Annotated in this window: 54 protein-coding genes and 3 pseudogenes (2 of these 57 only partly in view); 28 read left to right on the top strand and 29 right to left on the bottom strand. The window is 61.7% G+C overall.

Going from position 1 to position 55,969, the window contains the following annotated elements; genetic code table 11:
- The 3 genes from AC1MLZ_RS23780 to istB all read left to right on the top strand — a co-directional run.
- A protein-coding gene (locus AC1MLZ_RS23780) for a polysaccharide deacetylase family protein (protein ID WP_480962303.1) crosses the window boundary here: on the top strand, nt 1-29 show its final stretch. 763 nt of this gene lie to the left of the window's left edge; only the last 29 of its 792 coding nucleotides appear in the window; its start codon lies off the left edge, out of view; it ends in the stop codon at nt 27-29.
- 102 nt (nt 30-131) lie between these two features.
- Nucleotides 132-1,640, top strand: a complete 1,509-nt coding sequence (istA, locus tag AC1MLZ_RS23775; RefSeq protein WP_151989758.1) for an IS21 family transposase — start codon at nt 132-134, stop codon at nt 1,638-1,640.
- Nucleotides 1,637-2,398 (top strand): IS21-like element helper ATPase IstB, encoded by a 762-nt coding sequence (gene istB / locus AC1MLZ_RS23770; RefSeq protein WP_159513485.1) that lies wholly within the window; start codon nt 1,637-1,639, stop codon nt 2,396-2,398. The genes istA and istB overlap by 4 nt, the downstream gene beginning before the upstream one ends.
- A 458-nt stretch (nt 2,399-2,856) precedes the next feature.
- Here the strand turns inward: istB and AC1MLZ_RS23765 are convergent, their stop codons facing one another.
- Both AC1MLZ_RS23765 and AC1MLZ_RS23760 read right to left on the bottom strand, forming a co-directional pair.
- The gene (locus AC1MLZ_RS23765; RefSeq protein ID WP_480962302.1) at nt 2,857-3,864 is read right to left on the bottom strand and encodes an alpha/beta hydrolase; all 1,008 of its coding nucleotides are present in this window, start codon (nt 3,862-3,864) and stop codon (nt 2,857-2,859) included.
- A 787-nt stretch (nt 3,865-4,651) separates the two neighbouring features.
- Complete coding sequence (locus AC1MLZ_RS23760; protein WP_480962301.1) at nt 4,652-5,161, bottom strand: Ros/MucR family transcriptional regulator; 510 nt, start codon at nt 5,159-5,161, stop codon at nt 4,652-4,654.
- Between the two features lie 312 nt (nt 5,162-5,473).
- On the opposite strand from AC1MLZ_RS23760, the gene AC1MLZ_RS23755 reads away from it, so the two are divergent.
- On the top strand, nt 5,474-5,731 hold the full coding sequence (locus AC1MLZ_RS23755; RefSeq protein WP_480962300.1) for a hypothetical protein: 258 nt from the start codon (nt 5,474-5,476) through the stop codon (nt 5,729-5,731).
- 97 nt (nt 5,732-5,828) lie between these two features.
- On the opposite strand, the gene AC1MLZ_RS23750 is transcribed toward AC1MLZ_RS23755, so the two are convergent.
- The 4 genes and pseudogenes from AC1MLZ_RS23750 to AC1MLZ_RS23735 all read right to left on the bottom strand — a co-directional run bounded on the left by AC1MLZ_RS23750 (nt 5,829) and on the right by AC1MLZ_RS23735 (nt 8,980).
- Nucleotides 5,829-6,239, bottom strand: a complete 411-nt coding sequence (locus AC1MLZ_RS23750) for a hypothetical protein (RefSeq protein WP_480962299.1) — start codon at nt 6,237-6,239, stop codon at nt 5,829-5,831.
- Between the two features lie 631 nt (nt 6,240-6,870).
- Nucleotides 6,871-7,764: pseudogene (locus AC1MLZ_RS23745) on the bottom strand (IS256 family transposase); the annotation flags it as partial.
- A 62-nt stretch (nt 7,765-7,826) separates the two neighbouring features.
- The gene (locus AC1MLZ_RS23740) at nt 7,827-8,387 is read right to left on the bottom strand and encodes a recombinase family protein (RefSeq protein ID WP_004213255.1); all 561 of its coding nucleotides are present in this window, start codon (nt 8,385-8,387) and stop codon (nt 7,827-7,829) included.
- A gap of 170 nt (nt 8,388-8,557) precedes the next feature.
- On the bottom strand, nt 8,558-8,980 hold the full coding sequence (locus AC1MLZ_RS23735) for a MerR family transcriptional regulator (RefSeq protein WP_014072603.1): 423 nt from the start codon (nt 8,978-8,980) through the stop codon (nt 8,558-8,560).
- Between the two features lie 76 nt (nt 8,981-9,056).
- Between AC1MLZ_RS23735 and AC1MLZ_RS23730 the strand changes: the two genes are divergently transcribed.
- The 4 genes from AC1MLZ_RS23730 to AC1MLZ_RS23715 all read left to right on the top strand — a co-directional run bounded on the left by AC1MLZ_RS23730 (nt 9,057) and on the right by AC1MLZ_RS23715 (nt 14,311).
- Nucleotides 9,057-9,452 carry a mercuric transporter MerT family protein gene (locus AC1MLZ_RS23730; RefSeq protein ID WP_014072602.1) on the top strand — a complete coding sequence of 132 codons (396 nt, stop codon included), beginning with the start codon at nt 9,057-9,059 and terminating at the stop codon, nt 9,450-9,452.
- Between the two features lie 12 nt (nt 9,453-9,464).
- On the top strand, nt 9,465-9,794 hold the full coding sequence (locus tag AC1MLZ_RS23725) for a heavy-metal-associated domain-containing protein (protein ID WP_004213249.1): 330 nt from the start codon (nt 9,465-9,467) through the stop codon (nt 9,792-9,794).
- 37 nt (nt 9,795-9,831) lie between these two features.
- Nucleotides 9,832-11,250, top strand: a complete 1,419-nt coding sequence (merA, locus tag AC1MLZ_RS23720) for a mercury(II) reductase (RefSeq protein WP_004213247.1) — start codon at nt 9,832-9,834, stop codon at nt 11,248-11,250.
- A gap of 91 nt (nt 11,251-11,341) precedes the next feature.
- Complete coding sequence (locus tag AC1MLZ_RS23715; RefSeq protein ID WP_480962298.1) at nt 11,342-14,311, top strand: Tn3 family transposase; 2,970 nt, start codon at nt 11,342-11,344, stop codon at nt 14,309-14,311.
- A 32-nt stretch (nt 14,312-14,343) separates the two neighbouring features.
- Here AC1MLZ_RS23715 and AC1MLZ_RS23710 read toward each other — a convergent pair.
- The 4 genes and pseudogenes from AC1MLZ_RS23710 to AC1MLZ_RS23695 form a co-directional block, all read right to left on the bottom strand.
- A pseudogene (locus AC1MLZ_RS23710) lies at nt 14,344-14,682 on the bottom strand (transposase); the annotation flags it as partial.
- A 107-nt stretch (nt 14,683-14,789) separates the two neighbouring features.
- A complete protein-coding gene (locus AC1MLZ_RS23705) occupies nt 14,790-15,131 on the bottom strand; it encodes a hypothetical protein (protein WP_480962297.1) in 342 nt (113 codons plus the stop codon).
- A gap of 73 nt (nt 15,132-15,204) precedes the next feature.
- A complete protein-coding gene (locus tag AC1MLZ_RS23700) occupies nt 15,205-15,753 on the bottom strand; it encodes a hypothetical protein (RefSeq protein ID WP_480962296.1) in 549 nt (182 codons plus the stop codon).
- Complete coding sequence (locus tag AC1MLZ_RS23695) at nt 15,750-16,376, bottom strand: recombinase family protein (protein WP_480962295.1); 627 nt, start codon at nt 16,374-16,376, stop codon at nt 15,750-15,752. Before AC1MLZ_RS23695 ends, AC1MLZ_RS23700 begins: the two co-directional genes overlap by 4 nt.
- A 95-nt stretch (nt 16,377-16,471) precedes the next feature.
- Here AC1MLZ_RS23695 and AC1MLZ_RS23690 point away from each other — a divergent pair, with 95 nt between their 5' ends.
- Entirely contained in the window at nt 16,472-19,369 is a 2,898-nt protein-coding gene (locus AC1MLZ_RS23690; protein WP_480962294.1) for a Tn3 family transposase, read from the top strand.
- 332 nt (nt 19,370-19,701) lie between these two features.
- On the opposite strand, the gene AC1MLZ_RS23685 is transcribed toward AC1MLZ_RS23690, so the two are convergent.
- Both AC1MLZ_RS23685 and AC1MLZ_RS23680 read right to left on the bottom strand, forming a co-directional pair.
- Nucleotides 19,702-20,427 carry an ATP-binding cassette domain-containing protein gene (locus AC1MLZ_RS23685; RefSeq protein ID WP_480962293.1) on the bottom strand — a complete coding sequence of 242 codons (726 nt, stop codon included), beginning with the start codon at nt 20,425-20,427 and terminating at the stop codon, nt 19,702-19,704.
- Nucleotides 20,424-21,317 (bottom strand): hypothetical protein, encoded by an 894-nt coding sequence (locus AC1MLZ_RS23680; protein ID WP_480962292.1) that lies wholly within the window; start codon nt 21,315-21,317, stop codon nt 20,424-20,426. Before AC1MLZ_RS23680 ends, AC1MLZ_RS23685 begins: the two co-directional genes overlap by 4 nt.
- Nucleotides 21,318-21,745: 428 nt before the next feature.
- Here AC1MLZ_RS23680 and AC1MLZ_RS23675 point away from each other — a divergent pair.
- Both AC1MLZ_RS23675 and AC1MLZ_RS23670 read left to right on the top strand, forming a co-directional pair.
- Nucleotides 21,746-22,986, top strand: a protein-coding gene (locus AC1MLZ_RS23675; protein ID WP_480962291.1) for an IS3 family transposase whose coding sequence is annotated in 2 segments (ribosomal slippage) — nt 21,746-22,090 and nt 22,093-22,986 — 1,239 coding nt in all. Because the reading frame shifts where the segments join, the coding sequence is not laid out codon by codon here.
- Nucleotides 22,987-23,527: 541 nt separating this feature from the next.
- A complete protein-coding gene (locus tag AC1MLZ_RS23670) occupies nt 23,528-23,662 on the top strand; it encodes a hypothetical protein (RefSeq protein ID WP_480962290.1) in 135 nt (44 codons plus the stop codon).
- On the opposite strand, the gene AC1MLZ_RS23665 is transcribed toward AC1MLZ_RS23670, so the two are convergent.
- Nucleotides 23,653-25,083 carry an IS1182 family transposase gene (locus AC1MLZ_RS23665; RefSeq protein WP_480962289.1) on the bottom strand — a complete coding sequence of 477 codons (1,431 nt, stop codon included), beginning with the start codon at nt 25,081-25,083 and terminating at the stop codon, nt 23,653-23,655. The two genes, AC1MLZ_RS23670 and AC1MLZ_RS23665, sit on opposite strands and share 10 nt — an antisense overlap.
- Before the next feature lie 79 nt (nt 25,084-25,162).
- A complete protein-coding gene (locus tag AC1MLZ_RS23660; RefSeq protein WP_480962288.1) occupies nt 25,163-25,639 on the bottom strand; it encodes an Lrp/AsnC family transcriptional regulator in 477 nt (158 codons plus the stop codon).
- A gap of 129 nt (nt 25,640-25,768) precedes the next feature.
- Between AC1MLZ_RS23660 and AC1MLZ_RS23655 the strand changes: the two genes are divergently transcribed.
- Complete coding sequence (locus AC1MLZ_RS23655; RefSeq protein WP_480962287.1) at nt 25,769-26,329, top strand: RBBP9/YdeN family alpha/beta hydrolase; 561 nt, start codon at nt 25,769-25,771, stop codon at nt 26,327-26,329.
- 351 nt (nt 26,330-26,680) lie between these two features.
- Here the strand turns inward: AC1MLZ_RS23655 and AC1MLZ_RS23650 are convergent, their stop codons facing one another.
- The 10 genes and pseudogenes from AC1MLZ_RS23650 to AC1MLZ_RS23605 all read right to left on the bottom strand — a co-directional run bounded on the left by AC1MLZ_RS23650 (nt 26,681) and on the right by AC1MLZ_RS23605 (nt 39,341).
- Nucleotides 26,681-27,214, bottom strand: coding sequence for a thermonuclease family protein (locus AC1MLZ_RS23650; protein WP_480962286.1), 534 nt, complete (start codon nt 27,212-27,214; stop codon nt 26,681-26,683).
- Nucleotides 27,205-27,396 carry a hypothetical protein gene (locus AC1MLZ_RS23645; protein WP_480962285.1) on the bottom strand — a complete coding sequence of 64 codons (192 nt, stop codon included), beginning with the start codon at nt 27,394-27,396 and terminating at the stop codon, nt 27,205-27,207. The genes AC1MLZ_RS23650 and AC1MLZ_RS23645 overlap by 10 nt, the downstream gene beginning before the upstream one ends.
- 11 nt (nt 27,397-27,407) lie before the next feature.
- On the bottom strand, nt 27,408-28,031 hold the full coding sequence (locus tag AC1MLZ_RS23640) for a DUF6927 domain-containing protein (protein WP_480962284.1): 624 nt from the start codon (nt 28,029-28,031) through the stop codon (nt 27,408-27,410).
- A 30-nt stretch (nt 28,032-28,061) separates the two neighbouring features.
- Nucleotides 28,062-28,577: pseudogene (locus tag AC1MLZ_RS23635) on the bottom strand (zincin-like metallopeptidase domain-containing protein); the annotation flags it as partial.
- A gap of 97 nt (nt 28,578-28,674) precedes the next feature.
- On the bottom strand, nt 28,675-30,522 hold the full coding sequence (gene ltrA, locus AC1MLZ_RS23630) for a group II intron reverse transcriptase/maturase (protein ID WP_480961616.1): 1,848 nt from the start codon (nt 30,520-30,522) through the stop codon (nt 28,675-28,677).
- Between the two features lie 607 nt (nt 30,523-31,129).
- Nucleotides 31,130-31,531, bottom strand: a complete 402-nt coding sequence (locus AC1MLZ_RS23625) for an ArdC-like ssDNA-binding domain-containing protein (RefSeq protein WP_480962283.1) — start codon at nt 31,529-31,531, stop codon at nt 31,130-31,132.
- 95 nt (nt 31,532-31,626) lie between these two features.
- Nucleotides 31,627-33,879 (bottom strand): ParB/RepB/Spo0J family partition protein, encoded by a 2,253-nt coding sequence (locus AC1MLZ_RS23620; RefSeq protein ID WP_480962282.1) that lies wholly within the window; start codon nt 33,877-33,879, stop codon nt 31,627-31,629.
- A 115-nt stretch (nt 33,880-33,994) separates the two neighbouring features.
- Nucleotides 33,995-38,212, bottom strand: coding sequence for a strawberry notch-like NTP hydrolase domain-containing protein (locus AC1MLZ_RS23615; protein WP_480962281.1), 4,218 nt, complete (start codon nt 38,210-38,212; stop codon nt 33,995-33,997).
- Nucleotides 38,213-38,249: 37 nt separating this feature from the next.
- The gene (locus AC1MLZ_RS23610) at nt 38,250-39,104 is read right to left on the bottom strand and encodes a DUF7146 domain-containing protein (RefSeq protein ID WP_480962280.1); all 855 of its coding nucleotides are present in this window, start codon (nt 39,102-39,104) and stop codon (nt 38,250-38,252) included.
- A 12-nt stretch (nt 39,105-39,116) separates the two neighbouring features.
- Nucleotides 39,117-39,341 carry a hypothetical protein gene (locus tag AC1MLZ_RS23605; RefSeq protein WP_480962279.1) on the bottom strand — a complete coding sequence of 75 codons (225 nt, stop codon included), beginning with the start codon at nt 39,339-39,341 and terminating at the stop codon, nt 39,117-39,119.
- A 233-nt stretch (nt 39,342-39,574) separates the two neighbouring features.
- On the opposite strand from AC1MLZ_RS23605, the gene AC1MLZ_RS23600 reads away from it, so the two are divergent.
- Nucleotides 39,575-39,844, top strand: a complete 270-nt coding sequence (locus tag AC1MLZ_RS23600; RefSeq protein ID WP_480962278.1) for a hypothetical protein — start codon at nt 39,575-39,577, stop codon at nt 39,842-39,844.
- 4 nt (nt 39,845-39,848) lie between these two features.
- On the opposite strand, the gene AC1MLZ_RS23595 is transcribed toward AC1MLZ_RS23600, so the two are convergent.
- The gene (locus AC1MLZ_RS23595; protein ID WP_480962277.1) at nt 39,849-41,141 is read right to left on the bottom strand and encodes a hypothetical protein; all 1,293 of its coding nucleotides are present in this window, start codon (nt 41,139-41,141) and stop codon (nt 39,849-39,851) included.
- A 255-nt stretch (nt 41,142-41,396) separates the two neighbouring features.
- Here AC1MLZ_RS23595 and AC1MLZ_RS23590 point away from each other — a divergent pair, with 255 nt between their 5' ends.
- On the top strand, nt 41,397-42,155 hold the full coding sequence (locus AC1MLZ_RS23590) for a lytic transglycosylase domain-containing protein (protein WP_480962276.1): 759 nt from the start codon (nt 41,397-41,399) through the stop codon (nt 42,153-42,155).
- 198 nt (nt 42,156-42,353) lie between these two features.
- On the opposite strand, the gene AC1MLZ_RS23585 is transcribed toward AC1MLZ_RS23590, so the two are convergent.
- From AC1MLZ_RS23585 to AC1MLZ_RS23570, 4 genes are all read right to left on the bottom strand, one after another.
- Complete coding sequence (locus tag AC1MLZ_RS23585; protein ID WP_480962275.1) at nt 42,354-43,055, bottom strand: helix-turn-helix domain-containing protein; 702 nt, start codon at nt 43,053-43,055, stop codon at nt 42,354-42,356.
- 281 nt (nt 43,056-43,336) lie between these two features.
- Nucleotides 43,337-43,576, bottom strand: a complete 240-nt coding sequence (locus AC1MLZ_RS23580) for a hypothetical protein (protein WP_480962274.1) — start codon at nt 43,574-43,576, stop codon at nt 43,337-43,339.
- Nucleotides 43,577-43,725: 149 nt separating this feature from the next.
- A complete protein-coding gene (locus AC1MLZ_RS23575; RefSeq protein WP_480962273.1) occupies nt 43,726-44,241 on the bottom strand; it encodes a hypothetical protein in 516 nt (171 codons plus the stop codon).
- Nucleotides 44,242-44,330: 89 nt separating this feature from the next.
- A complete protein-coding gene (locus tag AC1MLZ_RS23570; protein ID WP_480962272.1) occupies nt 44,331-44,792 on the bottom strand; it encodes a hypothetical protein in 462 nt (153 codons plus the stop codon).
- Between the two features lie 360 nt (nt 44,793-45,152).
- Here AC1MLZ_RS23570 and AC1MLZ_RS23565 point away from each other — a divergent pair, with 360 nt between their 5' ends.
- The 14 genes in view from AC1MLZ_RS23565 to traU are tightly spaced (at most 59 nt apart) and all read left to right on the top strand, a layout consistent with a single transcriptional unit that may run on beyond the window.
- Nucleotides 45,153-45,473, top strand: coding sequence for a TrbC/VirB2 family protein (locus AC1MLZ_RS23565; protein WP_480962271.1), 321 nt, complete (start codon nt 45,153-45,155; stop codon nt 45,471-45,473).
- Nucleotides 45,474-45,532: 59 nt separating this feature from the next.
- Nucleotides 45,533-45,823 carry a type IV conjugative transfer system protein TraL gene (gene traL / locus AC1MLZ_RS23560; protein ID WP_480962270.1) on the top strand — a complete coding sequence of 97 codons (291 nt, stop codon included), beginning with the start codon at nt 45,533-45,535 and terminating at the stop codon, nt 45,821-45,823.
- Nucleotide 45,824: 1 nt separating this feature from the next.
- Nucleotides 45,825-46,397, top strand: coding sequence for a type IV conjugative transfer system protein TraE (locus tag AC1MLZ_RS23555; protein WP_480962269.1), 573 nt, complete (start codon nt 45,825-45,827; stop codon nt 46,395-46,397).
- Nucleotides 46,394-47,212 (top strand): type-F conjugative transfer system secretin TraK, encoded by an 819-nt coding sequence (locus AC1MLZ_RS23550; protein ID WP_480962268.1) that lies wholly within the window; start codon nt 46,394-46,396, stop codon nt 47,210-47,212. Before AC1MLZ_RS23555 ends, AC1MLZ_RS23550 begins: the two co-directional genes overlap by 4 nt.
- A 3-nt stretch (nt 47,213-47,215) precedes the next feature.
- Complete coding sequence (locus AC1MLZ_RS23545; protein WP_480962267.1) at nt 47,216-48,553, top strand: TraB/VirB10 family protein; 1,338 nt, start codon at nt 47,216-47,218, stop codon at nt 48,551-48,553.
- Nucleotides 48,540-49,418: a DsbC family protein gene (locus tag AC1MLZ_RS23540; protein ID WP_480962266.1), complete on the top strand. Its 879-nt coding sequence runs from the start codon at nt 48,540-48,542 to the stop codon at nt 49,416-49,418. Before AC1MLZ_RS23545 ends, AC1MLZ_RS23540 begins: the two co-directional genes overlap by 14 nt.
- Entirely contained in the window at nt 49,418-50,368 is a 951-nt protein-coding gene (locus AC1MLZ_RS23535; protein WP_480962265.1) for a TraV family lipoprotein, read from the top strand. The genes AC1MLZ_RS23540 and AC1MLZ_RS23535 overlap by 1 nt, the downstream gene beginning before the upstream one ends.
- A complete protein-coding gene (gene traC, locus AC1MLZ_RS23530) occupies nt 50,365-52,947 on the top strand; it encodes a type IV secretion system protein TraC (RefSeq protein ID WP_480962264.1) in 2,583 nt (860 codons plus the stop codon). Before AC1MLZ_RS23535 ends, traC begins: the two co-directional genes overlap by 4 nt.
- A 5-nt stretch (nt 52,948-52,952) precedes the next feature.
- Nucleotides 52,953-53,294: a hypothetical protein gene (locus tag AC1MLZ_RS23525; RefSeq protein WP_480962263.1), complete on the top strand. Its 342-nt coding sequence runs from the start codon at nt 52,953-52,955 to the stop codon at nt 53,292-53,294.
- Nucleotides 53,291-53,944, top strand: a complete 654-nt coding sequence (locus tag AC1MLZ_RS23520) for a TrbI F-type domain-containing protein (protein WP_426284080.1) — start codon at nt 53,291-53,293, stop codon at nt 53,942-53,944. The genes AC1MLZ_RS23525 and AC1MLZ_RS23520 overlap by 4 nt, the downstream gene beginning before the upstream one ends.
- A complete protein-coding gene (locus tag AC1MLZ_RS23515; RefSeq protein WP_480962262.1) occupies nt 53,934-54,476 on the top strand; it encodes a S26 family signal peptidase in 543 nt (180 codons plus the stop codon). The genes AC1MLZ_RS23520 and AC1MLZ_RS23515 overlap by 11 nt, the downstream gene beginning before the upstream one ends.
- Before the next feature lie 23 nt (nt 54,477-54,499).
- Nucleotides 54,500-55,111, top strand: a complete 612-nt coding sequence (gene traW / locus AC1MLZ_RS23510) for a type-F conjugative transfer system protein TraW (protein WP_426284082.1) — start codon at nt 54,500-54,502, stop codon at nt 55,109-55,111.
- Entirely contained in the window at nt 55,111-55,389 is a 279-nt protein-coding gene (locus AC1MLZ_RS23505; protein ID WP_480962261.1) for a hypothetical protein, read from the top strand. Before traW ends, AC1MLZ_RS23505 begins: the two co-directional genes overlap by 1 nt.
- Before the next feature lie 23 nt (nt 55,390-55,412).
- Nucleotides 55,413-55,969 carry the 5' portion of a conjugal transfer pilus assembly protein TraU gene (gene traU, locus AC1MLZ_RS23500; protein WP_426284191.1) on the top strand. 433 nt of this gene lie beyond the right edge of the window, so the window shows 557 of its 990 coding nt (coding positions 1-557); the start codon lies at nt 55,413-55,415; its stop codon lies off the right edge, out of view.

The raw sequence follows: 55,969 nt of genomic DNA, 5'->3' as shown, positions 1-55,969 counted from the left end.
TGAGACTCCGTTTGGGGCTGTCGGCGTAGGGCGTAGCCCGGAGCCGACAGCCCCAAACGGAAGCCCTTTCGAAGGGCTTTGGTGGTCGTGACCGGCCTACATCTGGGCTTTTCCTTGGGGGAAGAGCGCAGGTGAGCGGTCGACACGTCAACGATCATCAAACGAGGCTCTTTATGAAACATCGTCAAAGCGACCCGGTGCCCGTGGCAGCGGCCAAGGCCGGTATCAGCCGGGCGACCGCCTATCGACTGCTCAAGGGCGGCAAACTCCCGTCCCAGAAGGCGGAGCCGCGAGGTCGGCGCCGACCAGACCCGCTGGCAGAGATCTTCGACACCGAGATTGTCCCACTTCTCCAGGCGGCTCCCGGCCTGCGGGCCGTTGCCATATTTGAGGAGATGCTTCGCCGGCATTCGGATCTGTCGCCCGGTATCCGGAGGACCCTGGAGCGGCGCATCCGGACATGGCGTGCGCGGCATGGTCAGGACCAGGAAGTCATTTTCCGTCAGACCCACGAGCCCGGCCACATGGGCCTGTCGGACTTCACCGATATGGGCGACCTCGATGTGCCCGTCACGGTCGCCGGCGAGCCGCTCAAGCATCTCCTCTATCACTTCCGGTTGGTCTGGTCGGGTTTCGAGCACGCCCATGTCATCCTCGGCGGCGAGAGCTATGTCGCCTTGGCCGAGGGACTGCAGAACGCCCTGTGGGCGGTAGGCGGCGCGCCACGCCTACACCGCAGTGACAGCCTGTCGGCCGCATTCCGCAATCTCGACGCTGACGCCAGAGTTGACCTGACGCGGCGATATGATGCGCTTTGCGAGCATTATGCGATGGAGCCGACGCGCAACAATCGCGGTGTCGCCCATGAGAACGGCGCTATCGAAAGCCCCCACGGCCATCTCAAATATGCCGTAAACGACGCACTGTTGATGCGCGGATCCGGCGACTTCGACGATTTGACCGCCTATCGCGCCTTCATCGACGAGATCGTCGCGCGCAAGAACCGACGCAACGCGGCTCGTATCGATGCCGAGCGCGCAACGCTGCAGCCGCTCCCGCAGCTTCGCACCGGCGACTATGAGGAGAGCATTGTCCCCGTCACCTCGACCAGCAGCTTCACGCTGAAGAAGGTCTTCTACACGGTCCCGTCGCGCCTCATCGGCCACAGGCTGAGGGTCCGCCTGTATGACGACCGCCTCGATATCTTCCTCGGCGCGACGCGTCTCATGACGCTCCGTCGCGGACGAACGCCCAGCGACGGCAAGCACGGACACGTCGTCGACTACCGGCACGTCATTCACAGCCTGCGGCGCAAACCTATGGCGCTGATGAACCTCGTCTACCGCGACCAGATCTTTCCGCGCGAAGCGTATCGCCGGACATTCGACCGTCTTATCGAACAACTGCCCGAGCGCGTCGCCTGCAAGATCATGGTCGAGTTGCTCTCGCTCGCGCATGAGCGGGGTTGCGAAGCAGAGCTGGCAGATGTTCTGGCAGCGGATCTGGACGCCAGGCGCCTGCCAGACCTCACGCAGCTACGAGCACGCTTCTCACCAGACCCGGCCAGCTTGCCGGTCGTCTCGGTGCAATTGCCCTCGCTTGCCGTCTACGACACTCTGCTGACGGGAGCGGCCGCATGAACCCCGCTGTCGACACCCAGCGCCTCGCATTCATCCTCAACGAACTGCGTCTGCCTGCCATCAAGCAGGCCTGGCTCCAGTTCGCTGAACGCGCCGACAAGGAGGCGTGGCCGGCCACCCGCTTCCTCGCCGCGCTCGCCGAGCATGAGATCGCCGAACGCGACCGGCGACGCATCGAGCGGCACCTGGCAGAAGCACGCCTGCCACCAGGCAAGACCCTCGACACCTTCGACTTCACCAACGTGCCGATGATCTCGAAGGCTCACATCATGGCGCTCTGCGCCGGCGACAGCTGGCTCGAGAAGGGGGCCAACCTCATCATGATTGGCGGACCGGGCGGCGGGAAGAGCCATCTCGCCGCTGCAATCGGCATGGCACTCATCGAGGCGGGCTGGCGCGTCCTGTTCACCCGTACCTCGGATCTCGTCCAGAAACTGCAGATCGCGCGCCGTGAGCTCGCCCTCGAAAGTGCGATCGCCAAGCTCGACAAATATCACCTGCTCGTGCTCGACGATCTCGCCTACGTCACCAAGGACCAGGCCGAAACCTCCGTCCTCTTCGAACTGATTAGCGCCCGCTACGAACGCCGATCAACCCTCATTACCGCCAACCAGCCATTCGGCGACTGGTCGCGCGTATTCCCTGACCCCGCCATGACGCTCGCCGCTGTCGATCGCCTCGTTCATCATTCCACCATCTTCGAGATGAACGTCGAGAGCTACCGACGCCGCGCAGCCCTCCAGCGACAATCAAGCTGAGACACCGTCTGTCGCGGAGCGGCGATCAAGACCAAAGTTGGCCTTGCATTGCCTGTCGCGCCGCGACAATCTCGCTCCCGTCACGGCCGCAGAGTCTCATCCTGATCGCCGCTACTGTCTCATCCAGATCGCCGCTCAATAGACGTGAAGTTCCGGCGATCATGCTCCTGCACGCCAACAGGCTCAACTCCGCGACGATAGGGCAGCTTCTCGCCTTGTTCCGTTCAGCCGGCTACGGTTTCGTATCGCTGACTGAGGCGCAACGCGATCCGGCCTATTCCACGCCCGTCGCTGCGACGAAGTTCGGCCCTATGTGGGCGTATCGATGGGCGCGGGCACGGCATGTGAAGGTCGATGGGCGACTAGAGCAGGAGCCGCCCACCTGGATCGGAGCATATACCAGCGGGACCCCGTAACTCCGTCACCGCAACCCTGTTCGCCGCCAGCCAAAGCGGGTGTCAAAGCACGCCGAGATTTTGTAGCCATTGTCTAACCTGTCCCGGCCATTCCTTGGTGATCGGATCGGCGGTTGGACGCATTCCGAAGGCGTGACCGCCTTTGGCGTAGAGGCGCATATCAACTGGAACACCAGCGTCGGTTAACGCAAGCGCATAGGCCATTCCTTGACGGACGTTATCCGTCGGATCGTTCATGGCGTGGATAATAAGCGTCGGTGGGGCCTTTGGGCTGATCTTCACCCAAGGTTGCAGCTCAAGGCTGTTCTTCCCTTTGCTGTTGTCGAGCATCCGTGCCGTATAGGCCACGATCGCAAAGTCCGGCTGTGGCGATTGTTGATCGGCCGCATCGGCTAACGGGTAAGTGCGCTCGTCCGTATTGCTCATATTTGCCACGAGATATGCGCCCGCAGAGAAGCCGATCACGCCGATCTTGTGCGGGTCAATTTTGTAGGTTGTGGCCCGCTGCCGCAACAACCCCATAGCGCGCTGGGCGTCTTCCAGCCCCAACACCACCTTCGGTCGCTGCTGCTTTCCGTTCTCTTTCGGCCACACCTGCGGTGTCCGATATTTCAGCATGACGCAGGTTATGCCCTGTTGCAGAACCCAGTCGCAAATTTCGGTGCCTTCGAGGTCGGTCGCAACTGCGTAGAACCCCCCGCCCGGGAGCACCATCATCGTGGAGCCGGTGTCCCGCCCTTTGGGCTTGTAGATGGTCATGGTCGGTCGGGTGACATAGCTTGCCCAATGCCACATTTTCCCGCCGACAAGCGGTGAACCGTTGCCGGTAGCTTCGGGATGATCGCCCGTGTCGGGCTTCGCTAAAGCAACGTTCGCAGGCCAGAGCGGCACTTGCGTACCGCCTGGGGCTGGTTGCCACATCCCCTCGCGTTCTACCTTCGGAACCTCAATCTTGGCTGGGGAACTGCCGGCCTTGTTGGCTTGGGCATACGCTGTCCCGGCAATGCTGATCGCAATGAGAGAAGGTACAATAAATCGGAACCGCGACAAACCGTATCTCCTGTTGTGAGGGCACCGCCCATGTTCAAGGATCGGCATGAGTGCAGGAACGGAGATTAGCAGCCGGTACGAGAGGCGCAATCTACACCTTCCCGCAAAGGATCGCCAAATGGGACTCGTGTTCGTCGACGGTGGGTAACGAGGTTTGGCAGCCTCATAAAAAATGCCGGCGCGGGGCCGGCAAAGTTTTTGGAGAGGATGCCTGAAAGGCGTTGCCATGCTGCATCTGCTAAAAATGATATGCAAGCCAAACATTGCTGCGCTGCATCATTTTTTGATTGCACCGCTCAGCCTTTTCGCCCGACGGACAACTCCTGGACCCGCTCAGCGCGGCGGGCCATTTCTTCCCATCGTTCAGCCGAGCGCAGGGCACGATCTCGAACGTTAGGTAACACCGAGGCACTGGCCTCCGAGCGCTCCGCCTCAGCACGCTCCCTAAATAATTTCGCGTCGTCAGACATGCTGGCTTAGGTATCTCTATCAGCGGCTTAACGTCAAATTGGGTTGCTTCCAAACCGCACCGTCCGCAAACGGCGATTTCTTCATGTTATCCATGGGGGACGGCCGACGAGAAGGGTTGGGCGTTCTCAGAATTGATGGTCGAGTGGGAATGCTGACGCGCTCCCAAAGTTGTTTGTGCGCGCAAACCGAGAATGCCGGCGCCTACACCAACGGTGAGGATGAGCGACAGCAACCGACTGTGTCGCGCTCACAAGCCGGCAACCCCGCGGCCGGGGTTCGAGGGAAAAGCGGGCGGCATTGCTGCCGCCCATCCGTATCATTCAGCAGTTTCCGCCTGATCAGCCGGTTGGAACGACGGCTTGAGCGTGCGCTTCGCCTTGATTGCTGCTGGTGCGGACGCTTCCTTTTTGGTCTGCCCCGGCTTGCGGCCGAGGCCGATGGTCTTTGCCATTGCACGGCGAGCCTCGCTGTAGGTCTCTGCGACCATCGGGTAGTCTGCTTTGAGATTGTACCGCGCCCGGTAATCCTCAGGGGTAAGGCCATTCGTTGCAAGGTGGCGGCGCAGCGTCTTGTACGGCTTGCCGTCAATCATGCTGATAATGTAGTCCTTGCTCGCGAGCGACTTACGGACGGATACGGCCGGGGTATAATCCTCTGTCGGCGTGGCTTCCACTTGCGTCGTAGGCGCATCGAGACCTTTGACGGCTTGATGCATGGAAGCAAGGAAGGCCGGCACGTCATCAGCCGATGTGCGGGTATTTGGGTTGCTGAGCCAAGCGATGGTCAGCTCAGTAGCAAGCTCTACGGCGTTGGTCTCTTCGGTCATTGGTATTCCGGAATCAGGAGGGAGGTCGGGCTGGGCACCAAAACAAGGCGGCAGAGCCGATGTTCTACATGGCGCAGGCATGGGCAGTGTCAACATCGCGGCCGACACGAGCTGTTTATTTGAGCCTTCCCAGCCAAACCGGGAGGAGGGGCGCCAGCAGCGAGTGGATCATGTCAAAGTCAGCGTCTCGCAGTTAAATGTCGCAACTTGGTGGATTGCAGAAGGTCCGCTTTGCGCGCACGCTGGCACTTAGCCGACAATGATCATTTTTCGCGCTAAGCGTTGTTAGCCAGTGGGTAGAGGAGTGGGATTATGACGAAGACAATCGCAAGCCTGTTTGGTGCCGTTCTCGTCGCCAGTGTCGGGACTGCCTCGGATGCTCAGACCATTACCGCGGCCAATCCGGCCCAGTACGGAATGGGCCAGTACCTGTCAGAGGGGCGGTATCGCGCGGAAGGCACATTGCGCTCAAGATGCTTGGAAGAGGAGAAAGCAGACCGCCTCACTACAACGTGTAAGCAATATAAGCATGAGCTGAACCGGCTCCTTCGGAAACAGTCAGCTATTTAACATCAGCTGTGAGCATTGGCTGGCCGCCCCATGGCGGCCGTCAAGTTCGATGAACCGGATCGTGGATGACGGCTAATAGGTGAATGGCGACCGGCAGCTACATGAAGTCCGATGTCCGATCCGGTCGTCCGCGACCAATCAGAGCAGCGTTGCTGTGTGGCAGCCTAGTCTCGAAACGGCGGTGTTCCGCCTTCGCGTCGTCATCACCGAGTCGAGCAGCTTGACTAAGCCAATGCCGATAGCCCGACAGGTCGCGCCGATTGAACGCGTTCATCGCAAGGTGCTGTGCGCCGAGAGCGTTGCCAGCGCGAAAAGCTCGATATGCGAGGCCACTTTGGCTGAAGGGTTCGGCAATCCGGCCAATTTTTGCAAAAGTGCTCCCCAGCTCGGTCATCGCGATGGTGTCACGTCGAAGTGCGAGATGCCATAGAATCGGCATTCGGTGCCCGTTTCGATGACTATCGCGAATTGCCCAGTACCGCGCCCACAGTCGATCATGCTTGTTCATACCGTCGACAATGACTTGCTGAACGAACGGCTGCAATCGGGAGCCCCTTATTGACCTCTGAACGGCGGCAAGTGGGCGCAAGCCGAACGGCAGCTTTCCCGCTTTGGATCGAGAAATGGGAATCCACGTGGCCCCGAAACGGCAATGCACCGCGCGATTTGATAAATTGCAGCCTGGCAACGTTTAGGCGCATGATTGCCCGTAGCGGAGTTGCCGAATTAAGCGGCAGAGACAGCTGTATGGCAGAGGACAACGTCATGGGACCAAAATTCAAGCTCGGCCTGCTGTTTGGTGCGCTTGGCTTGTCAACGGCTGCGGCGGGCGTGCCTGCGGTGGACGTAGGCGAATTCACGCGTGCCGTAGAGGTCTGCGTCCAAGCGACTACAAAGCTCGGTGTCGATGACAAACCATTCTTGAGCGGGGGTTGGACAACAGAGGCTGCTAGTGGAGCGCCCGGCGATCGTTTTTATTCGAAACACGATCTCCGCGCATCTTTAGGAACCCGGCCAAGTGGAGGAAGCTGTATTATCAGCTTCAACATACGCCAGCCATATGATCTGAGATCGTGTCCCACCGCGTGGTGTAGCTTCAGCGGCGTAGCCGCTTTGATCTCCGGACATGGCCGGGTCGATCACGCCGCCATGGACGACAACGTGACTGCGGGATCATCGCTCAATTGCGTTACGCTTTCCAGTGTCATGTAGCGTCCCCGCTGGACCGCCCACTCGTCGTTCTGCTCTAGTAGCAAAGCGCCGACGAGGCGGGTGATGGCATCCTCGTTGGGGAAGATGCCGACCACGCCGGTGCGTCGCTTGATCTCGCCGTTCAGGCGCTCGAGTGGATTCGTGCTGTGCAGCTTGGTGCGATGCTGCGGCGGGAACGACATGTAGGCGAGCACGTCCTCCTCCGCCGTATCCATCAGCTTTGCGAGTTTAGGGACGCTGGGTCTCAGCTGGTCGGCGACCTTGCGCCACTGACCCTTGGCGGCTTCGGGCGTCTCCTGTGCGTACGCGGTGGCGATGAAGGCCGAGACGACGCGCCGCCCGCTCTTGCCGGCATGGGCCGTAGCGTTGCGCGCGAAATGTACGCGGCACCGCTGCCACGTGGCGCTGAACACGCGTGAGACGGCAGCTTTGATGCCCTCGTGGGCATCCGAGATGATGAGTTTCACACCGCGTAGGCCCCGCCGCGCGAGGCCGCGGAGGAAGTCTGTCCAGAACGTCTCAGCCTCCGACGCACCGATCGCCATGCCGAGCACCTCGCGCCTGCCGTCACCGTTCACGCCGACTGCAATGGTGACCGCGACCGAGACGATCCGACCAGCCTGACGCACTTTCAGGTACGTCGCGTCGATCCACACGTACGGCCAGTCGCCCTCGATAGGCCGGTCGAGAAAAGCCTTCACGCGGACGTCGATCTCCTCGCAAAGCCGGCTTACCTGGCTCTTCGAGATGCCGCTCATACCCATGGCCTTCACCAGGTCGTCGACCGAACGGGTCGAGATGCCTTGGATGTATGCCTCCTGGGCGTCACCTCAAGCTTTGTACGCTGAACAACGGTTTTCCGGACATAATGTGAACATTGGTGTCAGGCAGCGGCGCGAAGGTACTGGTAGAGGGTTTCGCGGCTGATGCCCATGTCGCGCGCTATGGTCGCCTTGCGTTCACCGGCGGCAACGCGGCGGTGCAGATCGGCAATCATCTCATCCGAGAGCGACCGTTTCCGCCCCCGATAGGCGCCGCGCTGCCGAGCGATCGCAATGCCTTCGCGTTGCCGTTCGCGGATCAGAGCGCGCTCGAACTCAGCAAACGCACCCATGACCGAGAGCATCAGATTGGCCATCGGGGAGTCCTCCCCCGAGAAGGACAGGCTTTCCTTCTCAAACTCGATCCGGATACCTCGCTTGGTGAGGCCCTGGACCAGCTTGCGCAGGTCATCCAGATTGCGGGCCAACCGATCCATGCTGTGGACGACGACGGTATCGCCTTCGCGGGCGAAAGTGAGCAGAGCCTCAAGCTGGGGGCGGTTGACGTCCTTGCCCGATGCCTTGTCGGTGAAGGTCCGATCGAGCGACTGACCTTCCAATTGGCGATCCACATTCTGATCGAACGTGCTGACCCGGACATAGCCGATCCGTTGCCCCTTCACTGCGCACTCTCTCCATCAAAATGTCAGGTTGAAATCTATGATACGTAACGAAATTCGTCAACAAATTCCGTTTATCACCCTAATCTGACAGAAACCGCAGTACCGCCCTGACGTCCAGTTAGGCTATACTCCAAGCTGACATCACGAAATCAAATCCCTCAAAGATGGCGTCAATTGCCTTGATGGGGTAAAAACTGGAGTGCTTCCAGGATGGGACATTCGGCAACGTCATCTCCAGTGCATCTGGCTAACGTGGTCGCCAGCGTCACCTCTATCTTCTGCAAATCTGCAATGCGGCGGCGGACATCTTCAAGGTGGAGTTCGGTTCTCGCCATAACCTCCGCGCAGGTTTGTGCACCGGTATCGGTGAGCGACAACAATGACCGTATCTCATCCATTGCATAGCCAAGGTCGCGCGCGCGCAGGATGAACTGCAACCTTTGCACCAGTTCCGGCGAATAGACGCGGTAGCCGTTGGAACTGCGAGGCGGCCCCGGCAGCAATCCCACCTTCTCGTAATAGCGGATGGTTTCGAGATTGCAGCCTGTTTTCCGGGCAAGCTGGGCACGCAAGATGCCGACCTGTTGCTCCATGAAAATACCTCTTGAGTCTGTAGTGGCTACAGAGCCTACACTGCGAATCACTCAGTTGGAACAAGGGATTCAAGCCATGGTCTCAACGCCGGAAGCGGGACAGCCAGCCCTCACCGAAAACCACGAGCCGAAGCAGGCAAACTGGGTTGCGGCGGGCGCATTGATCGGCGCGGGGCTCGCCTCGGCTTGCTGCGTCGTCCCGCTACTGTTGGTTATGCTCGGAATTTCCGGCGCGTGGATCGCCAACCTGACGGCGCTCGAACCTTACAAGCCCTATGTCGCAGGCGTAACGCTCGCGCTGCTCGGCTACGGCTTCTGGCATGTCTATTTCAAGCCGAAACCGCCCTGTGAAGACGGTTCCTACTGCGCTCGTCCACAATCGGCTTGGACCACCAAGGCGGTGCTGTGGCTGGGCCTTGCCGTCGCCATCCTGGCGCTCACCATCGACTGGTGGGCACCCTGGTTCTATTGAAAGGAAATACCCATGAAAAAGACAGTATGTATCGCTATGGCCGTGCTGGCTATGGCTGGCGGCGGGGTCGCCTATGCAGTTAGTGGCACGGCGCAAGATCGCCCCGCGGCTACCGCAACCGCTCAGAAGCAAACCACCTTTGCCATAGAGAACATGACCTGCGCCACCTGCCCGATCACCGTGAAGAAGGCGATGGAAGGCGTCGCCGGGGTAACGGCGGTCACGGTCGATTTCGCAGCCAAGACCGCGCGCGCAACCTATAACCCGCGCCGCACCAATGCTGCTGCGATTGCCGCTGCATCAACCAACGCGGGTTATCCGGCGCGCGCTATTCAAAACTGAGCGGGGCGCCGCCAGCGCCTCAAGAAAGCGATAAGCAATGAACGACTGTTGCAACCGCCCCGGGCAGGAAGGATTTGACGTGGCCGTCATCGGCGCGGGTTCTGCCGGGTTCTCCGCCGCGATCGCCGCTGCCGATCTGGGCGCGAAAGTGGCGCTCGTCGGTCACGGCACGATTGGCGGCACCTGTGTCAATGTTGGCTGCGTTCCTTCCAAGACGCTGATCCGCGCCGCCGAAGCGGTGCATGGTGGGCTTGCCGCCGCGCGCTTTCCCGGCCTTGGGGGCGCTGTCCAGATGGATGACTGGTCCGTATTGGCGGCGTCGAAGGACGATCTTGTCACGACGCTGCGCCAAAAAAAATATGTCGATCTGCTGCCCGCCTATGACGGTGTGAGCTATATCGAGGGCAAGGCACGCTTTGCCGATGGTGCGCTGATTGTCGGCGATGCGCCCATGAAGGTCGGCAAGGTCATATTGGCGATGGGTGCGCACGCCGCCGTGCCGCCGATTCCGGGGATGGACAGCGTGCCCTACCTAACCAGCACATCGGCGCTGGCGCTGGATCGCTTGCCCAAATCGCTGCTGGTGATCGGTGGCGGGGTGATCGGGGTAGAACTGGGACAGATGTTTTCGCGTCTGGGCGTTGATGTCACCATCTGCTGCCGAAGCCGCCTGCTCCCCGAAATGGACCCGGAAGTGAGTGCCGCGCTGAAAAACTATTTGGAAGCCGAGGGCGTGCGGGTTTGCGCAGGTGTCGGCTATCAGCGTATCGCCCAAACACAGAGCGGGGTCGAATTGACCTGCGAGGGGCATTGTGACACCGTCGCGGCGGAACAGGTGCTCATCGCCACCGGACGCCGACCCAATAGCGACGGGCTTGGGCTGGAGGAGCGCGGCATAGTGCTTGCCCGTAATGGTGGAATCGTCGTCGATGACCACCTCGAAACGTCGGTTCCAGGCATTTACGCGGCGGGCGATGTAACGGGACGGGACCAGTTCGTCTACATGGCCGCCTATGGCGCAAAACTGGCCGCGCGCAACGCGGTGACGGGCAACCAATACCGCTACGACAATTCCTCCATGCCATCCGTCGTCTTCACCGACCCGCAAGTCGCCAGCGCCGGCCTCACTGAAACGACAGCACGGGCGCAAGGCCTGGACATCAAGGTTTCGCTGCTCCCGCTCGATGCTGTGCCAAGGGCACTGGCAGCACGCGATACGCGGGGTCTCATCAAACTGATTGCCGACAAGGCGAACGACCGTTTGCTGGGCGGCCAGATCATGGCACCCGAAGGCGCGGATTCGATCCAGACACTGGTGCTGGCGATCAAACACGGCATGACCACCCTGGAATTGGGTGCAACGATATTTCCTTACCTGACCACTGTGGAAGGCCTCAAACTGGCGGCCCAAACGTTTGATAAGGATGTCGCCAAACTGTCTTGCTGCGCCGGGTGATTGCTCGGGGATCAACCGGCAACGAATGGCCTCCCTCCAGTGCAAGCCGCTTTGGTGTCAATTTTGTTATTCGCCTCAGCGGGAGAGCAAAATGGCACGACGCCGACTTCTGACCGGAGACGAGCGCCGGCGCCTGTTCGATCCTCCTGTCCAAGAAACCGCGATCATTGGGCATTATACCCTTTCTGCGGAAGATGTTGAATTGGTTGGGCGCCGCTATGGTCCAGCAAATCGCCTCGGTCTGGCTGCACAAATCGCTTTGATGCGACATCCCGGCTTTGGTCTGCAACCCGAGATCGGGCTTCCCGACGTCATTCTTCAGTACCTCGCGGCACAGTTATTCGTCGATCCTTCCTCCTTCTCTGCATATGGTCAGCGCGCGCAAACTCGTACCGATCATGCCGATCTCGTGGCGCGTTATCTTGGCATACGCCCGTTTCGACGCGGCGACCTGGCACTTGCCCTGAATCTTGCCGCGCAAGCCGCCGAGTATACAGACAGAGGTGAACCGATTGTTCGCGCCCTCATGGTTGGCCTGAAGGGTGAGCGGTTCATTCTTCCGTCAGGCGACACACTGGAACGCGCCGGTCTTGCTGGCCGGGCACGCGCACGCAAAGCTGCCGCAGCCGCAATCGTCGAAGGCCTCAGCTCTGCTGAACTGACACGGCTAGACGAACTCGTAATCAACAACCCGGATTTCGGCATGACACCGCTGGCGTGGTTGCGTAATTTCGAAGAAGCCCCGACTGCGGCCAATATCAATGGCTTGCTTGAGCGCCTGCGCTATGTTCGCGGCATAGGTATCCACCCGGTAGTTGGGGGCGCCATTCCGGAATTCCGCTTTGCCCAATTTGTCCGCGAGGGCGGCGTGGCACCGGCATTCCTGCTTTCGGATTACAGCGTCAATCGCAGGCGGGCGACGTTGACGGCCGCAGTGATCGACCTTGAGGCCAGACTTGCCGATGCCGCGATCCAAATGTTTGACCGACTTATCGGCGGCATGTTCACGCGCGCGCGGCGTGGGCGCGAGCGTCGCTACCAAGATAGTATTCAGTCGGTGGGGCAACTCATGCGGCTGTTTGGCGCCACGATTACAGCACTTGATGAGGCTGTCCAGAATGGCGGCGATCCGCTCGAATTGATTGACGAAGCGGTGGGCTGGCACCGGCTTGTTGCGGCAAAGGCCCAAGTAGATGCCCTTGCTGATCTTGCCGGCGAGGACGCACTGGTAACGGCAACCGAGCGTTACGCCACGCTACGGCGTTTCAGCCCGGCATTTCTGGACGCCTTCACCTTCAAGGCGTCTGGAACAAGGACGGCACTGATCAAAGCCATCGATGTCATTCGCGATGCGAACACACGAAAGTCGCGCGACCTTCCCGATGGCGTTCCACTGCCATTCCCCAATCGGCAGTGGAAGCGTCTCATCACCGAAAGCGGCCGTATCGACCGCCGACGTTATGAAATTGCGATCATGGCAACCTTGCGTGATCGTTTGCGCGCCGGTGATGTATGGATCGAGGGAACCCGCAACTATCAGCGCTTCGATGCCTATTTGCTGGGTCGGCGCGACGCCGCCAAAGTGGCGGATGTGCTTCCGTTCGATTCAAATGCTGCATCCTACCTCGCTGACCGGGCACGAAATCTTGACTGGCGGCTGCGCCGATTTGCCAAGCAGTTGAAAACAAACAAGCTTGAGGGAGTGTCGCTCGAACGAGACCGGCTCAAGCTTCAGCAAATGCCGCCTGTCACCCCACCGGAAGCTGAAGCCCTCGATCGCAAGCTCGATACCCTGCTTCCCCGCGTGCGCATCACCGAGCTGCTGCTTGAAGTCGCCGAACGCACTGGTTTTTTGAACGCATTCCGTGACCTGCGCTCAGGCAAGGAGCACGACAACCCCAGCACGGTACTCGCCGCAATTCTGGCTGATGGCACCAACCTCGGGCTGGAGCGGATGGCCAATGCCAGCGAAGGCGTCAGCTATGCCCAACTCGCATGGACCCACAACTGGTATCTTTCACCCGAGAACTATCAGGCCGCGCTGGCCATGATCATCTCAGCCCATCACGAATTACCCTTCGCGCGGCATTGGGGCGCTGGCACCAGTTCGTCGTCCGATGGCCAGTTCTTCCGGTCGGGGCGGAGCCGTTCAGGGGCGGCGGACGTCAATGCCAAATATGGCGCCGAACCTGGCGTGAAAATCTATTCTCACCTTTCCGATCACTTCGCATCATTCGGATCACGGATCATGTCCGCGACGGCAGGTGAAGCGCCTTACGTGCTCGACGGGCTTGTCCTGGGCGCCGGCAACCTTCCGTTGCATGAGCACTATACCGATACCGGCGGCGCCACCGATCATGTTTTCGCACTCTGCCACCTACTCGGGTTCCGCTTCGCGCCCCGGCTGCGCGATATTGGCGACCGCAAGCTGGGTTCGATCGCTGCGCCATCGACATACAAGGGCATCGAAAATCTGATGGGCCGCACCATCAAAACGGCAGCGATCGAGGCCGATTGGGATGACATCGTCAGGATTGTCGCCTCAATCAAGGATGGCACGGTGGCGCCGTCAGTAATCTTGCGAAAACTTGCCGCCTACAAACGCCAGAACAGGCTGGATTTTGCATTGGCTGAACTGGGCCGTATCGAGCGCACTTTGTTCACGCTCGATTGGCTTGAACAACCGGAACTGCGACGTGCCTGTCAGGCCGGTCTCAACAAAGGCGAGGCGAGGCACACGCTTGCCGCCGCCATCTATACCAACCGGCAGGGTCGGTTCACCGATCGCTCGCTGGAAAATCAGGAATTTCGCGCATCTGGGCTGAACCTGCTGATTGCGGCGATTTCCTACTGGAACACGGTCTATCTCGACCGGGCCGCCCAGCACCTCAACGCTGTCGGCACGACGTTCGATGCGGCACTGCTTGCGCACCTTTCTCCGATGGGCTGGGCGCACATCAGTCTGACCGGCGATTACCTCTGGGAGCAGGCCAGGCGACTTCCAGCAGGTGAATTCCACCCACTCAACGAGCCAATGGCGCGGTTGAAGCGTGTAGCGTAGCCCATGTTCCGCTTATGTCCGAGAAATCGTTGTCTGGCGAACAAACCTTGAGGTGACGCCTCCTGGACAACCGCGGTCAGCGCTTTTTCTGAAAGGCGCCGGGGCTCCAGGAAGGCGGGAAAGTAGCTGCCCGTCCTCAGCTTGGGGATGCGCAGTTCAACGGTGCCGGCCCGCGTTTCCCAGTCGCGCTCGCGGTAACCGTTACGTTGGGCAAGCCGGTCGCTGCTCTTCTCGCCATATCCAGCGCCGGTCAGACTACCGACCTCCAGATCCATCAGCCGCTGCGCGGCAAAGCCTATCATCTCACGCAGGAAATCTGCATCCGCGCTCTTTCCCACCAGCGCCTGCAGGTTCATCGTGTCGTCGGTCATCGAAGGTCTCCTTTGGTTGAGTCTTGCAACCCAAACCTATCGGGGTCGGTTCCGGTTGAGGGCGGAATGACACCCTAAGCGTGGGGCACGAAGCACGCAGTCTGAGTTTATGGTCGAGCCGGCCGTTCACCGGGCATTCGCGCCGCGATGCGGTTTCGCCGCTGCCGGATCTTCAGCGGCACCGCGACTACAACGAACAGCCCCGCAGCACAGTAGAACCAGACCAACGCTGAATCGCGTTGCCGCAGGGCAATGCAGATGAGACAGGAAACCGCAACGATCGGGGTTATCTTGGTCACCCACCACAAGGCAGATCCCCATCCGGGTTGATCGCGCATGTCCTTGTTCACGATCAGCACGAACAATGTCGCCGCGACCTTCAAGCCGATGGCGAAAGCGGCGATCCAGCTTAAAAAGTCGATCAGGGTGGAGAAGCCGAACGTCAGCATGGCATGAGGATGCGACGCAGCTTGTTGCCGGGCAACCTGTAATCCGTCCCAGATGGTAAAAGGAAAAGCCGGATCATATGTCGGTGAGATCCTCGGGGTAACGCCCACCGCGCTGACAGAACAGATGCCAGGTTTCCCGTCCTCGTTCGGTCAGAAGCAGGTATTCCGGCCGATCAGGCGGATGATCGAGCAGGTTCAGGCGGACGAGCGGTCGGATGCTGCGTTCACCGATCACCCTGTCAGGGCTGCTACCTTCTGTGACGGTGGCCCAGCCCGGCGTGCCGCGTTCAGTGATCGCAGGTGCCAGATGACCGTCGCGCGACTGGCTGCCGTCACCGCCTAGGATAGCCAGGCAAATGCTCCAGAAGCCTTCGCGGGGTCGCGGCGGGATCAGCGCCCACTCGACCGGGCCGGTATCTGATTGCTCCGGCACCGATGCGAGTGCTGTCGGGTCGTCCCGCACGCCGTCGCGATATGCCCGTTCCAGTGCCTGGGCGATGGCACCGGCGGTATCGACGGTGAGGCCGTACTTCCGATCGGATCGGTCCTTGGCGACGATACCACGCGCGATTTCACGGAAGCGCGCCTTGCGCCGTGGATCGGGCGGAAACTGTCTGGTCATGCCTCCCCCTCGACAGGTGCAGCATCCACCCGCGCCCGCCCGACGATCGCGGCGACGGTGTTCTTGCTGAGGCCGATGTCGCGCGCGATCCAGCGATAGCTGCGACCCTCGGCGACCAGCTCCAGCACCTTGGATGCGTGCCGGTCGGACTTGGGGCGGTCGCCGATCTGCCGGCCAAGTTTCCGACCCCGCGCCCGTGCCGCGGCGAGACCGGAGCGGACCCGCTCGCTGAGCATGTCGCGCTCGAATTGCGCGATCCCGGCGAGCATTGTCGCCATCATCCGCCCGTGCGGCGTATCGACCTCGAACGTCATGCCGCTCATCGCAACGACCGACACGCGCCAGCCCGACAGCCGGTTGAGCGTGTCGAGCAGGTCCTGGGTCGAGCGCCCCCAGCGGCTGAGTTCGGTGACGAGAATCGCATCGATGTGGCGCGCCTGCGCCAGCTTCATGATTTCGCCACGCGCCGAGCGGTTGGCCTTCATGCCTGAAGCGGTTTCGCGGAAGATCTCGACCACCTCATAGCCGCCCCGTTCGGCAAAACCGGCAAGATCACGCAGCTGCCGCTCGCACGACTGGTCGGCGGTCGAGACACGGGCGTAGATGGCAGCGCGTTGTCCCAATTGAACCTTCCTGAAATCAGGCCTCGAAAACTCTTGATTTACGTGGCGTCAGTGTTGTCCAAAACAGACTTCTGTTCAATGGGGACAAGCCGTGCATGCCGAGACGCCATATCCTCAGCGCCCGACAGCGTTCGGCCCTACTCGACCTACCGACTGACGAAGCGGCGCTGCTGCGCCATTATCTTCTGGCAGACGATGACCTGATTCATATCGACCGGCGTCGCCGACCGGAGAACCGCATCGGGTTCGCCCTGCAGTTGTGCGCGCTGCGATATCCAGGCCGGACCCTTGCTCCCGGCGAACTGATCCCCCACACTGTATCTGCCTTTCTAGGCGCCCAGCTTGGCATCGCTGGCGAGACGCTCGCGGCCTATGCCGTTCGACGCCAAACCCGCCACCAGCACTTGGAGGCGCTGCGCCGTATCTACGGATACAGAATGTTCCCCGGACGGGGACCGTATGCCAGGGCTTTCCGCGATTGGCTTCTCGCCGAAGCCGAGCAGGCACGCTCAAACGACGACCTTGCCCGGCGCTTCATTGCCCGCTGCCGTGAAACCATGACCATCCTGCCGGCGATCACGACAATCGAGCGTTTGTGCGCGGACGCGCTCGTCGCCGCCGAACGTCGGATCGAGAAGCGGATCGCGGCCCGTCTCGATCCCGTCGCCTGTGATGGGCTCGACCGACTGACTACCGAGATGCTGCCGGGGGCGATCAGCCGCTTCATCTGGCTGCGCCGGATTGAGCCGGGCAACAACTCCGCCGCGGCGAACCGGCTGCTCGACCGGCTCGAGTTCCTGCGCGCGATGAACCTCAATGATGGTATACTTGCCGGTGTTCCACCGCATCGCGTCGCCCGGCTACGCCGGCAGGGCGAGCGCTACTTCGCCGATGGCCTGCGCGACCTCGGCGCCGATCGGCGCCGCGCTATCATGGCGGTCTGCGTCATTGAATGGGCCACGGCGACTGCGGATGCGGTGATCGAAACACATGACCGGATCGTTGGCCGCACCTGGCGCGACGCGAAGCAACTGCATGACGCGCGGGTCGTAGAAACCAGAGGCGCTACCACTGCGACTTTGAACGGCTTCACTGCACTCGGTCAATCATTGCTCGAAGCGCATGGCGACGGCGCGTCGCTGGAAGATGCGGTCGCGGGCGGGGCGGGATGGGAACGGCTCACCAGCCTCGTCGCTACGGCCAAGACGTTGACGGACACCTTGGGCGATGATCCGCTGGCCTATGTTGATCAGGGGTATCACCGCTTCCGTCGGTATGCCCCGCGCATGCTGCGATGCCTCGACCTCAAAGCTGCGGCGGTTGCACGGCCTTTGCTGGACGCGGCTACCGTCATCGCTACCAAGGGCGCAGTTCCGGCGGCCGACGATTTCTTGCGCCCGCATTCCAAATGGCGGCGACAGTTGCGGGCGAAGGGCGATGATGATGCCCGCCTCCGGGAAGTCGCGGTCATGTTTCACCTGCGCGACGCGCTGCGCTCGGGCGACATATGGCTCGACCGCTCGCATCGATATGGTGACCTGCGCCACGTCCTCGTGCCGATGGCGGTCGCGCATGCCGCGAAGCTGGCGGTCCCGTCCGACCCGCATGTCTGGCTGGCTGACCGCAAAGTGCGTCTCGCTGATGGCCTTGCCCGGCTCGGTCGCGCCGCGCGCAGCGGTACAATTCCGAAAGGCAGCATCGAGGACGGCACGCTGCGCATTGATCGGCTCACCGCTGACGCGCCGGATGGGATCGAGGATCTGGTGCTTGATCTGTATCGCCGGCTGCCGCCCGTCCGCATCACCGATCTGCTGCTCGAAGTCGATACCGCGCTGGGTTTCACTGATGCCTTCACGCATCTGCGCACCGGCGTGCCATGCGGCGACCGAATCGGCCTGCTCAACGTCCTGCTTGCCGAGGGCCTGAATTTGGGTCTGCGTAAGATGGCAGAGGCTTCCAACACTCACGACTATTGGCAACTCTCCCGTCTCGCTCGCTGGCACGTCGAAAGCGAGGCGATCGACCAGGCGCTGGCCAACGTGGTCGCGGCGCAAGGGGCGCTGCCGATGGCCCAGGTCTGGGGTATGGGCAGATCCGCATCGGCCGATGGCCAGTTCTTCCCCGCCGCACGGCAGGGCGAAGCGATGAATACGATCAACGCCCGCTACGGCAACGATCCCGGCATCAAGGCCTATACCCACGTCAACGACCGCTTCGCGCCGTTTGCATCGCGGACCATTCCAGCCACGGTCAGCGAAGCACCTTATCTACTCGACGGGCTGACGATGAATGAGGCAGGGCGACGGATCGAAGAGCAGTACGCCGACACTGGCGGGTTCACCGATCATCTGTTCGGGATCAGCGCGATGCTCGGCTGCCGCCTTGTACTGCGCATCCGCGACCTCCCATCCAAACGACTGTACGTGTTCGACCCTGCCGCGACGCCGAGCGAATTGCGCCCGCTGGTGGGCGGCAAGGCGCGTGAGGCGCTGATCGTTTCCAACTGGCCCGATCTGTTCCGCTGCGCCGCCACCATGAGCGCTGGACAGGTCGCGCCGAGCAGCATCTTGCGCAAGCTCGCCTCCTATCCGCGCCAGAACGATCTTGCCTCCGCGCTGCGCGAGGTGGGCCGGATCGAGCGGACGCTGTTCATCATCGAATGGATACTCGACGTCGGCATGCAGCGCCGTGCACAGGTCGGCCTCAACAAGGGCGAGGCACATCATGCGCTGAAAAATGCCCTGCGCATCGGCCGTCAGGGCGAAATCCGCGACCGCACGACGGAGGGTCAGCATTACCGGATCGCCGGCCTCAACCTGCTCACCGCCATCATCGTCTACTGGAACACCCTGCACCTTGGCCATGCCGTTGAGGCCCGGCGCCGCGAAGGGCTCGATACCCCCGACCATCTTCTCGCCCATATTTCGCCGCTCGGATGGGCACACATCCTCCTCACTGGCGAGTACCTTTGGCCCAAGGACGCCGGCGCTTAGGGTGTCATTCCGCCCTCAGCCGGAACCGACCCCCTATCCGAAGATCTTCGATGGCCACCCGTGAACCTGACCGGCCGCTACAGCGCTGGATGATAGCGCGCGGCCGGTCAGCTTCACTACCGCTGAGCTACACCACCACGCGGGACACGACCTGATCTGACCGTTTTGACGCTCGCGTTAGAGCAAGCGACTGGAGTTAAAGCGGTCGCCAGCTGCTCAAGATTTTCCCTCATCCCAATAGGGAAAAATCAGCTGATAGGTAGGGTTGACCCGATACCAACTGGCTCTCTTGTAAGCGTAGCTGTCGAGATGGGGGAATAGCATTGCCGCCCTCATACCGCTGCTGACCTCAGCCGGTCGATTGTCTGACGTTCGAATGCCTGCGGATCTTTAGCGGCAGTTTCGAGCAAGCGGCTGTCCAGTTCCATTGCGACGTTGCCACCAGCGAGCATGATGCCGGCGTCGCACGAGACCGCGAGCGTCCCGAGATCGTGAAGGGCGGTCATCAGCGTCAGTCCGTTGTCGACCATCCCACGCAGCGCTTGGCGAAGATCGAACGCGGCAACGGGGTCCAGCCAGTTGAAGGGCTCGTCCAGTATCACCCGCGTGTGGCCCTGCGCGAACGCAAGGGCGATCGTGATCCGCTGCCGCATACCGGCCGAGCAGTCGCCGATCCAGCGGTCGAGCAACGCGTCCAAACCGAGCGCCCCGCGCAATGGGCCTAAACGGGGCCAGATCGTTTCGATATCCCCGCCGACCAGTTCCAGCACCTCGCGTCCGCGCAACGCATCGGGCAATGTGTCGGCCGGTGGCGAAAAGCCGAAGTACGTCGCTCGCGCCGGCCGGTGCGCGATCATCTCCACGCCATCAATGCGGCATGATCCGCTGGCGAATGGCAATCGCCCCGCAAGTGCGCGAAGCAGGCTGGTCTTGCCCGACCCGTTTGCCCCGATCAGGCCGAACCACGATCCTTCTATAACCGCCAGGTCAACGTGGCGAACGACACGCTCGCCAGTACGCTCGATCGATACGGCAGTAAGGTCGATGATCGGATTCATGCAAGCAACCAGGTCCTTGCCGCGGAGCGGCGCTGCAACTGCCACAAGATGGCAATGCCGACGAATGGCAGGATGATCGGCATTGAGAAAGCCGTCAGAATGAGCAGTCCCGTCAGTATCGAAACGATGAAATCGGCAAAGCCCTTGCCATGGATTCGATAGGCGAGGGTTCGTAATACCATCAGCAGCAGGGCCCCGATCGAGGTCGCCGCGACGACGGCGGCGAGGGCATGACCGAATGCTAAGGCGCAGGCCGGTGCCGCTGTACCGACGAAGAGCATAGCGCCGCGCGCTTGGCGACCAATGATGCGCCATGCGCCCCGACCTGCGATCGTCTGGAAGCGCACGCTGCCGTCGTCGACTATGGTCAGCGCCAACCCGGATAGGGCTGTCTCGATACCAGCGACCACAACCAAAGCGTCACCCCGTAGGTATTGAGCCGCAAACGCCAGTGACAGCAGCAACATCGCGGCAGCGACGATCCCGGCGCCGGGTCGCTGGATCCATGATCGGAGAATTCGGCCGATCCCCGCATTGCACGCGCCAAAGCCGGCTATGGAGAGGCTACCTGTTACATACCCCACGAGCGCACCGATCAGATAGCCGGGTAGACTGGCAATCAGCAGGGATGGTCGGGAGATGACCGTGAAAATTGCCAGCAGTGTCAGCCCGATCGCACACCACGCGATCAGGTAACGCCTTCGGAGCGCTGGACACAGTGCGTCAGCCGCCAAAGGTCCATCGGAGGCGTGAAACGCAAGGCGTACCGCGATCAGGCGGCCGGTGGTCAAGCCGATCAATACGCCGGCACCGAAGGCTGTCCACGCGGCGATCGGCCATGCGCGATCCAAAAGCCATGAGCGCGCGGCCGCCAGAGCGAACAACAGCATCGTCGCTGCAATTAGGCGGTCGTGCCAACCCGAAAAGGTAGCCCTCGCAGCGTTGATCGCGATCCGCCGATCGTAGCGAAACAGGCGCTCGGCCGGTCCCGTTCCTTCCCCAGCCGTCAAACTCACTTTGCTTTTCGCCTTTCGGGTCGAATTTGAGCGAAGCGGCAAACCTACATAAGCGGTGCTGTTCCGGCGAGACCCGGTCGTCGCGAATGTCCGCTAACCTTCCCAACCCGGACATTCCCGAAATCGGATCAATTTTTGGGAATGGCCGGGTTTGGTGGTTTCCAGAATGGCGGCGTATGAGACGGCTCAACTGGAAAGTAGACGGTCGCAATGCTACCGTAATTTAGTAGATAAGGGTCAGGCATTGAGGTGGCCCCCTAAATAACCTGACAGGTCCCCGCTCTTAGATAAGAGTGAGGCACATGACTAACGGTACGACTAGGCGTTACAATGATGGCGAGGTTCTCTCCGGTGTTCCGCGCCGGAGACGGTGGACACCGGAAGAAAAGGTCCGGATCGTCGAGGAGACGTATCTGCCCGGAATGAGCGTGTCACTCGTCGCCCGCCGGCACGGCATTGGTGGGAATCAGATCTTCACCTGGCGGCGCCTGATGGCGCAGGGTGCGCTGACCGCCGCGGCAGCTGGTGAGGAAGTGGTGCCGGCGTCCGACTACCGTGCGCTCGAGGCGCAGGTGCGCGAATTACACCGGCTGCTCGGCAAGAAGGCCATGGAGAACGAGCTGCTCCGCGAGGCCGTGTCCCGGGCCGCAGGCCCAAAAAAACTCCTGTTGCGCTCGACCTCGTTGCCGCAGGATGGACGGTGAGCGCGGTCGCAGAGGCGGTCGGAATTGCTCGCCCACACCTGTCCGCAATGCGCCATCGCCCGTCGCCCCGACCACGCGGACGACCGCCACTGCCGGATGCCGAGCTGGTCGCCGACATCCGCGCGCTCGTCGCCGATCTGCCGACCTACGGCTATCGCCGCGTTCATGCTCTGCTGCGCCGGCAGGCCGAAAAGACCGGGCGCAAAGCGCCCAATCCGAAACGCGTCTACCGCGTCATGAAGGTGTACGGGCTGCTGCTACAGCGGGACGGCGAACGCCGCGAGGAACGGCGGCACGATGGCCGGGTCGCCGTCGACCTCCGCAACACCCGCTGGTGTTCCGACGGGTTGGAGATCACTTGCGACAATGGTGAGAAGGTGCGTGTCGCCTTCGCGCTCGACTGTTGCGACCGCGAGGCGATGGGCCACGTGGCGACGACGGGCGGCATCACCGCCGAGGACGTCCAGGACCTGATGGTCGCCACAGTCGAGCATCGCTACGGACAGGTGAACCGCGTACCCGAACCCATCGAGTGGCTTACCGATAACGGCAGCTGTTACACCGCTCGCAACACACGTGCGTTTGCCCGAGGCATTGGGCTGATCCCGCGCACGACCCCAGTCAGCAGTCCTCAATCGAACGGCATGGCTGAGGCGTTCGTCCGCACCCTCAAACGCGATTATGTCCGTGTGAATCCCAGGCCGAATGCGCAGAGTGTCATCGACCAACTGCCTGGCTGGTTCGCCCATTATAACGAGGTGCATCCGCACCGCGCTTTGCGCTATCGATCACCCCGCGAGTTCATCGCGCAAACCTGCGAGGCCCTGTCAGACCTTTAGGGGGCAACAACAGGCATGGTCGAGCACTTTCTATTTATGATCGGTGGGGATGATGACGAACAGATTTCGCTAGTCCAAAGCGAAGTAGATCGATCGTGTCGCTTGGTTTGTACGGTGCGAGGTGAGAAGCATTCCGTCGAAGAAACGGACTTCTTTAAGGCCTTACAGGTGATCCGGCGTCGCGCTTTAGAACCCAAGGGACTGATACCCTTCTGCTATGGCGCTAGTCTCAAGGTATGGCCTTCGGGGATGTCGCGAGGCATGGGTCGAGGATTAAAGGCATATAAGATCGAGGTAGGTGGACAAGCATCCGATCTCGTCAGCATTTTCGATAGTGGGCCCGACGTGATTCCCGCGTTAGTGGCCGCTCAAGAAGAATATGCGGGTGACTGGGTTGCATCGTTGCCCGCTAAACTTCCGCCTTCGGGAAAACCTTAGACCGCGGGAGATGACCGCAAGTGGGGGCTTTCTGCCGATCCCACCCTTTCTTGGAAAGGATCCAGAGTGTGCGTAAACTCGCTGTCGATCAGATAAGGGCCGCGTGAGCGGCTTCGACGACGAACTGGGCGCGCATACGCGCCGGATCGAACCATCAGGCCGAGAACGGCTGTTAGTGGAGGCGAACGCCGGTTTATCGACCGCGCGAAGCGGTTATTTCGAGCCAAATCAGGCCTGAACGGCCCGTATCATCCCCGGCACGCCGATGATGGTTATAGCCCGTCTGAGATTGTAGGCTAACGCGGTCAGGCTGAACTCGGCGCGCACCTTCTCGAGCCCGCGCATCAGGAATGCGCCCTGGTTCATCCACTGTTTGATTGAGCCGAACGGATGCTCGACCGTCTCGCGGCGCACCGCCAGTATATCCGGGCGGGCGGCCAGTCGCTCCGCCATGCGGTCAAGCACCGCCTCGTTCTCCCAGCGATTGATGCGACGGTAGCGCCCGCCGGTGCAGCGAGCCTTGATGGCACAGGCGGCGCAGGCATTCGGGTTGGAGTATTGCACTGTGACATGCCCGCGCACGACGGAGTGGTAGCGGGTGTCGAGACGCTGCCCGCTGGGGCAGCGATACACGTCTTCCTCGGCACCGTAGTGGAACCGCTCCTTGGGGAAGTGGCCGTTGCTGACCGCGATGCCCCGCTGGGGACGTGCGACATAGGGCGTGATGCCGTTCTCCTCACACGCCTCGATGTCCTCGCCCTTGTAGTATCCCATATCTGCCACGGCATCGATACGCTCGGCACCGAGCAAGGCCTTGGCCGCGCCAGCGGTTTGGGCCAGTAGGCCGAGGTCGCTGCCGGCGTTGGTAACATGCTGCTCGACGATGAGCTTGTGCTTGGCATCGACCGCCACCTGCGCATTGTAGCCGACGGTCGTCTTGCCATGCGTCACCATCGCGCGCGCGTCGGGATCGGTAAGCGAGATCTGGCTCTCGCCGCTGGTCTTCAGCTGTTCCAACATCGCCTCGCTGACCTGGCGCCGCTCACGCACCTTGGCGATCTTGGCCGCAAGCGCCTCGGCAGGCCCGATACCACCGTCATCCTCGCCGCGGTCGATGTCGTCCAGTTGCGTCAGATAGCGCTCCAGTCGCTCGTCGGCCGACTTGAGGTACGTCTCCAGTTTCGCCCGTGTGAAGTTGCGCGTTTGGCTGTTCACCGCCTTCAGCCGCGTGCCATCCACCGCCAGCAGTTCGCGCCCGAACAGATCGAGCTTACGGCATAGAGCCACGAACGCACGGAAGACGGTCTTGAACGCCGCCCGGTTATCGCGCCGAAAGTCAGCGATGGTTTTGAAGTCCGGCCGCAACCCGCGCAGCAGCCAGATCACCTCGAGATTGCGGATCGCCTCCGCCTCCAGGCGCCGGCTTGATCGCACCCGGTTAAGATAGCCGTACAGGTACAGCTTGAGCAGATCGCCCGGATCAAAGCCTGGTCGCCCCGTCGCCTTCGGCCGCGATCGAAGAAAGCCAGCGTCACCCAGATCGAGGTCGTCAACAAAGGCATTGATGAACCGCACCGGATTGTCCGCCGCCACGTAATCCTCGACCGACGCCGGTAATAGCAGCGCCTGCTCGCGCGCATGACCTTCGATATATGCCATCACCAAAACATACACCCGTCAGCATATCGAGGGAATCAGGCAACCAAGTTTTCGCACACTCTGGATCGAATTTCGGGAATCAATTGCGTGACATGTTGGGCAGGAAAGGTTCTACAGGTTTGGGCGGTTCGCTCCTGAGGACCACGCTGGTAGCAACCGCCCCGTATCTCGCCACCGAGTCCACAATCCGTTCCAGATCCTCGGGCGCCGGCACCATGACGCGCAAGACGAAGCAATCCTCGCCGGTCACGCGATAAACGTCGATCACCTCAGGCAAGGCTCTAAATAATTGCAGGCAGGGCTCGATGTGCTCATGCGTGGTGCGCAACCGCATGATGGCGGAGGTGGCTATGCCGATCGCCTTGGGATCGATCCGGGCGCCGTAGCCCGTGATAATCCCGCGCTCTTCAAGGCGACGGACGCGTTCCGACATGGCGGGCTGCGAAAGGCCGATGCGTCGTCCGAGTTCGGAAAGAGCGATTCGGCCGTCCTGTTGCAGGGCCGCCAGAATGGCACGATCGGTTACGTCGAGAATGAGGTCCGAACGGGGTGCCATCTGCAATTGATCCTGATCGCCTTTAAATCATCGACAAGAACGCTTCGCAGCCGATGATCATCCATATACTCGGCACGTCAACTGCCGCATATTCCGGCCGTTCCCATTTTTCTGCGGCATGAGATGGCGATGATTTACCTTCCTGGTATCGGTGGTTCCGGAGACGCGCACTGGCAGACGATCTGGCAGCGCCAAGACCCTCACTCGACGAGGTTCCAACCAAGCAGCTGGGACCGCCCGGAACTGAGCGACTGGATCACGGCCCTTGATGTCAGCCTCGACGAGGCCGTCGAGCCGAGGATTTTGGTGGCGCACAGCCTCGCCTGCCTTCTCGTCGCCCATTGGGCGGCCCGCTCTGCGCTCACACAGTTGGTAGCTGGGGCACTTCTCGTCGCCGTCCCCGATCCGCACGGTTCCCAATTTCCGCATGAGGCAGCCGCCACTTTCGCCGATGCGCCATCGGCGCCGTTGCCGTTTCCGACCCTCGTCGTGGCCAGCAGCAACGATCCCTATGCCTCCTTCGAGCATGCCGAGCGCAATGCTCGCGACTGGAAGGCCGGTATCGTCAATGTTGGAGCGCTGGGCCATATCAATGGAGCGAGTGGACTGGGATCGTGGCCGGAAGGTCGACGACTTCTTACGGCATTCCTTTCGGGGGGCTGCCGTTTAGGCTCTGGCAGGCTAGATTAATTCGAACCTCCCGTCCCGTAAGGAGGATTATGGACGCTTGTAGGGTTTCGCCGTGAACCAACTGCCCACGAGACGGCCTGCCCCGTCTCGAATGGAACGCACAGCAGGAAAGTCGCCCTAGCGATTGCACCGGCCGCGGTCGCGCCATCCCCTTTTTCCCAAAATCTGTTCCCGATTGCTCTTTCCCAAAATTGCCAATCAGAGATGGGAAAGCAGGAATGATCGCGCCTAACGAAAGGGTGCGTTCGTTGCGCGGATCGCCAAGCTTAGCGTTCGACACTGCCCTTTCAGGCCAACCGATTCCTACCGTGAATCTGTGTCCGAATAATGCACAGAGGCCTCCCACGCGATTCAGCTCTCTCGGCTGCTTTTGCCCCGGGCCTCGCACGAGAGGCGTTCGCCGCGACGCCATTTTGCCGGATCGATGAAGTAGCCGGCATGCACGCCGGCATGTCTGGCCTCGGCATTTTCGTAAGCGGCGAGATAACGCTGCGCGCGCTCCGGGTCGTTCTTCAGATAGCTGGTCGCCGGCACGGCAAGTCCCGCTGCGATCATGCTCTCACCAAGGTCCTGGCCCCCAATCTCAATCGTTCCGATCGGACGACCGTAGCTTTGCTTGCCCGTCAGGCGGATGGTGCTGCTTCCTGACTTCAGGAGCTTCGACGCATAGTCCTGTGCCGCTTTGCCGCATTGCCAGCAGCCATTCGCATTTCGACATAATTGCCTCTTCTCGAAGGCATCGGCCCCAAAAATCCTGACGTCGAACGATACCGTGTCACCGTCGATCGCGCGACCGTCGGCGCGGATCAGCGCTGGGTCTTCGGCCTGGGAGGCGGATCCTCCGCAGGCGGCAAGGGCAAGAGCGAGAACAAGGGTTATGCGCATGCGCGTGCGTCCTGGATCAGGGTGTCGGTCGTCTCGACGATCAGCCACGGCTGCAGCGGCTCGCCCGTAGCGACGATGTCGGTGTGGATCCCGTCAAGGCGCATCCATGCGGCGACCCTGACGGCGTTGGACCTGCTGCACAGGATACGTCGCAGCGGCGAGAGGGGAGTGTCGGCAGACATCGGGATATCCATTATGCTGGTGTCGCATACGCGGTAGGGGCCGCGAAGACGGTGCGGTGAACTTTGGTTTCCGGAACGACAGACCAGGCCAGGTCGCGGAAATGCGAGATGCGGTAATGCCCGTGCCCCTTGTCGCTCCGGAAGGTGATCTTTTCGCCGCGTTTCACGACGATGAACTCGGTGCCGGTATGGCCGTCGCTGAACGAAACCGGGCGGGGAAGTTTGATCCGCATCCCGTTATCGATTTTGCGGGCGTGCAGCCTTAGCCTCGCGAGGCAACGGCGTCGCCAATCCAGCGCGCTTTCTTTGCTGGTTGGCGACAGGAGACGCAGGATCCGGGCGGGACATCCGGCCTCGCAGGGTCCCATAGATTCCTCCTGGTCCTTGTACGCAAATATGTATCCGTCTCTGGCCTTGGGGTTCCAGCGGACCAGACACACGAGTGCGATGACGTAGAGCGGCTCGTCGTCTGAAATGATCTCAGCTGCTGCGTACCAGACGCGGTTTCCGACGAACGCGCTGTCGATAACGCGCATGCCGCGCGTGCCGCCACCATCCAGCGCACGGCTGTAGGTGAACTGGTCGTCGAGATAGGCCTTGGGGTTCGGGTGGCCGGCCATGCCGGCGCTGGTCATCGAGAGCCAACCCATGTCGTGTTCTCCGGTTCATGCGGCGAGCCGCGTTTCTGCTGCGGCCTCGGTCGAGAAGGCGCGAAGGTAGGAGAAGGCCTGTTCGGCCTTGGTGGCGGCGAGGAAGATCGCGGTCTTGTCGGCGCGGAGCACCCCCAGCCAGTTGGCGAGGTAGGAGGCATGGCTGTCGTGCAGCTCGGTCGGGAGACCGAGATCGCCGCAGATCATGGCCGAGCCAAGCTCAGCGACCAATTCTTCGACGCAATATGCGTTGTCGCCGAAGCGCTTCCCGAAGGTGCGATCGAGCCGGGAGGCATGGCCTGCCCAATGGACGGTCTCGTGTGCCCGAACCGATGCGTACGCGTCGCCTGACTTGAAGCTGCCGGTGTGCGGCATCTGGATATAGTCGAAGGTTGGGTGGAAGAAGGCGCGGTCACCACCGTGACGCACCTTGGCCGGAATACCGGCAAAGAAGGCGTCGATGCGATCCTGCCGTTCTGAGATTAGCAAAGGGGTCGGTGCGACCTCGCGCGGGTAGTAATAGTCCGGTAGGCGTAGGGTAGGCCGGGTGGCGTCTCATAGAGAACGTCCCTCGGCCCCCCTCCGAACCGGACTTGCACCTTTCAGCGCATCCGGCTCTCCACCTACGTCAGAGTTGCAATCGTCGTCTATCGGGCAGCCTGCCGGCATGGAGGTCCACATGGCAGGGCCTGCACAGCACGATGCGCTTGCGCGCCCGTGCGGAGATCATCTTCCGACCCAAAGGCGCAACCTTCATGTCAGCCATCTTACGGACGTGATGCACCTCGCATGCCGTGTTTTGAACGCCGCACAGTTCACACCGATTGGCATTTAGACGTTCGACAAATTCAGTGCGGTTGAGGCCCCACCTCGCAGTGGAGGGAACGATATCAATCGTTCCGTACCGGATTTCTCCGACACTCAACTCGCTCGACTTCCATAATTTGACCGTTCTGGTCGTTCCATTGACCTGGTAGCTGACCTGATATCCGGTTCTACACCGAAGCCTATTGAAAACCTGCATTACCGAACACTTATGCTTGTTGGCGAGCGTCCGCCCAAAACTGGACTGCCAAATGTGGCTCAGTTTGTTAAGCTTCTTCTTCACGTCCCACGCTAGCGCATAGTAGTTAGCAAATCCTCGTAGCTCAGCATTATAGGCCATCACGATCTCAACGTCACTGCAATGAAGAAGCCGAGGACGATGCTGGCCGACAAAGGCCGACCAGTCGCCATACTTCCTCGTAGCGCAAAATTGCGCGACCTTGTCCCATGGTACGCTTAGTTGCATGACGTCGGAGGGCATACGCGGCCTGGAAACGCGGCCATTCCTCACGACTTTCCCGGTTCGACGCTGGGTATGTGTATGAACGTCGTAGCCGAGAAACCTCACCCCATCCGACGCTTTCGCAATCCGACTTTTCTCTTCCGAAGCTTCGAGACAAAGGGTGTCGGTCAAGAACGCCTTGACCGTTGCCATCACCTCACGCGCCTCGTCCTTGGAACCAATGACGCCTATAAGGAAGTCGTCGGCGTAGCGGACGAAACGCAACCTGCGAAAATTCTGGTCGAATGGATCGCGCGCACGAAGCGACGCTCGCCTCTCCCCAATCTGCTCAATCTCGCGAAGTGCTTGATCGACAGCGGGATCGTCAGCCTTGCCTTCGGAGCGTAACCGACGAACTTTCTTCCAACGATATTGCATGTTTCCACTGAGCCGCCAGTATTCAGCCGGGACGGACCGTTGATCACCTTTGTCAAACCGTTGCCTGTATTCCTCCATAAACTCATCGAGCTCATGGAGGTAGACATTGGCCAGCAAAGGCGAAACGATACCGCCCTGAGGCGTTCCACTGAACGTCTCTCGAACCTGCCAGTCTTCGAGGTACCCAGCCTTCAGCATTCCGCGAACGAGACCGATGAATTTTTCATCATCGATCCGCTTTGCGAGTAGCTTGAGCAGCACTTCGTGGTTGATGTTGTCAAAGAACCCGACCACATCAACCTCGACCAGCCACTTCATGCCAGTCCAGACGCCGCGAACGGTGTCCAGAGCGGTGTGACAGGAACGTCCCGGTCGAAACCCATGGCTGTGTTTAGAAAACACGGGCTCATAAATCCGTTCCAAGATGCTCCTGACCACCTCTTGCACCAAGCGGTCATCAACCGTTGGTATACCGAGAGGACGCAACTTGCCGTTGGCCTTGGGAATATAGACCCGGCGCACAGGTGACGGGCGGTGAGTACCGCTGAGGACCTGCGACATCAACCGGTGAAGCTTCTCGGGCGAAAAGCCGTCGAAAGTCTCACCATCGACGCCCGGCGTCAGCGAACCTTTGTTACGGGCAATCCGCTCGTACGCTTGTTCCCAGAGGAGGTCGCACTTCATGAGATTGAACAGCCCGTTGACCCGCTTCCCTGCGATAGACAACTTTGGCAACTGCTCCATCCGCTTCAGGACGGTATGTGACAGCATCAGCTAGTCCCTTCCCTTGTTGATGGAGCGACGTAAGCTGCCGGACTTCCCCCGGCCGGTTGGGCTTTCGGATGAGTCACCTCGATCCTTATACCGCCGGTCGTGCGTGCCCGAAGGCACGCCTGTCCCGGGCGTTACCCCGGGCGTTTGAGTACTACTCCGGCTCCGTAGCCATACAGGACAGGACGAAGCCCGCCTGCTACAGGCTATCCTGTGATGACGTGAGTAAAGAGATCCGACTTGGTTAGGCCCCCATTTCATCCCTTTGTCCCCATATAGGGCTGCGCCGAGTAGGCTGGATGCATCGATCCTCATCGGAAAGATCAACGCCTTTGAGTACTCGGAACCACGCCTCAACCATTGCTGCGTGGCTGGCACGAGATATACCGCTCGGGATTTGGGTTCAGGCAGTTTAGCTTTGACCATACAAGTCTTGCCTTGACCATCCTTCGTTACAATGGTTTCACGAGTTCTGGCCTTTTCCAGCCATGCTATGTTTCCCTGCCCCTTTCGGGGATCAAGCTCTTTCGAGCCAGAGTAAGACTGGTAGGCATAGGACATTTCCAGCTATCCTAATCTCATTTGAGATACTCAGTTACTCACGCTTTCACAGCGCACCAACGATTTCGTCGGCGTTGAAGACGACATAGGAACGCAGAAAGCGGATCATCTGGTCAGCGGTCGCCCCGAGCAGATTGGGCATTCCGGCCTTGCGAAAGGTCGACGCGTAGACGGAGAAAGACGGTCTCGCATCGCGGTTGATCTCGCCGCCCAGTTCGCGGGCCTGACGGGCGGTCATCCAGTAGCGGCTGCGATAGCCATAGGTGTCGGCGGTCGCCCAGAGCCACAGGGCGTTTATTCCGGTGTATGGAACGCCTTCATGGCGCAGTGGCCTTCCGCCCTCGGCGGTAACCGACCAGGAGCGCTGCCACGGCAGGGTCCCGGCTTCGAGCCGTGCGATGATGGCGGCGGTGATGTCGGCCGCAATGTCGCGGGTTGTAGCGGTCATGACGCTGTCCTCGTTAGCGGTGAGGAAAAGGCACTGCCGGTGCCGCGAAGTCGCGGGCCGGCAGTGAGGCTGCTCAGAATTGAACCGTCGTGCCGCTATTCGGCCGCGACGATCTCGTTCACATCGTCATCGTTCTGGTGATCGAGTTCGATCTGGGCGCTGCCGTTCGTCTCGACATCGTCCGTCCCGACATCGTCCGGGCCGTCACCGACCAAGGCGGCAAGATCGTCCTCGTCGGTGTCGTCGCTGTCCGCCTCGATCAGGTCCGCGAGATCGCCCTGCGCGCCGTCGTCTTCGCTCTCACCCACGACGACAGTGTCGCTGAAGCGCATCGCGGTCGGCACCCATTTCAGGGCAGCTTCCTTGACGTCGGTCTCGACGATCGCTTCGCCAGCGAAGAGCTTCTGGCAGGATGCCGAGATCTCGGTCTTCTTCTCGCTGGCGTGGCGGCTCGACAGCGCTGGGCCTCCGACCTCGTGAAGCAGCGAGATCAACGAACCCTTGGAAACCCGGTCGAAGAAGTTCTCCGATGTCGGACGCCACCAGCTGGCGACATCGACCTCGAGGATGCTGGCCAGGCGGCCGTGGAGCGGGTTTTGGCGATTGGAGCCGTAGGATTCCTTGGCTTCCAGCGACGTCGCGACGATGTACGCCAGCCATGCGCTCTTCACCTCGTCGCCGAGCGCGCGGAACGCCTCGAACCGCATGACCTTGTTGTCGGACTCGCCCCACGATTCATCGAGCCCGTCCCGTACCTCGGCGAGGTAGTCGCGCGCGCGCGATCCCGGCATGTTGGTCGACAGGATCGGATCCTGCGGCGCATGGGCGCTGATCGTCGTGCCGTCGTTCGACGAGGTGCCGCGCCGTGCATCCACCATGGCGAACAGCATGTAGTCCAGCGCGAGGCCGGGACTGGCGATCAACGACGCCGCCAGGACATCGCGACGCTGCATCGCGAGCTGGTCGCTCAGGACCTGGCTGAGTGCCTTGCCGCCCGGCGCTGCGTTATCGGGGTCTACCTCCTTGAGACTGCCCGTCGTCACCGGCGTCGCTGCGCCCTCCTCGATGCGGAAGGTCGGCTCCGCCCGGACCCGTTCCGAGCCCTCGCCCTCGCCGTCGGCAACCCCGTCGTCCGTCTCGTCGGTCTCCCCGTTATCACCTTCGACCGGTTCCGGCTCGACCACCGTCACGCGGATCGGCGTTTCGCTGTAATAGGTCTCATCCAGGACCATCGTACCGGTCTGCGACAGCGTCAGAAACGCGCCGACCCGCGACACGAGTTCAGCGGGCAGTACCGAGGGACGACGTTGCAGCGCTTCGAGTTCCTCGCCGAGCGCATCATGCTCTGCGTCGCAAGCGGTGAACGCTTCTTCGGTGAGCTCGTCGTTCTCCATCTCCTGCTGCAGTTCGCCCATGCGCTGCTCGATCTCGTCGACGCGCTGTGCCTCGGCGGGCGACATCGGCTGGACCGGCAGGGCGATGCGGTGAAGGCTACGGGCCGCATCCCAGGTGCTGTGGCTGGCGACAGGCCGGATCCACGCGAGACCGCGTTCTTCGCCGATACGCTTGGCTTCCGCTTCCATCATCGCGGCCGCGAGGGTCTGTGCGATCTCGGGGTTGGTCCAGCGCTCGCCGGCGTTGCTGAACAGGTCGCGGTCGACGACGCCGCCTGCCGCCTCGTAGGATTCGACGCCGACCAGGAGCGCGATCGGATCATTGGCCCGCATCGTGTCGTTGGCGATGACCCGGCGGATGGCGTCAGCGTTGTAGTGAACCATCGAGCTGTAGGTCTGCCAGACGCGCAACTGACGCTCGTGACTGCCGGTCGAGGCGTAGGCCTTGGCCATGTCGAGGGTCAGCTCGCCGTTCGCGAGAGCAGAGAAGATCGGCTCGGCAAGATCGGCGAGGCGGAGGCGACCGTCGATGAAGCGGCGGGTAACGCCAAATCGCTTGGCCACAGCGTCGATATCGGTGCTGCCGTTCAGGAAATGCTGAAAGGCGCGGCATTCCTCGGCCGGGCTGAGCTTCATGTGATGGAAGCTGACCGCGAGCGAGGTTTCGGTCAGTTCGGCATCGTCACCTTTCAGGACGCGCACCGGCACGTCATACTCGTCGGGATTGATGACGCCGCGAGCGACCAGCATGTTGAGCGCACGCCAGCGCCGGCCGCCATCGAACACCTCGAACGTCCCGCGTGGCCGAGAGACCGGCGTAACGAGCAGGTTCTGGAGGACGCCGCGGGCTTCGAGATCGGCTGCGAACGGCTCGATCTGCAGCGATTCATCGGGCGCGGTGCGGACGTTGCTGGCGGAGAGGCGGAGCTTCGAGAGTTTCACGGACTGGATCATGGGAAATCACCCTTCGTTTCTGAGCATCCGGAATCTTTTCCGAACACCCATTTCCTCCCCCCTTCCTCTCCTTGTCGCCTCGGCCCCCTGGGATGATCCGTGGCCTAGGGGTTGCTCAGGCCGCTTTCAGGACGCGGCCGAGGACCGTCTCGGCATCGGTTGCCGGCACGAAGATGCGGGTCCGGTAGGCAATGATTTCTGTGAAGCAGCCGAGCGATTTCAGCCAAGGCAACTGCGAGGCGGGTGCGTCCACGATCTCCACCCTCGGGTTGCCGTTCACGATCGAGCGCCGGAGCGTCATCGGGAAAGGCCGCACGACGTCGACACTGCGCCCTGAGAGAACGGAGCGTGCGATCGCGTCGACCGGCAGATCGTCGGTCTTTGCGATCCCGAGCTTGGTGTAAAGCTGGACGACGTGCTGGTCGAATACGAGACGCCCTAGCCACGAATTGCCATGGGCGTCCGCAATACGGTTCACCGCGAGATGGTCCGACGGCAGCGCCGACCAGATCGGCAGCAGCAGGCCGGTCGCCAGTCTGATCGTCTCGGTATCGACCTGACCCGACGCCTCGGTAACCTCCGCGATCCATTTGGCCTCGAAGGTCTCCCGGTCGACCACGTCCCACGCCGTTTCCAGCAGGTCGGCCTCGCGCAGATACTCACGCCGGCAGGGACGCTGCAGTTCGATGCGCGCGATTGGCTGGCCATCGTCGTCCATCCACGACCGTGCCCGGGTCCGGAGGGCGACGCGCCCCGACCGGGCGTTGACCACGAACGCGACGTCGTCCTGCCACTTGGCGAGGTCGAGGATACGTTCGAGCGAGATGGGATTCTTGCGGCGGGCGATCTCGATCGTGAGAAGGTGCGACGTCGCGCCCGACAGAGGATCGGTGCGCAGCAGCGTGTCGTCGAGGACCGTCGCGGTATCCGCGGTGATCGTCTCGACGCCGACATCGAGCGTGCCGGCTTCGCGGGCTGCGGCGACGCGGGTTTCGACCAGTGCCAGGAATTCATCGAAGATCAGGTTCTGAAGCCCGATCGGCAGGGCTAGCAGACGGTTAAGCCAGCGCTGGATGGGCGGCAGCTCTTCCTTCAGGACGCCGTCATCGTCGTGCAGCTCGAGGCCGGTGCGCGAGCAGAAGTCGTCCATCGTCGTGCTCGTCAGCTTGCCGCCATCGAGGAGGGCGAACCATGTCAGGAGTGCATCCTTGGCATACTCGCTTTCGAGATTGTCAGCCGGATCGAACAGGTTTTGCCCGCCGGTCTGCCGCTGGCCGCGCGTGAGGGCGCCAAGGCTGTCGAGGCGCCGCGCGATCGTCGAGGTGAAGCGCAGCTCGCCCTTGCAGTCGGTAGTTACCGGCCGGAACAGCGGTGTCGTCGCCTGATGGGTACGGTGCGTGCGACCAAGCCCCTGGATCGCGCGATCGGCACGCCAGCCGGGTTCGAGCAGGAAGTGGGCGCGCTGCTGCTGGTTCTTCGCGTCGAGGCTGGCATGGTACGAGCGCCCAGTGCCGCCAGCGTCTGAGAAGACCAGCACCCGCTTGGTGCCGGCCATGAACGCCGCGGCCTCAACCTGGGAGGACCGCCCCGAGCGGGTCTCGATCTTCTGGCGACCGTCCGACGTCGGTACCAGACGCCGCGACCGCCCCGTCACCTCGGCCACCATGTCGGTGCCGAAATGCTCGATCAGCGCGTCGAGTGCGGCTTTGATCGGAGGCAGTGCACAGATGTGCTCGAGCATCTGGTCGCGGGCCGCGAGCGCGTCGGGGTTATGGACCGGGTTGCCGAACTCATCGCTCATCGGCGCCGAGCGCGCGGTACCGGTGTCGTCGGTATAGGTCTGCATCTGCCGCGTCGGGAACGCCCGCATCAGATAATCGGCAATATACTCGGTCGGTGACAAATCTATCGTAGGATCCGCACGCTCGTCGGCCGACATCTGGGCCAGGCGTCGATCAAGGATCGCCTCGGCGGTCGTGACCAGCTGCAGCACCACCGACTGGTCAGCCTTCAGATGCTGTTCGACCGCGGCGATGACCGTCGGCAGCTTCATCGAGAGCAGGACCTGCCCGAAAAAGCGCTGCTTCGTCGATTCCAGCCGCGACCGTGCCGAAGCCTTGGCACCGCTGTTGAGCGTCGTCTTTTCGAACCCGTCGACGACGCCGGTCAGCTCCAGCGCCTCTTCCATATTCTGGTGAATGACGCTCCAGGCCTTGGCATAGGTGTCGTAGATCTCGATCTGCGCTGGCGTCAGTGCGTGCCGCAGCACGTCGTATTCGACGCCGGCGAAGCTCAGCGCGCGCGAGGTGTAGAGACCAAGCGCCTTCAGGTCGCGGGCCACCAGTTCCATTGCCGCGATCCCGCCTTTGCGGATTTCGGCGATGAACGCCTCACGGTCTGCGAACGCGGTGTCAGGTCCCCACAGGCCAAGCCGCACCGCGTAGGCGAGGTTGTTCACATCGGATGCGCCGGTTGCCGAGGCGTAGAGGACCCGGGCGCCGGGCAGGTTGTTCTGCAGCAGTACGCCGCAGATCCCCTGCTGGGAGCCTTCCTTCTTGCCCATCGCACCTTCGCCACCGGCGACGCCGCCCATTTCGTGCGCCTCGTCGAAGGCAATTACCCCGTCGAAGTCGGAGCCGGCCCAATCGAGGATCTGCTGCAGGCGGCTATGATCGGTACGCATCGAGCGCAGCGTTGGGTAGGTGACGAAGAGCACGCCGTCGTCCAGTTTGATTGGCTGGTCGATCTTCCAGTTGGAGACCGGCTGTACGTCGCCCGACATACCACCGAGCGCCGTCCAGTCGCGACGCGCGTCTTCGAGCAGCGGTTCGTTCTTCGACACCCAGATATGCCGGCGACGACCCTGTAGCCAATTATCGAGGATGCACGCCGCAACCTGCCGGCCCTTGCCCGCCCCAGTGCCATCGCCCAGAAAGAATCCTTTCCGGTAACGACTGCCCTCGGGATCGATGGTGAGCCCGACGCCCTCCTTGGCAGGCTTGAACGACCCGGGGAGCAACTGACCCCAGGCATGGCCCGCATAGACCACGGTCTCGAGCTGCGATGAGGACAGCATCCGCTCCGTCACCGTGCGCTCCGGAAGGTGGGCAATGTGCGTCGGAATGGGTGCGGGTATCGAACCCATCGCCACTGATTCCACGAGCGCGGTCGGGTGGTCGCCGGCGATGTCGAACACGATCCGGCTTGGCCGGTAGGGCAGATAGCAACCGACCTGGTCGGCCAGCGGTGCGGCCGTCGCCAGGGTTTTGTAGCTGACCGGCAGTACGTTGTTGCGCACCGGTGCATGATAGGTGCGTGCAACGGTAGCCTGAGCCTTGCGGGCCGCGCCGAACAGGCTGGGTTTGACCACCGGCAGCGCCGCTATCGGGGTATCAGCCACCAGCGACGCCCGCGGCGGGATGGTCACGGCGTCGAGGAAATCCGCTACCGAACTGCGCTGAATGACAGTGTGCGAGGTGCCGCCTGCCACCTTGTCGATGACGTAAAGTCGTACCGCAATATCGGTGCCGTGCTTGCGGTAGCAATGCTCAAGCCGCAGCGAGGTGCGAACCGTGCAGCCGGTCAGCACCGCCTCATAGGCCGCTCTTAGCCGTGCGCTGGGCGCGAACCAGTCGGGCATGATCGCAACCACCCGGCCGCCCTTTGCGACCCGCCGGATCGCTGCCTGGAGATGGCGAAGTGCAGCAAGATCGTCGGCGCCGCGACCGACGCTGCGCGAAAAGGGCGGATTCATTACCACTACGGTCGGCTTCGGCAGTCGCGCGTGCAGACTGACCAGCGCCGCGCCGTCGTGACCGGTGACGATCGCGTCCGGGAAAATGCCGGCGAGGCGGTCGCGGCGTTTCGTGTCGATTTCGTTCAGCTGGAGGCTGGCGCACGCCGGTGCCTGAACGATCAGCAAGCCGTTACCGGCGCTGGGTTCGAGGAGGATGTCGTTTGGACCGATCGCGGCCATCAGAATGGCGATCGCGGCGATATCGACCGGCGTCGAGAATTGCTGAAGGTCGATCTGCTCTTCGCTGCGGACCGTTTGGGTGGGCAGCATCGCCATAATCGCCGACGCCTGTGCCACGTCAGCCATGCCGTTGAGTTGGTACGGCCGTGACGCGAGATGGAGCGCAATGCCGTGTTCGAGCATCTCGAAGCTGTCGCGCTGCGTCCAATGACCGTCGGCGTCCGAGCCGCCGAATGTCGCGGTCATCGCCTCGTTCAGATCGCGGCGGACGACTTGGGTGCCCGATGCCAGCAACTCGGCAATGCGTGCCGCTGCACTGTGATCGGTGACGGGCGGAAGATCGAGCAAATCGAACATGGCAGGTTCCCTCGGGTTACGCTGCCAATCCGACAGCTCACCGCCTTCCTCCCTCTCCCCTCTCTGCCGCTTCGAGAGCCCCGGCCCAGTCCTTGTAGCCCACCGGGTAATCGACCTGGATGACACGACTGTCGGATGCGAAGCGGGCAATGCTTCGCGCGACCGCACGGCGTCCGGGGAGATCATTATCGCCCGCGAGGATCAGCTTTGTGACGCTGTCAGGGATCGTCACGAGATCTAGCCGGCGCGAGCCGAGCGTTGCCCAGCACGGTAGACCGCGGATCCGGGACCAGGCCCGCGCCGTCTCGAATCCTTCGGCCAGGCCTATGGTCGCACTAAGGCCACCGCCCCGCCATGCACCGGTACCAAGCGTGCCGAGCGTCGCCTTCTGGGAATAGCCTCCATCGGGCTTCAGGAAGATGCGTTGAAAGGCGACCAGGCGTTGCGCTTCACGGACCCCGACCAGCAGTGCCGGCTCGAAGACAGTCATGGGTTTGGGGCCTAGCGGACAGCGCGGATGGAAGCGGACGTCGGTTGGCACCGGCAACAGCCCCCTCGAGGCAAGGTAGCGCTCGGCCAGGTTACCGGAGACACTGACGGCCTCGTTCCACAGCCGGTCGATGTTGGCCGTACCCTTTGCCTGGGCCGGAACCGGCGGTTCATATCGGCGCCCGACTGGTATCCGGTCCAGCTCACGCAGGATGTCGCCAGCGTCGCACCCGGCAAAGCAGGTCACCAGCAGGCCGCGGTCACCCTGCCTGATCGAGAGGCTTGGTGTACCGTCGGTATGCGCGGGGCACCGACACATCGCGCTGTTCCCGTGCCAGGTGCCGCCAAGCGCGCCGACCAGATCGACGAGGTGCTGGGATGGTCGATTGGCGATGATAGCCATATCCGATACCCTTTAGCGCACACCGGCAGGGACGCCGGCGATCGCGTAGAAGGTCTTGTCACGATTGAAGTAGTTGGCGATCTCCTCAACAGCCGCTTCCGGGTCAGATGGCAGATCACGTCCTGTCTTCTTCGTCACATAGTCGGCCAAAGCCTTTTTGGCGGACATCTCGCTCGGATGGAAATCCAGGACGTCCTTGGCGCCGTGATCCCTTATGAAAAGGACGTACTTGGTCATGGCTACAGGCCTCGTGCTGAGGGCTGCCGTTACCGGCCGCCCTGGAATGGAAGGGTTAAGGCCGCTTTCCGCGACCCATTTCTTACCCTCCCTCTCCACTCCATTTTTTTGACGGACCAAGTGGCGCACCGTCTCATTTACCAGCTGCTAAAATCTCGCCGCTAAGCTGCTGTTGGAACTAGAATCATTCTGCGCAGGTTTGTCGACTGCGCCCTTTTTCATTCGAGGTGTCGATGAACCAGTTTTCTGAAGGCGAGATTGCCAACTGGATCGCCATTTATCTGGCAGCAGCTATGTGCTGCGCAATCGCCATGGCCATGTCAGTGTCCGTAACGGTCCATGGTTTGTACCGGGACAAGGCCTGGGAGGATGTTCGAAGTGTTCGTGGCGCCGTACTTTTCCTGCCAAAGGCATGGTGGCGCTGGCAGAAGCTGTATCTACTTTCGACACCGGTAACGCTTGGAATCGTTAGCTATTTCGCTGCAACGATGACTTGGAGCTGATCGCTCATATGTCCAGGACCCGAAGCAGTTTGGTCGACGCAGAATTCTGATCCATTTCGGACCTATCGAGCGTCACAAGATCCCCCAGGACCGCCATGCGAGGGTGCGTCACTGCCTTGGCAGCTTCGTACTCGTCGCTGTCAAACCCCATCGCCTCCACCACCACCGTCCGCAATTCCCCCGTCATGCGCGACCTCGCCTCCAGGATGAAGTCCGGCCGGCAAGGGCCTTTCGGTGTCATTGAATCGAAGAGTGGCTTGCTGATGGCCATGTCGACACCCCGGGCGTGCAACATGCGCTGGGTATCAAGGATCGCGCGTAGCGCCTTGCGCTCGAAGTCGGATTCCACGGGCACGAACATACGGCCATTGTAGATCGGCTGGGCATAGGCGCGCAGCGGTGCATAGCCCCGCGCCTCGGGATATTCGCCAGCGACGACAAGGACGATGTACGGTCCGGTGATGTGGTTACCCCGGATCGAGGGCGACTGGACGCGCGTCGCGATTGTGACCGGTTCACCGTCAGGCACGTGGATCTCATTGCCTTTGATCGCCTTGGCATAGAGCGCGACGAAACCTTGCGGAGCGTGTGTCTTGGGCCATTTCGCCGCCAGTGAGCGTAGCGTGCCATAGACCGTGTTCGTCTCGAGGGGACGCGCGTGTGTCCAGAATGCCCTGGCGAGTTCGACGCCCGGCGCTATCTCGATCTTGGCGGCCGCACGTCCGAGCGCTGCGAACTCTTCCCTGATTGACCATTCATATCCCATCCCCAATGGGGCGATCGTGTTACAACCGGCGCTTTCGAGAAGGCGCCAGAGGAGCCGCGCGAGCCGCGGGGTCGAGGCGTTGCGGGTCCGATCGTCTAGACTGTCGTCCTCAGGTCGCTGTGCGAGTTTCTCCGGCGCTGGGCGCAAGACCTCGAAAAAGCCTGAAGGTGGATCGGTCGGGGTGTTGTGGGACCTGACTTCCGTAATGCGGTTGGTGGCCTGGTCGCGGAAGAAGGGGCAATCAGTGCGGTGCTCCGGCCGCTTGGTGCTGGTCAACCGGCGCAAATAGTAGGTTTCGGCCTCGGAGAGATATGCCGGCGTCAGAATAGGCGGCGCCTTACCCGGTCCCAGGCAGCCGCAGGCGATCCAGCGGTGCCCGATCCGGGCATTCTGGACGAGCGTCACGCCAGCCTGTTCGTCGTGGAACGAGCCGTCGCCGACATACCAACGCACTAGCGCCTCATGCAGGGGTGCCGGCAGCGGGATCCGATCCCGGCTGTTTCCGTCGGTATCGCGGTGGATCAACCACATGTTCGTGTGACCTTCAGACGCTGATTTCGATCATTTTCGGCAGCTCTGGTGATCTTGACAAGCACAAACCGCTTGATCTCAACTCCTAAATATCAAGGCTATTGGGGGTTTTCCGTGCGTTATCCACTCGCTGCTGCTGGCCTTTGCGCCGCTCTGATCGTCGGTTCGCAAGCCGGTGCCGCACCAAAGGGGGCAGCATTCCGGAAGGTTCAGCTAATCTCGATGACGCGGAGCCTACCGATCCCGGACCCGACTTTGCCCGACATCTCAATGGCAGCGGTAGAAGCCGAGGCATCACCGTTGCCTGACGCCTTTCAGGTCCATGATCTAAGTCGCCGTTACGTCCAATTCCGCATGCAGCAGGAGATGGCCGCAGCGGCGGTAGCCCCGGTGGGTGCTCCTATTATAGGTCGCGAACCCGCGAGTGTTGCGGCGTTTTCGTCGATCCAGGTTCCCGGCTGGCTTCGCGGCGGGATTGCCACCCAGCCTGTTTCATTCAAGCCAGGCTGCGCACCGCTAGCTTACCGCCCGTCAGGGTTTCTCGCGCATAGCGCGGAAACTCGCCGTGCTGCTTACTACGGGATGATGAGCGCAGTGGCCTGCGAGCACGGGATCCCTACCGGTTTGTTCGATGCGATGATTATCCGCGAAAGCGGGTACAACCCGATCGCGACATCGACAGCGAATGCCTATGGCCTCGCGCAATTAATGCCGGGGACGGCGGTTGGTCTCGGTGTCGATCGATATGATCCGCTACAGAACATGCGTGGCGGTGCCCGTTATCTCCGCCAGCAGCTCGACCGGTTCGGGCAGGTACACCTCGCTCTCGCGGCTTACAATGCAGGGCCGGGTCGAGTGCGCGGTGGCTTAGTTCCTCGTATAACCGAGACACAGGCATATGTGACGAATATCATCGCCAACTGGTCCCGTCTGACCTCCCCGGCAGGGTCGCCTGCAACGATCTCGACGCTGCCTCATGATTACAGGAGGATCGCTGCGTTGACCCAGTTCTGACTCGGGCGTTTCCGCCGTGACCAACGCTTATGAAGCAGACAACAGAAACCGCATGCTCCAGCCGGGAGCATTGTGGCGGCGTTAGCCGACACTCCTGCGTTCTATTTTGAGGTTTGCCGCTTTTTTAAATGTCAGCGTTGAACCGTCATCCCCGATAATTCGTCGTTGGCCGGTGTAGGCCAACTCATTTTGCCCTTATTAAATAGAATCTCTTAGCGGTTCCGAACGGTTTTGAGCCTCGCGCTCTGCGCGGTCGACACCGGCTCCGAGCAAGGCCAAGATCTTACCGAGCGGTCCACTGACTGTGGCCTCAGCCAGCTCCTTGCAAGACAGCGACGCAAGCATGCCCTTGGTGATGCCGACCTGCTCGATTTGATGCTGCTCTGTATCTACCGGGAGAGGCGCCGGTCGCATCCAACGGGGCAGGAACGCCAGCACGCGCGATGGGAGAAGAGGCCGATAGGCATTGGACGTCTGCTCGTAGCGGGGGCCTGCTCCTTGTCCGGCAACGCGCTTGAAACGGCGCTGCCGCACGATGAAGCCGATGTTCTCCAATATCGTGAGCGCACGAGTGATCGTTGCGCGTCCGAGGTTCGTTGCCTCGGCAAGATACTCGTAGCTTGGAAAGACGCGCCCTTTGTTCAGGCGAGCAAGCGTCAGGATTTCCTCGAAGACTCGCACCGCGCTTGCCGTAAGCGTCGCCAGTGCGCGCTCCGCAACACTCAGCGTTCTCTCCCCCCGCCGCGAAATGCGGCGTAGCCCACGGGCTGCGTCGAGCCCCTTACGTGCTGCTCGCAGCATGCCATCGGTCTCACCCTTCGCGGGAATAGCGAAAAAGCTTTCCTCGAACGTACCTGCTTCGACGCTGTTTCGCAGAACCGGTGCGCCGGTGCGACGCACGGCTCCTGACCGTGCAGGCCTGGACCTGACGGGCATGCCGGAGAGCGCCGTGACGAGCGCTCCTCCGAGTGTAATAGCTTCCATTGCCTTCCTCCTTGTTGGAGGCCGGATCAGACAAAGCGATAGCGTGGCGCGAAACGCGCATCCTTGATTCCGCTGTCGAGTGGGGCTATGTCTGGCTTTGAAGAGAGCCGTTGGCGTTTGGCGACGCTGACATAACCGGTTCGGGTTTGCTCCCGACCACCGACTTGGGGATGCCCGGCCTCGTGCCGGGCTTCTCTTTATTTGGTCACAGCCAAAAACTCCTGCTTCAGAAACATGTCGTCGTCGATTCGCTCGAGGATCGCATTCAGGGTCGCCTCGCGAGAGGTCAGCCCCATGCGATCGCGCACGCTATCGAGAACGGTGATCGAGACAGGCGCCAGCCAAAAGCTGTTACGAATCCACCCTTCGCCGCGTCGGCTATTTGCCTTGCGACGAGCAAACGCTGCCTTTGGATTGGTGGATTCCGACTCTGTCATAACCATCGGTTAACGGACATATTCTCCAGGCGCAATCTAGCGCTCGATTTTCGTGCGATCATTCGCCGACCTGGGGTGTCGATCTACGCCGCAACGCAAAGCGGCCACCCGACAGCTCCGAGTGGCCGCAACAATTCGCGATGGGTATCTTATTCCTCGCCAAATCCTCCAAAGCGCCTCGAACGACGCTTAGCGATCTTTTGGTATTCAACTTCTACAGCCTTTACCATTAACTCTCGTGCAGCTTGACCATGTTCAGGCCTTACATCGTCAAAACCAAGACCGTCTACATGTTCTACGACGGTTATTATCTCTTCTGACAGACCATCGACTATGCTGCAGACCATAGAGATAACTTTGAGTAGGTCATGAAAGCCAACGTCAGCATTTTTCTGCAGTATCTCTTTTGCAAAAAATGCTTCGATCGGATTGATGCTCAATATCTCGAGGATTCCCGCGATCTCCGGGACCTTGAGGCGAACACGCTTCTCGGCTTCACGGTGTAGTCCATCGTGGAGCCGGCTACGTCCGATATTCGCCAAGGATGCCAATTCTCTGACGCTTAGTCCCCTCAGGTCCATCCGCGCCAGAATGTAATCTTCTATCTCAAACCCCGGAATAGCCCTCTGCGGCTCTTCCGCCCAACTTCGCGTCGCGTCGCCCATCGCCCTTCTCCCGGCTGATAGGTCATGGGTAGGCGCAGCTAATCGTGGAAATCAACCGAAAGTTAATCGAAACTTAATGCTAATCGACGTTACCGTCTAAGCGGTATGACGTTTGGGTTCTTTTTCTTCAATGAAACCCGATAGCTCTCAGCTTCCGATGCAGTCATTCCTAATTTGGTCAAGACCTCGGTGGCGTTGCGCTCAACAACGAGATCGAACATCAGTAGCGACAGGGCATCTGGCAATAGGACGGCTCGTCCAAGTGCCTCGGCAAGAGCGGCTGTGGCCATCTCAATCGATGCGGCACTGGTTTCGAGAATCGTGAACTCTATTTCCACCTCGCCTTTGGTGGGAATGATGCGCAAGTGGTTTCGCATGTCCTCGGCATCGTAGCTATCAACCAACTCCGCAGCCCGTACTGCACGTTGGTCGAAGACTGCGCCGAGAGAACAATACGTCTGATTCTTGTTCGAGAGAAGCCGTATGCTTTCCGTGGTCAGCCGAAAGTAGTGGTTTGACACGGATATTTGGTACGCCTTTTCAGCCGTCACGATAATTAACCTTCGAAACTGAGTCCATCTCGATCGCCAGCCTAACCCTATTAGTTGTAAAAGGGCTAGCCTGTATCCCGGAAGGCGACGGCTAAACCAGTTACGTCCACGATGCCAAATAGGATGCCCGGATTTCTCGGGCAGCCGCCCGGGATTTCCGGGCAGGTGCCCGGGATTCCCGGGCAGGTGCCCTGAATATCCGGGCAAAATGATTCGGAGGAGGCACAATGTAGCCTAAAAGTTAAAAAATCTTCAGCCGCGAGATGGTTCCGACGAATCGTGATTGCAGCGTCAGATTTCTATCGGTCAGTCTCTCATTGGGCGCGCTGAAATGCGCTCGATCGAAGGAGACTCCTTATCATGAAGACCATGCTCAAGATCGGCCGTCGCGCCGAGACGACCGCCCTGGCGGTCATCGGTGCGGCAGCAGCAGCCGCTGTTCTCGCTTCGCCGGCATTCGCTGGTGCGGACGCTACGTTCAACACGGCACTCAATGCCTTCACCGGCTTCCTCGAAGGCTCGGGCGGCAAGATCATCACCGTCCTGTCGCTGGCTGGCGGCGTCGTCGGTCTGGCCTCGGGCCGCTTCTCGCTCGGCCAGGTCGCGATCCCGGTCGGTGTGGGCGTCGGTGCAGGCACCGGTATCCCCATCGTCACCTCGACCGTCACCGCCACCATCTGACCCGACCCGGTGCCGGCGTTGATAGCAGCTTCGCCGGCATCGTCTTTGAAGGTGGCGTGATGTCAGCCGATAAGTACGTGATCCCATCGCACCTCGACGATCCTGAGCTGATCGGGTTCTGGACGCTCGACGAGTTCCTCGCGATGGTCATCCCCTTCACTTGGGGGATCCTGTCCCAACACATCGTCATCGGGATCGGCTTGGCCATCCTGGGATGGTGGAGCCTCCGAAAAGCTAAGGCGGGGCGGGCTACTTCGTGGCTGATCCATCTGGCGTATTGGCATCTGCCAGGCGGCTTCCCGTCGCTTCGCGCCACGCCACCTTCCTACCTCCGACTGATGGTGGGCTGACATGGATTTTTCCTACCAGCACGCGCAAAGCCAGCGCGTCCTTCGCCAGCGCAATCTCCTTGGCATAGCCGCACTGGTTCTTGCCGGATTCGTCGCGCTCCTGCTCCTTATGTCGGCGACACGTAGCCGCGAAATCGTGCTCCAGCCGGTTCTTGGCTCGCCGGTCACGCTGTCCACAACTGGCGTCTCTCGCGAATATCTCGAGCTTATCACCCGCGATACTGCCGTGCTCACGCTCAACCGCACGCCGAGTAGCCTCGACTATTGGATGAAGTCCGTCCTCGCGATCGTCTCGCCCAAGTCGCAGGGCAAGATCAAAGCCGACCTCCTCAAGATCGTCGACGAACAGCGCGGCTCCAGCATGTCGCAGTATTTCACGCTCGAAGGCATGGAGATCGACCCCAAGGCGCTACAGTCCACGGTGTCGGGCAAGCTCAACACGGTCATTGGCCAGAAGATCGTGTCATCCGAGCAGCGGACCTTTGTCTACGACTGGGAATATGCCGGCATGACCCTGAAGCTCGTCGGCTTCAGCATGGTCCAACCCAAGACCCGTCCGGGAGCTGTGATGTGACCGCAATCTACGCCCTTGGCAGCGCCGCTCTCGGCACTGCCCTCTCCAGTCGCACCTTTTGCTGGCTGAGCCGCATCGCTGGCGCGGCCCTCATTGCCGTCGCGATCTTCGTCTTTGCGGCCCCCGCCTTCGCGGCTGGCGACCAGACGCTGATGGCCGACGACGGCGCGCAGGTGTCCTGTAACGCCTCTGCCAAGGATCTCACCCGCATCAGCCTCGTCGGCGACGAGTTCGCCGGTGTGTCCAAGATAAACACGGGCAACCCCTCGGACGACTTTTCGGTCGTCAACGAGCCGGTCCGCGGCGACATCTACCTTTCGGTGCCGGAGGGCTTCGGTCGCCAGCTCCTGTCGTTCTTTGGCACCAGCAAGCGCGGCTACGTCTACAAGTTCCAGTGCCGGATCAGCGGCGACCAGGCGGTGCAGGTGTTCGTCTCGAACCCCGCGATCGCCAAGGCCGACGCCGCTGAAGCCGGTACCAGCACCAAGGTTGCACAGACCTCCTCGCCGGAAGAGGCCGCAGTGACTTTGGTGCAGGCAATGTACGCCAACAAGACGGTCGACGGCTTCGAGATGCGTCAGCGCTCGCTGAAACCCGTCTATGTCGGCGACCTCAAGGTTCAGATGATCGCTGAATATCGCGGCGACGCCCTCACCGGCCGCGTCCTGCGGATCGAAAACAAGGGCACCAAGGAGACCGTGCTGACCGAAGCCAGCGTGGCGCCATCGAGCGCACTCGCGGTGTCGATCGCCGAACCCAAGCTCGCGCCGGGTCGGGTCACGACCGCTTACCTCGTCTCGCGGAACGGAAACTAAGCCATGGGCATCAAAGATATCTTCTCTCGCGAGCGTAAGCCGCTCGACGCTCCTGAAGTCGTTGACGGCGACGGTGTATCCCCGATCGCCTCGGAGCTGGATGGCAACGTCGAGACCCGCAAGAAGCAGCAGATGAAGCTCGCGGCCGGCTGCGGCGTGGTTCTCGTTGCCTCGTCGTTCTGGATCTTTGGCGGTGACGACGCGGTCAAGAAAATCGATCCCGACAGCGCGGACAAGAAGACGGTTTCGGTCAGCGACATGACCAACAAGACCAAGTCCGAGCAGGAGTGGATGGCGCAGTCGGAGAACCGCTTCCAGTCCAACGAAAACCAGTTGAAGGGTGTCGAGGGCACCAACGCCCGCGTGGCGCAGCTCGCCGAGCAGCTTGATGCGATGCGCGCGCAAAATCAGTCGATGTCTGCAGACGGCCAGCGTGTCGTTTCCGCCTATCAGGCTGAGAACGATCAGTTGCGCCGGCAGGTCAACGAACGCGTTGCCGCCCCAGCGCCCGCGCCGGGTCCGCAGGCAATGTACGGCCCAGGTAGCACGGCGATGTACGGCAGCCCCGGCGTTGCCGGCGCCGGCAACGCCCCGGACATCGCTCCTTCGCGCTTGAGCGAGGTGAAGATGGTCTCGTTCGGCTCGGCCGAGGCTGGCAACGCGTCGCGCGTCTCCAAAGGCAGCACGGTCTACACCGATAGCCCGAACTATCTCCCGCCCAATAGCTTCGCGAGCGCCAAGGTTATCGTCGGCGTCGATGCCGCGGCCGGCGTCAACAGCCAGACCGATCCGCTTCCCGTCGTCCTGCGCGTAACCGGCCCCGCGCGGTCGGTACTGCAGAACGGTAAGCTCCTCACCACCAAGATTCAGGGTTGCCTCATAAACGGCGCGGCGCGCGGCGATCTTTCGAGCGAAAAGGTCTATGTGAAGCTGCAGAAGATGACCTGCCCGCAACCGGGCGGGCGCTACGCGGTTTCCGAAGTGAAGGGCTTCATCGCGTTTGGCGGCAAGACCGGGGTTCGTGGCCGCGTCGTCAGCCGCGAGGGCTCACTGGCGATGCAAGCCTTCTTCGCCGGCCTCGTCGGCGGGGCGGGCTCAGCGCTCAACTCGGCTTTTAGCATGCCGGTCATCAACACCGCTGCCGGAAACGGCAGTATCAACCAGACGCCAAATCTCGGCAACGTCGGGCTTCGTGCCCTTGGCGGCGGTGCGCAGGAGACCGGCAAGGACGTCTCGAAATACCTGATCGAGCGTGCCGAGCAGTACCAACCGGTCATCGAAATGCCGACCGGCGTCGACGTCGAGATCGTCTTCCTGGAGGGTGTTTATGTTCGGAACTGATAGCAGCGCCGACAAGCGCCTGACTGGTGCGCGGGTGTTGGTTCTCCTTCTGATCGTCGCGGCGTTCATCGCTGCCGCGATCGGTGCGAAAGCCGCCTATGCCGCGCTTCGTCCTGCCGACGCATCGGTAATCGCTCTTTTGAAGGCCCGCCTGCCCAAGACGCAGGTCAGCAAGGTCGATTGCGCTGTCGTTGATGGCCTTTGCGAAGTGACCGCCGGCAACAACCTGTTCTACGTCGATCGCTCGGGGCGCTACCTCGTCATCGGCCGGGTCTACGACATGGAGACCCGTCAGGATCTGACCGCGACCCGTCTTCTCGAGATCAATCCCGACACGCTGATCGGCGGTGCTGCCAAAGCCAACAATGCAGCCGACAGCGGTGAACCGCCGATCGCCAAGGCGGTCGGTGCCGGCACGCAGCCCACGGCGCCGACGACGCCATCGCGTATCTCGCTCGACGGTCTCCCCAGGGATGGCGCAATCGTCTGGGGCAACCAGTCGGGCAAGACGGTCACGGTCTTCAGCGACTTCCGCTGTGGCTATTGCCGGGCACTGTCGAACACGTTGCGGTCGATGAACGTGCGTGTCGTCGAACGGCCGATCTCGGTACTAGGCAGCCGCGACCTCGCCAATCAGGTGTATTGCGCCAAGAACCGCGAGACCGCCCTTCATCAGGCCTATGCTGGCGAGCCTCTTCGCAATGCCGCCACCTGCGACACGTCCGGACTGGACGCCAATGAGCGCTTCGCTCGCTCGCACGGTCTGAACGGCACACCCGTCATCGTCCGCGCCGATGGCGCGATGATCGAGGGCTATCGTCCCAAGGAGGCGCTCGCCTCCTTCATCGCTGGAGGCCGGTCGTAATGCGCATGAAACTTGGGGCGCTCGCGCTCATCCTGGGGGGCACGGGCCTCGTCAGCTGCACCACGATGGGCGGCAACATCAAGGGTAGCTTCTCCTGCGTTGCGCCTGACGGGATCTGCGCGCCCAGCTCGACGATCGACGATCGCGCGCTGGCTATGATCGCTGGCGAGGATGGTGATCGCATGATTACGCCTGCCGGTCCCTACAGCGCGCCGCAAAGCGCAGGCCGTGGCTTCGATACAGCGGCCGCTACGCCTGCGCGTAGCCAGGAGCGCGTGCTGCGCATCGTTTTCCCGGCGCAGATCGACGCTGCCGGCCGCCTGCACGAGCAGACCGCGGTCCATGCCGTCGTCGAGCGCGGCGAATGGCAGCGCGCGCTGGCTAGCAACGCTGTCGCGACGACCCCGGCACAGGTTCAAGCTGCAACGGGCGGCGACACGCTGCTAGCGGCCGTCGACCGTGCCGATCCCCCCGTCATGATGCAGGATTCCTCCGTTGCTGATCCGGACATGCCGAGCGCCGCTGCTGTTGCCGCGGCACGGGTCCAGGCCGATCCGGTTGGTGACATCAAGGACCAGGTCGCGCGTCGCCTCTCGAAGACGCCGCGCCGTCTTTCAGTGTCACCCTCCGCCCTCCGAACTCCTACCGCTTTGACCTATGGCTCGAAGCAAGCCGCCACGACAAACACGCCGGTCGCGGTTGGCATGACCACCAACGCCAAGCCTCTCCCGTCACCCGCGCCTGTCCGCCCGGCCTTCACGTCCACCTCGGCACTCACGGTGCCGAAGTATGCAACCCCGGCTGGTCGCACCGCGATCGCTGCTGTCGGCGCCAACCCTGCCATCCGTGCAGGTCTTGCTCGCGCCGAGCCTGAAGCGCGGGAGGCGGCAAAGAGTGCGAACCCGCTGCCGGTGCTGCGCGCGTCCTCGTTCCCCGGAGTTGTCCAGTGAGCATCTTCAAAGGTCTGCTTGCCACGCTCCTCGGCGACTCCGCCAAGCCCGAGAACGGCCGTCCGGACTCTGCTGTCCCGCGGTTTGTGCATTGGCTGCCCTACCGTAGCTATGATCCGAAGACACAGATCTACTACAACAGCGCCTCGCGCGGGTTCTTCCTCGAGGCGACGCCGATGATCGGCGCAACCGAGCAAAGCCACGAGATGCTGGCCCAGCTGCTGTCTGAGGGCATTCCCACGCCGGGTGCTCTGCAAGTGCATGGCTGGATGAGTCCGCGCATCAGCGAGAAGCTCTCACAGTGGTACATGCCGCGCTATTCCGCGTCGGGCATCTACGAGCGCATGGCGCGGCACCGTACCGAGTATTTGATGGGCGGCGTCTGGAACTCGTTGTCGGCATCGGCTCCCTTTTGCCTGCGCAATCACCGCCTCGGCCTGTCCTACTCGACCCCAGAGTCGAGCCGCGTCTCGAACGAGGAAATTACCTCGGTCATGGAGGGGCTGATCTCGGCGCTGGAGTCGCTCGGCGTCCATGCGCGGGCCGTCGACCCAAGGGGCCTCATCTCGTGGATCGATGACATCACCTCGCCGACGACGGCGCCCGGTGACGACACGATCACCTACAATCCGTTCGACCCGATCGCCGACCAGGCAGTGCGCCACGATCTGGAGATGAAGATCGAGCCGGACCGTATTCTGCTGCGCACCGAGCGGTTCCGGCCTACCGGCAAGACCGTCGAGCACGCGCCCGAGATTGGTGAGATCTACCCGGACACGTTCGACGTGCGCTCCTTCTCAGTGCGCAACCTGCCGCAGCGCTGGGCGCCGTGGGACATGGCCAAGCTGATCGGCGACATGTTCGCCGACAAGCTGCGCATGCCCTGCCCCGTGTCGACCAACCTGTGCCTCGACTTCCCGGACGCCGAAGCCTCCGGGCAGCGCGCCGGCCGCAAGTTCATGCGCACCACCAGTCTCGCTGACAGCAAGTCCGCGCGCATGTTGCCACAGCTGAAGGACCAGTCCGAAGAGTGGCGTTTCGTGAAGGACGAGCTGCGCCAAGGCCGCAAGCTGGTGCAGGCGTTCTACTCGGTCACCTCATTCAGCCCGAAGGGCAAGGGCGACGCGAATGAGCGTATCCTGAAGTCGGTGTATCGTGCCGCGGGCTGGGACCTGCTCGACGATCGCTATCTGCAGATCCAGGGCCTGCTCGCCGCGATGCCGATGACGATGGCCAACGGCTTGTCGTTCGACCTCAAGAACATGAAGCGGCTGCGCACCGTCCTCACCACGACGGCGGCTAGCCTCATGCCGCTCCAAGGCGAATATCTGGGCGGCAACAACCCGCACCTGATGCTGATTGGTCGGCGCGGCCAGCCCTTCTTCTGGTCGCCATTCGAGAACACGGCGGGCAACCATAACGTGGCGGTCTTCGGCAAGTCCGGCTCGGGCAAGTCGGTGGCGCTTCAGGAGTTGTGCGCCTCGATGGTCGGCGCCGGTGCCAAGGTCGTCGTGATCGACGATGGCCGGTCGTTCGAGCATTCTGCCAAGCTGCAGGGCGGCGCGTTCGTCGAGTTTACGATGTCGTCGGGGTTCTGCATCAACCCGTTCTCGATGATCGATCCGGTGTTGGCGGAGACCGATGAGGATTACCTCATGGACTGCTTCGCCATGCTGAAATCGATCGTGAACCAGATGGCGCGGCACATCGACAAGCTCGACGATACCGAGCGCGGCCTGATCGATGGCGCGATCAACAAGGTCTGGGCCGAGAAAGGCCGGCAGGGCTCGGTCAACGACGTCATCGCAGCGCTCGACGAAACCACAAACCCGCTCGCCATCAATCTCGCGATCGCGATGCGCCCCTTTTCGACCAACGGCACCTATGGCCGCTTCTTCGAGGGCGAGGTGTCCTTCCAGCTCAAGAACAACCTGACGGTGTTCGAACTGTCGGATCTGTCATCGCGCGAGGAGCTTCGTTCGGTCGCCCTGACGGCGATCATGTTCATGGCGTCACAGGCGATGCGACGCGAGGACCGCTCGGTCCCCAAGGCGCTGCTGCTCGATGAGGCGTGGCAGATGCTCAAGGGCGGCTCGATGGCCGACTTCATCGAAGCGTATGCACGTACCTGCCGCAAATACGGCGCGTCGCTGGTGACCGCCACGCAGAGCCTCAACGACTATTACAAGTCGGACGGATCCAAGGCTGCGCTGGAGAACAGCGACTGGTTCGTCATCCTGCAGCAGAAGGCGGAGACGATCGCCGACTTCAAGAAGCACGATCGCTTCGAGATGGACGACTACACCGACGCGCTGCTCCGCTCGTTGAAGCGCAACGGCTCCGAATATTCCGACGTGATGATCAAGGGCCCGGAGACGCTGGCAGTCGGCCGGCTCGTCCTCGATCCTTATTCAGCGACGGTCTACTCGTCGTCGCCACGCACGTTTGCGGCGATCCATGACCTGCTCGCGCAGGGTCTGACGATGGAAGAGGCGATCGAGCGGGTCGCTTACCCCGACAACCCCGAGAAATGGACCGATCCGGGCGCCGATGACGCGCTGGCGATCGCAGCGGAGTGACCACCATGGCAACCGTTCTTCAGCCCCTCCACGTCGAGCGCAAGGTCGACTACGGCTATTTTCTTTATTTCGGACTGCACTTCGCGGGCTTTCTGGCCACGACGCTGCTGATGACGTGGGGCGTCTTCGTCCTGTTCTTCCTGCTCATCGGTAGCTTCTCGCTCGATGGCATGATGAACCATCTGCAGAACATGACCAGCCGCTACCTCGCAGCGGACGCTGGCCGGATCGACCAGTTCAAGATGATCGTCGGCATCGTCCATATGGTCATCACCGGCGCGATCATCTTCTTTCGCCGTCACGCCATTTTGCCGCGTGACGCTGCTCGCCGGGAGCACCGCGCATGACTGAGACGATCACCACACCCACGGCCGAACCCATGGCCTCGCCTGTAGCTGTGACGGTTCGGCGCAAGACGGTGTTCGCCGGCTACACCGCCGCGCAGCTGTTGATTGCTGCCGCCCTCGTCCTGGCGCTGGTCTGGGCGATGTGGGTCACCAAGGTTGTGACCGCCGAGAAGCCGCAGCACATCGTCAAGGCAGACCTGTCCCGCATCGTTGGCGAGTATGTACAGGCGCAAGCCCGCAGCGCGACCCCGCCCGACCAGGTCCAGGCGCAAATGCGCACATTCATGGCATCGCTCGACACCGAGTTGCAGCGTCGCGGTGCGGCTGGCCAGGTCATTCTCGTCGGCGAGGCTGTGCTGTCCAAGAGCGTGCCCGACATCACCGCCGACGTCGCGAGAGCCGTTTACGCGTCTGGCGTAAAGACACCGATGCCCGCGACGCCCGCGCAGATGGGTTCGATGATGCAGGGTCAGGTGCCTGCCGCGCCAGCGATCGCGCCTGTGGAAATGGCGCAGGCCGCACCCGTTCCCGCCGCGCCGAACCCCTTTGCCGCAGTGCCTGCCCCCGCGACTGCGCAGGACGTCGCACCGGTTGACCCGTCGGTTGCCGGTGCCATGGTCTCGAGCTTTGGTGGTCCCGGTGGCCAGTAAGGCAATTGCGGCGCCAGCAGTGGCTGAGGGCTTCCGTCCCCGCAAACGCCTCTGGGCAGCGCTTGGCCTGTTCGTCGCCGGTGGGATATCGTTGAACGCGATCGCCGAGTGGCGGGACACGCACGGGCTCCTGATCAACGCGTCGGAATCGCTGCCGAACTGGGCATTCGTCATCCACAAGACGGCAGTGCCGAAGCGTGGCGAATACGTCTTTTTCGTGCCGCCTGCCGTGCCGCTCGTCATCAAGCATTTCGGTGCGAAGAAGCAGATGTTCGGCAAGATCGTCTACGGCATGCCGGGTGATACCGTCGTGCACCGCGGCGCGGATGTGTTCGTCGCCGGCAAGCTCGTCAGCCACATGAAGCCTGTCACCAAACTGGGTGAGCCGCTGGTGGCCGGCCCGACGGGCGTGATCCCGCAGAGCTGCTACTATGTCGGCAGCCCGCACAAGGACGGTTTCGACAGCCGCTATGCCGCGATCGGCTACGCCTGCTCGAACAAGATCGTTGGCGTCGGGGACCCAATCCTGTGAGGACCGCCCTCGATCTCTGTGTGATGTTCGCGGTCAGCGCACTTCTGACCTCCTCCGTTGCGATCGCCAGTGACCACGGCGTCGTCGGCCAGGCCTTTCCGATCATCGAGCCAGATTTGCTGACGACGATCGAGGCCCGCCTGCAGCGTCTCCAAGCCACCGGCGGGATCGACCGCATGAACGCGGAGTTCGCCAAGCGGTCCGAGGCGCGCGTGCGTCGGCCGAAGCCCGTCGCCGGTATCACCGCGGCAACGGAGCCACGCAGCTGGGCCTATGATCCCACGATCGTCATCGAGCGGGACGTGCAGGACCAGAAGGGCAATTACATCGCTCGTGCCGGCCAGACCGTGAACCCGCTCGATTTCGTGGCGGTCCATCAGGCGCTTGTGTTCGTCGACGGCGATGACGCCGCACAGATGGAATGGGCGACGTCGCAGTACAGCGACCTGAAAGCCAAGATTATCCTCGTGAACGGCTCGCCGATCGAGGAGATGACCAACCGCAAGCGGCGCTTCTACTTCGATCAGGAAGGTCGGCTCACCGGCAAACTCGGCATTCGGCACACCCCGGCCGTTGCCGTCCAGAATGGCCGCGTCCTGAAGCTCTCCGAAATCAAGCTGAAGGGAATAAGCTGATGCCGATGTGGCTCGACCTCCTGCGCACGCCGATGGCGGCCCCTGAAACCGACGACCTGCGCACCATGCGCCGGACCTTCCAGGTACTCTGCGTCCTGTCGGGTATCGGTGTGATCGCAATCTCGCCGCTCGTTGCCCTGTTCGGGCGCCCCGCCTCGTTCGTCGTGGCGGCGATCCTGGCCACGACGGCGTTACATACCGCGCTCTACGTCTTCCGGAAGAACCGCGCCGACAACGCCTTCCTCGACGCCGCACGGTCGTCGGAGGAGCACGCGTGAAGCTCTTGCGCTTCCTGACGCTGATGCTGGGTGCGTTCGTGCTTTCGAGCGTTCTCAGCCCTCGCGCGGAGGCGCAATCGAAGTGCTCGGGCAAATTCGTGAATCCGATCACCGACGTCTGCTGGTCGTGCCTGTTCCCTCTTTCGGTTGGTGGCCTGAAGATCTGGCCGAGCAATCGCGCCGACACGGAAAACCCGTCCCTCCCCGTCTGCGCGTGTGGCAGTCCGGTGCCGCGCATCGGCATTTCGGCCGGCTTCTGGGAACCCGTTCGTCTTGCCGACGTCACCACCAAGCCTTGGTGCTTTGTCAATCTGGGCGGCACGAGGATCGCTCCCGGGTTCGACATCGGCCAGGGCCAACTATCCGGCCCGTCGCAGACCGGCGGGAACGGTCAGAACACCTCCAAGTGGCACGTCCACTGGTACGTCTATCCGCTCCTCTACTGGATGGAGATCCTGACCGACTTCCTGTGCTTTGAGCAGGCCTCGTTCGACATCGCGTACATGACCGAGGTCGATCCGCTCTGGCAGGATGACTCGCTGACCGCGCTTATCAATCCCGAAGCCGTGCTGTTCTCGTC

The sequence above is a fragment of the Sphingomonas sp. PEI4 genome (assembly GCF_056679955.1).
This window is presented reverse-complemented; position numbering and strand designations above follow the sequence as displayed.

What these genes read in the sequence shown, in the direction of transcription:
- istB (WP_159513485.1), top strand. Translation starts at nt 1,637, where the DNA reads ATGAACCCCGCTGTCGACACCCAGCGCCTCGCATTCATCCTCAACGAA.
- AC1MLZ_RS23760 (WP_480962301.1), bottom strand. Translation starts at nt 5,161, where the DNA reads ATGACCGAAGAGACCAACGCCGTAGAGCTTGCTACTGAGCTGACCATC.
- AC1MLZ_RS23755 (WP_480962300.1), top strand. Translation starts at nt 5,474, where the DNA reads ATGACGAAGACAATCGCAAGCCTGTTTGGTGCCGTTCTCGTCGCCAGT.
- AC1MLZ_RS23750 (WP_480962299.1), bottom strand. Translation starts at nt 6,239, where the DNA reads ATGAACAAGCATGATCGACTGTGGGCGCGGTACTGGGCAATTCGCGAT.
- AC1MLZ_RS23735 (WP_014072603.1), bottom strand. Translation starts at nt 8,980, where the DNA reads ATGGAGCAACAGGTCGGCATCTTGCGTGCCCAGCTTGCCCGGAAAACA.
- AC1MLZ_RS23730 (WP_014072602.1), top strand. Translation starts at nt 9,057, where the DNA reads ATGGTCTCAACGCCGGAAGCGGGACAGCCAGCCCTCACCGAAAACCAC.
- AC1MLZ_RS23725 (WP_004213249.1), top strand. Translation starts at nt 9,465, where the DNA reads ATGAAAAAGACAGTATGTATCGCTATGGCCGTGCTGGCTATGGCTGGC.
- merA (WP_004213247.1), top strand. Translation starts at nt 9,832, where the DNA reads ATGAACGACTGTTGCAACCGCCCCGGGCAGGAAGGATTTGACGTGGCC.
- AC1MLZ_RS23715 (WP_480962298.1), top strand. Translation starts at nt 11,342, where the DNA reads ATGGCACGACGCCGACTTCTGACCGGAGACGAGCGCCGGCGCCTGTTC.
- AC1MLZ_RS23705 (WP_480962297.1), bottom strand. Translation starts at nt 15,131, where the DNA reads ATGCTGACGTTCGGCTTCTCCACCCTGATCGACTTTTTAAGCTGGATC.
- AC1MLZ_RS23700 (WP_480962296.1), bottom strand. Translation starts at nt 15,753, where the DNA reads ATGACCAGACAGTTTCCGCCCGATCCACGGCGCAAGGCGCGCTTCCGT.
- AC1MLZ_RS23690 (WP_480962294.1), top strand. Translation starts at nt 16,472, where the DNA reads ATGCCGAGACGCCATATCCTCAGCGCCCGACAGCGTTCGGCCCTACTC.
- AC1MLZ_RS23685 (WP_480962293.1), bottom strand. Translation starts at nt 20,427, where the DNA reads ATGAATCCGATCATCGACCTTACTGCCGTATCGATCGAGCGTACTGGC.
- AC1MLZ_RS23680 (WP_480962292.1), bottom strand. Translation starts at nt 21,317, where the DNA reads ATGCTGTTGTTCGCTCTGGCGGCCGCGCGCTCATGGCTTTTGGATCGC.
- AC1MLZ_RS23665 (WP_480962289.1), bottom strand. Translation starts at nt 25,083, where the DNA reads ATGGCATATATCGAAGGTCATGCGCGCGAGCAGGCGCTGCTATTACCG.
- AC1MLZ_RS23660 (WP_480962288.1), bottom strand. Translation starts at nt 25,639, where the DNA reads ATGGCACCCCGTTCGGACCTCATTCTCGACGTAACCGATCGTGCCATT.
- AC1MLZ_RS23655 (WP_480962287.1), top strand. Translation starts at nt 25,769, where the DNA reads ATGATTTACCTTCCTGGTATCGGTGGTTCCGGAGACGCGCACTGGCAG.
- AC1MLZ_RS23650 (WP_480962286.1), bottom strand. Translation starts at nt 27,214, where the DNA reads ATGCGCATAACCCTTGTTCTCGCTCTTGCCCTTGCCGCCTGCGGAGGA.
- AC1MLZ_RS23645 (WP_480962285.1), bottom strand. Translation starts at nt 27,396, where the DNA reads ATGTCTGCCGACACTCCCCTCTCGCCGCTGCGACGTATCCTGTGCAGC.
- AC1MLZ_RS23640 (WP_480962284.1), bottom strand. Translation starts at nt 28,031, where the DNA reads ATGACCAGCGCCGGCATGGCCGGCCACCCGAACCCCAAGGCCTATCTC.
- ltrA (WP_480961616.1), bottom strand. Translation starts at nt 30,522, where the DNA reads ATGCTGTCACATACCGTCCTGAAGCGGATGGAGCAGTTGCCAAAGTTG.
- AC1MLZ_RS23625 (WP_480962283.1), bottom strand. Translation starts at nt 31,531, where the DNA reads ATGACCGCTACAACCCGCGACATTGCGGCCGACATCACCGCCGCCATC.
- AC1MLZ_RS23620 (WP_480962282.1), bottom strand. Translation starts at nt 33,879, where the DNA reads ATGATCCAGTCCGTGAAACTCTCGAAGCTCCGCCTCTCCGCCAGCAAC.
- AC1MLZ_RS23615 (WP_480962281.1), bottom strand. Translation starts at nt 38,212, where the DNA reads ATGTTCGATTTGCTCGATCTTCCGCCCGTCACCGATCACAGTGCAGCG.
- AC1MLZ_RS23610 (WP_480962280.1), bottom strand. Translation starts at nt 39,104, where the DNA reads ATGGCTATCATCGCCAATCGACCATCCCAGCACCTCGTCGATCTGGTC.
- AC1MLZ_RS23605 (WP_480962279.1), bottom strand. Translation starts at nt 39,341, where the DNA reads ATGACCAAGTACGTCCTTTTCATAAGGGATCACGGCGCCAAGGACGTC.
- AC1MLZ_RS23600 (WP_480962278.1), top strand. Translation starts at nt 39,575, where the DNA reads ATGAACCAGTTTTCTGAAGGCGAGATTGCCAACTGGATCGCCATTTAT.
- AC1MLZ_RS23595 (WP_480962277.1), bottom strand. Translation starts at nt 41,141, where the DNA reads ATGTGGTTGATCCACCGCGATACCGACGGAAACAGCCGGGATCGGATC.
- AC1MLZ_RS23580 (WP_480962274.1), bottom strand. Translation starts at nt 43,576, where the DNA reads ATGACAGAGTCGGAATCCACCAATCCAAAGGCAGCGTTTGCTCGTCGC.
- AC1MLZ_RS23575 (WP_480962273.1), bottom strand. Translation starts at nt 44,241, where the DNA reads ATGGGCGACGCGACGCGAAGTTGGGCGGAAGAGCCGCAGAGGGCTATT.
- AC1MLZ_RS23565 (WP_480962271.1), top strand. Translation starts at nt 45,153, where the DNA reads ATGAAGACCATGCTCAAGATCGGCCGTCGCGCCGAGACGACCGCCCTG.
- traL (WP_480962270.1), top strand. Translation starts at nt 45,533, where the DNA reads ATGTCAGCCGATAAGTACGTGATCCCATCGCACCTCGACGATCCTGAG.
- AC1MLZ_RS23555 (WP_480962269.1), top strand. Translation starts at nt 45,825, where the DNA reads ATGGATTTTTCCTACCAGCACGCGCAAAGCCAGCGCGTCCTTCGCCAG.
- AC1MLZ_RS23545 (WP_480962267.1), top strand. Translation starts at nt 47,216, where the DNA reads ATGGGCATCAAAGATATCTTCTCTCGCGAGCGTAAGCCGCTCGACGCT.
- AC1MLZ_RS23540 (WP_480962266.1), top strand. Translation starts at nt 48,540, where the DNA reads ATGTTCGGAACTGATAGCAGCGCCGACAAGCGCCTGACTGGTGCGCGG.
- AC1MLZ_RS23535 (WP_480962265.1), top strand. Translation starts at nt 49,418, where the DNA reads ATGCGCATGAAACTTGGGGCGCTCGCGCTCATCCTGGGGGGCACGGGC.
- AC1MLZ_RS23525 (WP_480962263.1), top strand. Translation starts at nt 52,953, where the DNA reads ATGGCAACCGTTCTTCAGCCCCTCCACGTCGAGCGCAAGGTCGACTAC.
- AC1MLZ_RS23520 (WP_426284080.1), top strand. Translation starts at nt 53,291, where the DNA reads ATGACTGAGACGATCACCACACCCACGGCCGAACCCATGGCCTCGCCT.
- traW (WP_426284082.1), top strand. Translation starts at nt 54,500, where the DNA reads ATGTTCGCGGTCAGCGCACTTCTGACCTCCTCCGTTGCGATCGCCAGT.
- AC1MLZ_RS23505 (WP_480962261.1), top strand. Translation starts at nt 55,111, where the DNA reads ATGCCGATGTGGCTCGACCTCCTGCGCACGCCGATGGCGGCCCCTGAA.